Consider the following 47,970-nt stretch of genomic DNA (forward strand, 5'->3'; position numbering starts at 1 on the left):
AATTGAGAGGCTAGGACTTTTGTCCCAGCCTCCTGCTGTTTATTTATTATGTTTCCAATTGCTGTAAATCCCAAAAAGAATGATCCAGATGGTTGCTCCAATCGCTCCAATGTATGTTGATTCTTGCAAGAAGAGACAAACGAATACAAAGAGGAAGAAAACAATGGTCAATGGATTCAACACTTTATAGGCTGGCATGACAAAACCATCTGGCATAAATTCTTTCGATTTACGGTACTTAAGATGGGCAAGCATGGTCAAAATGTAAATAGCAATGTAGACACCAGAAGAAGATGCCGTAATCAAGGCAAAGGCATCTGAGACACCTGGCAAGACATTGATAAAGGCAGAAACAGCAACCACAATCGCAGAAAAAATAATCGCGCGACTTGGAATCCCCATACGAGATAAGCTATTCAGTTTCAAACGATTCATCACTTTGCTGTTTGGTGTTTCTTTTGCAATCTGGTACAAGTGACGCCCTGTTGAATAGAGAGTAGAATTCAAGGAAGATGCAGCAGCTGTCAGTACAACAAAATTAATCAATCCTGCTGCCCACTTGATTCCAACCATCTGAAAGACCGTTACAAACGGTGACTTATTGACAGGAAGCTGTTGCCAAGGGAAAATAGCCATAATCGCCAACAAAGCTCCTACATAAAAAATCACAATTCGGATTGGAATTTCTTTAATGGCTTTTGGCAATACTTGGCGGGGATTAGCTGTTTCAGAAGTAGTAATTCCAACAAACTCGATCGCTTGGTAAGCAAAGAAGACCATTTGGAAGGCCATGACGAACTTGACCCAACCATTTGGAAACATTTGAAAACCATTGGTAATGTTACTTAAGCTAGCGTGTCCAGCTGGTGTTTCAAAGTTCGTCGTCACCATAAAGATCCCTGTTGCGATCAGGGCTAAAATAGTGACAATCTTGATCATTCCAAACCAGAATTCAACCTCTCCAAAAACCTTCACAGCGATCAAGTTTACACAACTTAAAAGCGCTAAAAAGATAATTTGAATCTGCCAGGCTGGCCAATTTGGAAACCAAAGCTGGACATAGTTGGAAACAGCGGTGATCTCTGCCATTCCCAAAAATACCAAGGAGACCCAATAGGACCATCCTGAAAAATAACCCCAACCTTTTCCTAGATACTTGGTGATAAAGTTGATAAAGGTGTGTTGATCAGGGTCCATATAGAGCATTTCTCCGATCGCCCGCATCATCAAGTACATGAAGGCGCCAGTCAGCATATAGACTAAAATAATAGAGGGACCTGTCAAAGAAAGGGAACGACCGGCTCCAAGAAAGAGTCCTGTCCCGATGGTTCCTGCAATAGCGATCAGCTGAACATGCCGATTTTGCAGACCACGAACCATCCCATTTTCGGTTTCTTCACCAGGATGATGTTTTTTTGACATATGATTACTCCAATTCTTTTTCTGTACATTTTCAGAAAAGTATACTTCAAATTTTCATACAATCTACTATACCATGTTTTTAAAAATTGGTCAATCCGGTCCAGAATATTCTGAATTTTATAGATCAAAAAGAGTGCTGGAGTCTATTCCAGCACTCTTTTGATTATGAATTAGGGTCATCGAGACTACGGCCATGCAAACCTTTTTCCCGTTGCACTTGGCGTAGTTTCTCAGGTGTTACATCGTTACCTTCTTCATCTACAATTTTGATACCTTCAATGTGGTGACGAACCGAACGACGATAACCTTCAATGTATTCTTCACGAAGTTTTGCTTGCTCCACTTCTTCTTCTGGAGTCAAACCTTCTGTTTTTTTCTTTTTAGCAAGCTCATTGATACGAGCAATTTTTTCAGGTGTCATAATAAAACCTACTTTCTACCTGTCATCAGGTCATTATTTTGTGTTCAATTGATTAAAGGCTGCGACAGCATTAGCTTTCGCTACAAGGCCTGCAAGAAGGGCCAAACGGTTGTTTTTAACAGCCTCATCTTCTGCCATCACCATGGTATTGTCAAAGAAAGCATCAATGACTGGGCTAAGAGCAAAGAGTTGAGCCAATTTGTCGCTAGCTGAACCTGTCAATTCAAGCTCTTCAATCGCTTTAGCCAGGGCTTTTTCTTGATCGTTTTCAAAGAGACTGGCATCGACTGCTACTGAAGCATCTGCTTTTTCTGCCAAGTTGAAAGCACGAGAGAGGGATTCAACAGCTGCCTTGTAACCATCAGTCTTCGCAGCTTCTGAAAGAGCTTCAGCTGCTTCCAGCATATCAGCCACGACAAAGTTTGAACCAGCAAGAACAGCTTCTTTGATATCTTTTGGTGTGCGTCCCATCATCTTGTCCACACGCGCCTTGATGAAGTTGAGCACTTCTGCTTGATTGTCATATGAAAGACTATCAAATGAAAGGGCGTAAAGGCTGTCGATCAACTCATCCATAGGGATATGCCAACCAAAGGCATCCAAGATACGCACAATTCCTTGAGTCGCACGACGAAGCGCATAAGGGTCATTGGAACCTGATGGAATCAATCCTACTGAGAAGAATGAAAGGAGGGTATCCAATTTATCTGCAAGCGCAAGGATAGCACCAACCTTAGTCTCTGGAAGGGCACCATCTGCTGAATCAGGAAGGTAGTGCTCACGGATAGCTGTCGCAACCGCAGCATCTTCACCAGCAAGGAGAGCGTATTTTTCACCCATGATTCCTTGCAATTCATCGAACTCTCCGACCATACCCGTCAAGAGGTCAAATTTGTAGATTTCAGCTGCACGAGCGACAGCTGCCGTTTCTTCAGCAGTCAAACCAGCTTGCTCAGCTAGTGACGCTGCAATAACACCCGCACGTGCCATGTGTTCTGAAAGAGAACCAATTTTTTCATGGAAGGTCACGTTAGCCAATTTAGCAACGAGGTCTTCAATCTTAAGTTTTTGGTCTTCACGCCAGAAGAATTCACCGTCTTCAAGACGCGCCACCAATACTTTTTCATTTCCTCGGATAACATTTTCCAAGTGCTCAGCGTTACCATTACGGACGGAGATGAAGTTTGGTTTAAGTTTACCATCAAGGTCACGTACAACAAAGTAACGTTGGTGCGTTTCCATTGAGGTCACCAAGACTTCTTCTGGAACATCCAAATATTTAGTGTCAAAACTTCCCATAAAGGCAGTTGGGTATTCGACCAAGTTCAAGACTTCATTCAAAAGTCCTTCTTCGATTTGAACTTGAACACCTTGTTCTGCTTCGATAGCTTTGATTTGCTCACGAATCATATTTTCACGTTCTTTGCTATCCGCAATCACGTAAACCGTGCGAAGGTCTTCTTCATAAGAATCCGCATTAGTAATTTCCACTTCATGTCCAAGGAAACGGTGTCCACGGCTCACACGACCTGATTGGATATCCAAGAAATCAAGATCGAGCGCTTCGTCGCCCAAAAGAACTGTCAAGGTGTGAACTGGGCGAATGTATTCAAATGTATTGTTAGCCCAGTGCATGCTAACAGGGAAGGTCAATGAAGCAAGCACTTCTGAAACGCCAGCCAAGACTTCTTCAGCTGGTTTTCCAGCTTCGTGTTTCGTGACATAAACGTACTCTTCACCTTTGACTTCACGGAATTCGATATCATCAACCGTCAAGCCTTTCCCACGGACGAATCCTTGAGCCGCTTTTGAGAAGTTTCCATCTGCATCCAAGGCGATTTTCTTAGAAGGTCCTTTAAAATCTTCGGTCAAATCAGATTGTTGATCCGCTAAACCAATCACACGGACGGCCAAACGGCGTGGTGTTGAGAAGGTTTGAATGCTTTCGTATGAAAGACGGTTGTCATCCAAGAAGGCTGCCATTTTCTCACCTAGTTGTTTTTCACTTGGTGTGACAACGTAGGCTGGCAACTCTTCAAGTCCAAGTTCTACTAATAAGTTTTTTGTCATGTTTTTTCTCCGAAAAATATCTTTTTTTCCAGTTTGCCTTATGTGATTGGCACGCAGCAACCGACTTCGTCGTTTCATTGCTAAAATTGGAGCCTAAGGTCTCCAATTTTGCCTGGTATCGTTAGTTTCTCTAACGATACCTTTATCACTGCGGCAACTGGTTCTGTAGGATTGTTCTATCAGTCAATCCCATCTAATACGCTCTCTTTATTCTTCCTCTTCTGCTAGGAGTTTGGCGCGTGTGGCTTCGTCGAGAAGTGGGTAACCAAGTTTTTTACGTTCTGCGACGAAGGTTTTGGCTACGACACGGGCCAAGTTACGGATGCGGGCAATATAGCCGGCACGTTCTGTAACGGATACTGCTCCACGAGCATCAAGCAAATTGAAGGTATGTGAACATTTCAAAACATAGTCATAGGCTGGGTGAACAAGGCCCAATTCCAAAGCACGTCCTGCTTCTTTTTCAAATTTTTCGAAATTTTCAAGAAGCATATCTTGGTCAGAAACTTCAAAGCTGTATTTTGAGTGTTCATATTCTGGTTGAAGGAAGATTTCTCCGTATTTAACGCCTGGAGCCCACTCAATATCGTAAACAGAATCGACTTCTTGGATGTAAGAAGCCAAACGTTCCAATCCGTAAGTAACCTCAGAAGTTACTGGCCCAGTTGCCAAACCACCAACTTGTTGGAAGTAGGTGAACTGAGTGATTTCCATACCGTCCAACCAAACTTCCCAACCAAGACCAGCTGAACCAGTTGATGGGTTTTCCCAGTTATCTTCAACGAAACGAATATCGTGTTCCAAAGGATTGATCCCCAATTTTTCCAATGACTCAAGGTAGAGTTCTTGGATGTTTGATGGTGATGGTTTCATCACCACTTGGAATTGGTGGTGTTGGTAAAGACGGTTTGGGTTTTCTCCGTAACGTCCATCAGCTGGACGACGTGATGGCTCTACATAAGCCGCATTCCATGGCTCAGGACCAATGGCACGAAGGAAAGTGTAAGGACTCATGGTTCCCGCACCTTTTTCATTATCATAAGCCTGCATGAGCATACAACCCTGGTCATTCCAGTATTGTTGCAAAGTAAGGATGATTTCCTGGAAAGTCAATTTTTTAGACATGTTTTACTCCTTATTCTATAATTTCTTGCGACATGAGTCTGCCTCGTCGATTTTACGAAGCAAGACGAGTTAGTACTGCGTCTAGCTCAGGCACCCTAGTGCTGAGCGTGGGGCAGTCCGACTGTAAGGAGGTCTCTGCCACTAACGCAGTGGAAAGTCAATTTTTTAGACATGTTTTACTCCTTATTCATAAAGTTTCTTGTGACTCAGGATGCAAAAAGAACCGTGTCTTCGCTCCTAAGTCCTTTGACCTAGGGGCGTCAGAAACGCGGTTCCACCCTAATTTATTACTTCATTTTATTTTACTTTACTCAGCTTTTACTGAGAGAAAGCGCCACTTGCTTACTTTGCTCTACTTGGCTCTCACTATCCCAAGCTCGCTAGAAAAACGCCGTAAGCCCTTCTTTCTTGACTAGTATTATAGCAGATTTTTAGTAACTTGTAAATTAAAATCCGCATGAAACAATCGTTTCATACGGATTTTAGGCTAACAAACAATATTGTTTTTCTTATGGACGTCTTGCAGCTTTTGGTTTTTTACCATGAAGTTTTTTCTTGGCATTCTTCAAGGCTGTCAAAGCATCTTTCACATCTTGTTGGCTTGCTCCTGGATTTGAAAGGATAGTTTGCGCATCCTTGAAGGCTGCTAGGTAAGCTTCTTTTTCTTCATTTCCAGCATAGATGAATTTAGCATTCTTTTCTTGGAACTTCAATTCTTCCTTGATGTATTTTTCAAGGCTTGAAAAATCAGTTGCTTTCCCGTTTAATTTTCCTTCCGCACGGCTAAGCTCAGCAAGTGCTTGATTGATTTGTTCTTGTTTCACAGTTGGATCAACTGCAAGCAAGGCAACTGTTTGGAAAGCACGATCGTACTCGCGACGTACTTTTTCTTTGGCATTGGCATAACGACCAGTTTTAGTCGTAGCATCGTAAGCCTGCATTGCTTCTTTCAAGGCCGCAACGTTTGAATCTTTCCCATCCAAAGCTTGGCTGGCAGCTTCAAGACTAGCTAGAGCTTGGTTGACTTGCTCTTGACTAACCTTGTTGGTCAAGGCTGCTTGGGCAGCTTGCAAGGCTTGATCATAGGCTTCCTTCTTATCCGCACTGGCATTGAAATATTGCGCTGTCTTTGTAACATCTGCTTGGTTGTTCAAAGCAGCTAAGAGATCCACTTTTGAGATCACTCCAATACGATAATTGTTGTTGCGCCCTGCGACAACTGAGATCACTGGTGCTTCCTCAGCTAGTTCATAGCCTGTAGGAAGAGTTGCAACCAAGGTATATTGACCAGTTGCTACAGATTTACCAAAGCCATTTTTACCATATTTTTCAGCAGGCAAGACAAAGTTTTCACCATCTGCCCCTTTTAATACGATCGTAGCTGCTTTTGAAACCGGTTGATCAAATCTGATGCTAACTGGTGCATATTCTAAAGTATTGGCAAGAAAAGCAATCGTTTGGAAACTATTATCCTCTGTCAAATCAAATTCTTGCGTCAAGCTGCTGACAAATTTCACTTCTGTACGATCATACGTAAAGATTTCTGCAGTATAATGACCAAAGTTCAAGAAGTTAATATCTTTTGTCTTATCAACTGACACGTATTGGCCGTTGCTATCTTTGATTCGGTAAACATACATAGTATCCAAATCTTTGTTCGTTTTAGCGTCACGAACTGCAATTTGAACCCGACCACTATTTTGATCCCGAACTAAATCAGCTAGTGAAACATAGTCTACGTTCCCCGCAAAGTCTTCTACATAGTAGTAGATATTCTTCTTATCGATGTTTTCAGGAAGATCGAAGCTACCATCTGCATCGGCCTTGATCACATGGTAATTTTCAAGCGCACGTGTACCATTCTTATCTTCACTGGTTTGGACCATTGTCCCCTGATCATCGAATGGAGTCACGTAGACGAGTTTTTCAGTTAAGATACCACCATCGCCAACATCTTTGGCTTTACGTGCTACAAACTGTTGAGCCCCATCTTTGAAACGGATATATCCAGATGTGATCACTGGTTTTTGAGTATCGACTTGAACCTTGAAGGTCGTTGACTGCTCCTCAGCTCCAGGAACCATTGGTGTGTAACGAATGACATAATCATATACACCATCTGCTACTGCTTTCCCATTTGCATCGGTACCATTCCAAGCAGTATTATCTAGTGTGTAACTGCGTGGGTTCTTTTCATTACCATCAAAGAAGTTCTTACGATGATCAGATGGAGTTCCTTCCCACAGCGGATTTTTATGTTCCGTATCGCTTGCTGCATAAACAGTTGCACGAAGGTTTTCAATGTTTCTAAGGGCAACTGTCTTGTATTCGACGAAATCTTTATTTCCATCTTCATTTGGTGAAATGGCAATGCGAACATTTCCGTTTTCATCTAGTTGAAGGGTGTGAGTTCCTTCTGCATTTTCGTCAATACCAAGGACTGTAATCCGACGACCATCTCGTTTTCCTTGAGTGAGAAGGAAGTCATTTTGCTGAGTGACGAGCGCAGAAACATTCGCACTAGAAGAGATATTCAAATCTTTTGGAATATGGTAGTAGAATCCATCTTTTCCTTCGCGAACCAAATCATAGACTGGCTTTTCAACAGCGGGAAGGTTTTGGAATTCTCCCTTGAAGCCCATAAATGGCAAGCTGACCACATCTCCATCATCAGCCGGATCAACAAAGCGAACAAATCCTTCAAGGAAATAGCCGTTCGGCATTTCTTTGCTCAATTCTTCTGTGAATTTACTTGTATCGACTTTCACCGTAACCGTTTCAGAGCTATGAGCTTTCACAGTTACTTCAGGCCAAGCTGTTTCAGTCAATTTACGTGGACGGAGGGTAAATTTACCATCTTTTACTTCATCTGTGTCAGTATTGACCAGCATCTTCAAGGTACGATCGGTATCTGAAATATTGTGAACCGTCACATCAAATGTAAAGCTATCTCCAACATTACCAAGAGTGACGCTTGGATAGTTGTTTTCACCGGTCACATACAAGTCTGTTGAAACGGCTGCTGCTGTGTCAACAACCCCTGCTCCTTGTTGGCGTGGAGAAGTATAGACACCCGTTTCTTTGTTAACATGCGGTTTAGCCGTAGACATGATCAAGGCTTTCACTGTTTCAGAAACTTGTTCTGGAGTTAATTCTGGGTGATGCTTCACAAGGTATTCTTTAACCAAGGCTGCAACACCTGCTACGTGAGGAGAGGCCATACTTGTACCACTCATATCCCCGTAGGTATTGTCATTTAAAGAAGAAAAGATATTCCCACCAGGTGCTGTGACATCTGGTTTCAACTGACCATCGGTTGTTACACCCCAGCTTGAAAAATCAGACAATTGGTCTGCTTCTGGAGATGGACGGTTGGCCATGGTATTGTTAAAGACAACTTTGTAAGATCCAGCTTTAAGAGCTTCCCCATAGCGTTTTGAAATGAAGACAGATGGAATTTTCTTAGCATCCCCATCAATTGACATTCCAAGGTTTGATCCTTCCACATTATTGTAGACCATAGCCCCTACTGCACCATGATGGAGGGCATTAGCAATTTTTTCTGTGAATGGGATTTCTCCACGTTGAATAAGCGCTAATTTACCGGTAAGATCCAGATCTTTGAAATCATCTTCTTTTCCAAGACCAACTGACACATATTCGTACTCTTTGCCTTTTTCAAAATCAGCGTCTGCAGCAGATTTACTGTAATCAAACTTACCGTTATCCGCTTCCGCATTGCCTTCAAGGCCTTTGACTTCAAACACTTCTGTCGTAATAACATTATTATTGATAGAAGCAACAGAGATGGAGTCCTCTACTGTTGAAGGATTTCCGACCAAACCATAATCTGGATTTTCAGCAGAAGGTCTTGAGTAACCATTTCCAAAGCTATTGCTATTTCCTGCAGAAATTAAGACAGATACGCCTTTAGCGCGCGCTCGTTTAATGGCATCTACAATATCTGAATCCGCATTGACCGTAGAACCAGTCGTAGAGCCAAGACTCATGTTGATAGTATCTGCACCAAGAGCTACAGCATCATCAATTGCTTTTACATAAAGGGCAGAACCAGTTGTTTTTTGACGATCTGAAAAGACACGCATAAACATAACTTGCGCTTCTGGTGCTACACCATAGATCTTTTCTCCGTTTCCTGCTTCTTTATCAGGATTCCCTGTCGCAATCCCTGTAACGTGCATCCCGTGAGAATCTCTTTCGGCCTCTTTAATATTGTCGGTACCATCAAAGTAATCATAGGCATAGACGACTTTGTCGTTGTACCATTTACCGTAATCAATTCCTGCTGCTTTCTTAGCAGCTTCGATTTCTTCTTGGTTTTTAAACTTAGCTTTTGAAGGATCGGTAATCCGAAGAACCTCGTGGTTCACATCCAAGCCAGAATCAATGACAGCGACAACCATCCCTTCCCCTTTGTAGCCTTGCTTCCAGGTTTGGGGAACAGTAATAATTTCGTCACTTTCGATGCTTTGAGGTTTTTCAGCTGCCTCATGGCGATTCGTTGTTTCCGAACTTGTCGCAGTAGCCACTACTGTTGCTTTTTCAACAGGTTTTTCCGCTTCTTCCGGTTTTGTTTCTGGAACAGCAGCTGCCTCTTTCGGAGCTTCTGTTTTTTCAACTACAGCTGCTTCTGTTGTATGACTTGTCTTTTCAGCAACTGTTGCTTCATTTGCAACTGCTACTTTCTCACTAGCAACTGCTGTACTTGCTTCTGTTGCTTGTGAATGCTCTTTTTCAGCAGGTGCCTGTTGACTGTTTGCTACAAGCTGTGTCCCAGCGCTCGTTTGACTCGCTGCTTGTTCTTCTGCACTCGCTTGTGCAGATCCAAATACCAAAACAGCCCCTAATAAAACTGAGGCTACACCAAATTTGTATTTCCTTAATGAAAAACGCTCTTGTCTATTCATAGAAACTCCCCTTTTATTTTAATAGTAACTATTATAACGCAAAATTATCTGAAAATTCATTCAAAAATGAATTGTAACACAATTGTAATATTTACGTATATTACTAATTATTAACTTATTTTCGTTCGGAAATTTTTGAAGTTGAACAGGAAAATATTATAGAACATCTGTTTTTTGTTGGATCCTTAAAATTATTTCATGTTTGAAAGGTTTTTAAAAACCGAGAACGAAACTGTCCTCGGTTTTCATTAATGAATAGAAATTCTCTTTTAAAAATCTTTGGTGTCTGGATCTGGTGCACCTGCTTCAACCGGAAGATGGCGAAGGAGTTCCATATCATCTGCCGTCAATTCAAAATCAAAGCAATTTAAATTACTCGCAATCCGCTCAGGTGTAACCGATTTTGGCAGTGGAAGGAAACCTTCTTGCAAACTCCAAGCCAAGGCTAGTTGAGCGACCGTCTTTCCATATTTAGTAGCCATTTCTTTTACTTGTTCATTTTGGAACAATTCTCCTTGGCCAAAAGGTCCCCAAGCCTCTAGTAAAATGCCATGCTTACGACTCGCTGCAATGGCTTCGCTTTGGTAAACCCCAGGTGCTAGACGAATTTGGTTCACAGACGGAATGACCCGAGCTGTTTCAAGGAGGGCTTCCAAATGATGAGGCAGAAAATTGCTAATACCAATAGCTCGAACCTTGCCAGCAGCTAGCATATCTTCCATTGCTCGCCAAACCTCAGCATTTCGTTGTTTCCAAGCATCATTTTCTCGAAGTGATTTTGGATTTGGCCAATGAATCAAATAAAGATCCACATAGTCCAAGCCTAGTTTCTCAAGAGACTCTTCCAAAGCAGCTTGAGCGTCTTCATAGGTGTGATGAGTATTCCAAAGTTTGGTGGTAATAAACAGGTCTTCGCGCGCAAGACCACTGTCTTTAATGGCCCGACCCACACTCTCTTCATTTTGATAAATCGCAGCTGTATCGATATGGCGATAACCTGCTTTTAAAGCAGCTAAGACAGCTTGATAGGCTTCTTCTCCATCCGCTGCTTTCCACGTCCCAAATCCCAATACAGGAATCTCCACCCCATTATTTAAACGATAATGATTCATTTTTTCTTTCCTTTCTTCGATTTCGGTTTCTTAGGCCCTCGAAGCTTAAGCTCTGGCTTAAAAATATTCTTCTTGGTTGGCTCCATCTTCTTGCTATAAAAACTATAGAGTAAAAATGCCCCACCAACGATCACAATAAAGATATTTTTTCTTACAATCCCATAGAGCAAGAAAAAAATTCCCATCAATAAAAAACGTATATCAATTGCCTTCATAAGCTACCTCACATTTCAATTCCCATTATAGCATGAAAAGACAGCATTCACAAAATTGCACTACCATCGGTAAACAAAAAGCCCCTCAAGACTGTTTAACCCCATGAATACGTCACAAAAACCTCTCTAGGTATGACCTAGAGAGGAAGTATTCTATCTTCGTTTCTTGAATCTAGTTAGTCGCCTGGTAACGTTTGACCCCATCGAGATAGGTCGCAACCAGATCCAAATTTTGATCAAGCACGATGAAGTCAGCATCATACCCTTCGCGAATTTGACCACAAACATCATCAATATGGACTGATTTTGCCGGATTGAGGCTGGCCATCATCACTGCTTCGTGAGGGTTAGCAATCCCCCACTCTACAACATTTTTTAATCCATCTTTCAATTTCAAGATTGAGCCAGCTAGATTACCAGTTGATTTCAAGCGAGCAGTCCCTTCAGCGACCACAACTGGGAATTCCCCAAGCATGTAGTCCCCATCTTCTAATCCCCCAGCTGTCATACAGTCCGTAATCAAGGCAACATTTTCTTTTCCTTTTTGTTTCATCAGGATATCACACGCTAGTGGATCCACGTGATGGCCATCACAGATCAACTCTGCTGTAGTATGAGGCAACTCATACATGGCACCAACCATACCGAGTTCACGGTGCGTCAAACCACGCATACCATTGTAGGCATGCACCCAGACACTCGCACCTGCATCAACCGCTTTTTTAGCTTCTTCAAAAGTAGCATTAGAGTGTCCCAGAGCGACAGTCACCCCTTCTCCTGTAATGGTCCGAACAAATTCTTTTACCCCTTCACGCTCGGGAGCAAGGGCAATCTTATTCAACAGACCATTGGCAGCTTTTTGCCAAGCCCTGAATTCTTCCATACTTGGATCCTTCATATAAGATGGGTTTTGAGCTCCCTTGTATTTTTCTGTAAAATAAGGTCCTTCAAAATAAATCCCGCGAATCTTAGCTCCTGTTGCTTCTTTGTATCGTGCACCGATATTTTCCGTTACTGCCAAAAGTTGTTCATAAGAGGAAGTCAAGGTCGTAGGCAAAAAGCTCGTAACCCCTGTACTCAAGAGCCCTTCACTCATGGTATGGAGAGTGCCTTCGATATTATTATCCATCACATCTACCCCACCAAATCCGTGAATATGGGTATCTACGAGGCCAGGCGCAATGCTGTAACCAGAATAATCCAGCACATCCGCACCTTCTGGTAAGCTTTCCACATGTTTTCCAAACTTGCCATCAACAAGCTCCAAATAGCCTCCGCGGCGAACCCCATGTGGATAATAAAATTGATCTGCTTTAATATATGTAGACATAAAATCGTCCTTTCCATTGTAGGAACTGTGTTCCATTTATATTCATACATATTATAACGCTTTCACTTCCATTTGTAAATGGTCTAGACCTATTTTTGAATAGAATCCAACAAAAAACAGAGTAAGCTTCCTACTTACTCTGTTTGACGTTCCTTAAATTTGCTCGATTTGTACTTTTTCAGCGAGATTCATGGCATGGTCTGCAACACGTGTATAGTGAGAAATGATATCAATAAAGTTTACTCCGGCTTGAGGTGTACATTCGCCTTGGTTCAAACGACGAATATGGGTTTTCCGAAGTCTTTTCTCCAACTTTTCAATTGCCTCGTGACGTGCTACCAATTGGTTTGCAAGACTCACATCATTGTTCTCAACAGCTTTTAAGGCATCCTCTACAAATTGATGGGTTTGGTTGTAAATATCTTCCAATTCAGCCAAGGCCGCTTCTGAAAAGACCACTTTCTTACGAATTAAATAATCGGTCAGATTGATCAAGGCTTCCGCGTGATCTCCAATCCGCTCCAAATCCCGTGAAGAATCCAAGATATTGGTGAGAACTTCACTTTCTCTCGGACTCAAGGCTTCACTTGACAAACGAATCAGGTAGCGAGTCAAATCATCATCGATGGTATTGATGGCTTCTTCTGTCTTATGACCTTTTTCAGCTGTTTTCTCATTTTGATGAACAATATAATCATAAGAGAGGCTAAAGGCTTTATCTGCATATCCACCTAAATGAAGCAACTCTTTTTTCGCATTTCCAAGAGCAATCGAAGGCGCTTGGGTGATCAAGTTTTCATCCAAGTAGAGCGGTTCATATTTGACAACCTCATCCTCACCAGGAATCAGCTTGGTCACAAAGTATGCCAAAGCTCCAATGAATGGGAACTGGATGATGGTATTGGTTATATTAAAGGTTCCGTGAGCAAAGGCTATGGTCATTTCTGGGGATAAATGAAGAGTCGTTTCAAACCATTGAATCAAAGAGGTAAACGGAACAAGGAAGACAAGACAGATAATGGTTCCGATAACATTAAAGGCTACATGGGCACCTGCCACACGTTTGGCCGCAATATTAGCTCCCAAGGAAGCAATGATAGCTGTAATGGTCGTTCCGATATTATCACCAAAGAGAACTGGGAGGGCTCCTTTCAGGTCAATCAAATGACTAGCATAGAGATTTTGCAAGATACCAATGGTTGCAGAAGAGGCCTGAATCAAAAGGGTTAAGCCTGATCCAACAAAGACACCCAAGATAGAACTTTTACTTAACTGCACCATATAGTCACGAAAGACTTGCAAATCTTTAAGAGGTTCCATAGCCCCACTCATCAAGTTGAGGGCAAAGAAGATACCACCGACACCAAAAACGATTCGTCCAACATTATTAACCAAACGATTTTTGGTAAAGAAGAGACAAACCGCTCCGATAAAGAGCATGGGAAGAGCGTAGTCTCCTAATTTAAAACCAATGATAAAGGAGGTAATAGTCGTTCCAATATTGGCCCCCATAACAATACCAATAGCTTGACGGAGGGTTAGAAGTCCTGCACTCACCAGACCGACCGTAATCACTGTAACCCCTGAACTCGACTGAATCAAGGCAGTCATCCCAATCCCTACTAGAACCCCTAGAAAGGGATTACTCGTATATTTATCAATATAGTATCGAAGTCGATCTCCTGCAGCCTGTTGCAAGCCTTCTCCCATGGTTTTAATACTATAGAGAAAGAGCCCCAGGCCTCCCAAAAAGTTAAATACAATTTCCTGCCAGTTAATCGACATGTTCATTCCTCCAAATTTGAGATCAGAAATAAAACTCCTCTCCTATTGTAAAGGATAATTTCCAATCACACAAGAGATTTCTGTAAATTTCTATTATTTTTTGAAACCGTTTTTTTCTTTCTGTTTTATTTTCCTCATTTTAGGAGCCAAAAAAAGAGGTTGGAAATTTCCAACCCGAGACTGTAGACAAACTATTCTTTTTTATAAATCTAATAAATTCTATAAAAAGAAATGTTACTCGTTAGAGTGATTCAATCATCTACTGAAACTTTTCGTCGTGAGAAAAGTACCTGAAACTTAATAGTTTCAGGTACTCGGAATTATTGAGACCTTAGGCTCAATAATTAGTCATGGAACTTCTTCGAAGTTCGCTGACGTCCGTACTCACCTAAGGAAAGTTTCTAAGAAGACTTTGTCTTTCAATCTGGGCGTGGAAAATTTCCAACCTCTCTAGTCTTTGTTCAAATTGCGCAACATCTCATCGATCTTATTCCCGTATTCGATGGATTCGTCTTTCACAAAAGTAAGATCTGGAATCTTGTACAATTTCAGATTCCGACCTAATTCACGCTTGATGGTTCCTGTTGCTTTTTCAAGGCCTGTCTGAGCCTTTTGATTGTCTGAAGCCAAATCACTCATAATTGAATAATACACTTTGGCCATAGACAAATCACCTAGCATTTGAACATCCGTAATGGTGACACCTTGAACACGCGGGTCACGGACTTTCTTTTGTAAAATCTCGTTGACTTCACGCTTGATTTCCATCCCTACTCGGTCTGTCCGAAAATGACTTGCCATAGGAACTCCTTTCTGCTCTGTGTTTAAAAACTAGGAAATCAGAGGCCCCCCCTCTTTTTTCCTAGTCAGCTTGCTTATTTTTTAATTTCTTCCATGATATAGGCTTCGATAGTATCATCTGTCTTGATATCATTGTAGCCTTCAATCATCAATCCACCTTCACGACCATTTGTGATCTCTTTGACATCATCTTTGAAGTGTTTCAAGCTTGCAAGAGCTCCGTCGTAGATCACGACACCGTCACGAATGACACGGACTTTGGAATCACGTGTAACCTTACCACTGAGGACCATAAATCCACCGATGGTACCCACTTTAGAGACCTTAAAGGTTTCACGAATAACTGCTTCCCCGATGACTTTCTCTTCGAACTCAGGATCCAACATACCCTTCATGGCATCTTCCATTTCTTCAATCACTTTGTAGATAATTGAGTGAAGACGGATTTCCACCTCGTCAGCTTCAGCTTGTTGACGTGCTTGTGGAGTAGGACGGACGTTAAATCCGATGATGAAGGCATTTGAAGCTTCTGCAAGGGTCACGTCTGATTCGTTGATCGCACCAACTGCTGAGTGAACGATGGTCACTTTCACACCTTCTACTTCAATCTTTTGAAGGGAAGCAGAAAGAGCTTCAACCGAACCTTGTACATCGGCTTTAATGATGACATTAACAGATTTCACTTCCCCAGCCTTCAAGGTATCAAAGAGATTTTCAAGGCTGACGCGGTTGGTTGCTTGACGTTGTTTCATCAGAGCACGTTTGGCACGTTCTTCACCAGCTGCACGCGCTGATTTTTCATCTTCATAAACCGCGAAGTGGTCACCTGCCATTGGCGCTTCGTTCAAACCAGTGATAGAAACCGGAGTAGATGGTCCTGCCACCTTCACACGACGTCCAAGGTCATTGGTCATGGCACGGACACGTCCAAAGGTATTTCCGACAACGATTGGGTCTTGGACATTCAAGGTACCTTGTTGAACAAGGAGGGTTGCTACAGCACCTTTTCCTTTATCCAAGCGCGCTTCGATAACAGTACCGATGGCACGAACAGTTGGATCTGCTTTAAGTTCTTGGATTTCAGCCACAAGAAGGACCGTTTCCAAGAGTTCATCGATATTTTGGTTGAACTTAGCTGAGATTTCTACAAACTCAGAATCACCACCCCAAGCTGTTGACATAACTCCATGCTCTGCCAATTCACCGATGACACGCTCTGGATTAGCTCCTGGTTTATCAATCTTGTTAATAGCCACAATGATTGGAACATTAGCCGCTTTTGAGTGGTTGATGGCTTCGATAGTCTGTGGCATCACCCCGTCATCCGCTGCTACGACCAAGATGGTAATATCCGTAACAGATGCACCACGCGCCCGCATAGAAGTAAAGGCCGCGTGTCCAGGTGTATCCAAGAAGGTAATCTTCTTGCCATTTTCCACGATTTGATAAGCCCCGATGTGCTGAGTGATTCCTCCCGCTTCACCTGTTGCTACACGTGAATTACGAAGGGTATCCAAAAGGGTTGTCTTCCCGTGGTCAACGTGTCCCATGATGGTGACAACTGGTGGACGCTCTACCAACTCATCTGGATTCAAATAACCATCTTCAACGAAGAAGCGTTCGATATCGGCATTGTCCACTTCAACCTTTTTCTTGGCTTCAATTCCATAATCCACCATCAAGAGTTCAATCGTATCTCCATCCAGCGATTGGTTTTGAGTCGCCATGACTCCCATCATAAAGAGTTTCTTGACGATTTCAGCCGGTTCACGCTTGATGCGTTTTGCGATTTCTGCAACCGTCATTCCATCCGTATACTCAAATTCACTTGGTAATTCATGGAATTTACGCTCTGTTACTGGTTTTGGAGCATCATTACGGTTGTTCTTTCCTTTTTTATTTTTCTTATTGTTATTCCAGTTACTATTTCTCTGATTTCTCACTTGATTTTGACTATTTCGATTCCTTTGTTGTTTTCTTGGACCATCTTCTTCACGATCAAAATCATCGCGTTTCTTATCTGGTCGCGCTTGTTTCTTCCGACGTGTATCGACTTGAGCTGGAGCAGCAGCAACAGCTGGTTTTGTATGGTTCTCAACAGCTGGCTCCTGTACAGGTGCTTTCACTTCTGGTGCTTCTACCCGTTTCCGGCGCTGTTGACGTTCTTGTTCTGCTTTTGCAGCTTGTTGTTTGTAGCGATCTTCACTTCCACGTGCGTACTCAGCATTTTGTTCAGCTTTCAGTGCTGCTGCACGCGCTTTGAAATCAACTTTTGGTGCCACTTGGGGTTGTGCACTACGTCTTTGATCTGGTCGGTTATTGCGACGCTCAGAACCTTGATTTCGTTGTTCATTTCGCTCTTGTGGTCGTTGATTTCGGTTGTCACCATGACGCTGATTGTCCTTGCGATCGCGTTTTGGACGATTGTCTTGTTGTTTCCTACGTTCAGCCTGCTCTTTTGCACGCGCTTCTCGTTCCGCTTTAAAGTTACGACTCTTTGGTTTAGCAGCTGGCGTTACTGATTTTGTCTCAGTTGCTCCTTCTTTTTTGACGGGCGCTACTTCTTTTTTCTCTGCGACAGCCGTTGTCTTGGCAGCCACTTCTGCTACTTTCTTTTCGACTGTTTCTTTTTTCGCTGAAAAGCTCTTGATCAACTTTTCAGCAACATCAGTATCGACACTAGATGCATGACTCTTGACGTCAAAACCTAATTCTTTCGCACGAGTGACGACTTCCTTACTTTCCTTGCCCAATTCTTTGGCAATTTCGTATAATCTTTTCTTAGACAATTGCTGTCCTCCTCTTCTATTCCATAAGAGACCTCATTTTCTTTGAAAATCCAGCATCTACAACAGCGACGACCTTACGGGCACGTCCAATTGCAGTGCTTAATTCTAGTGTTGAAAACACGGTAGATACTTGAACCTCATAATAGTGACCCTTATCTGTCACCTTTTTTGTCAGGTTACTAGCTGCATCATTTGCCAGAAAAACTAATTGTGCTTTTTCTTCCTGGATGGCTTTGATCACAAGTTCCTCTCCAGAAATGAGTTTTCCTGCTCTTTGCGCTAAGCCCAACAAATTACTTATCTTTTGCTTATTCAAGGCCTAACTCTCTTCTCTTCACCTTATGATCTACATAAGCGATCAATTCATCATAGAAAGCTTCTTCCACTTCCATATTAAAGCTACGATTAAAAACTTTCTTTTTCTTAGCAAGTGCCGCTTCTTCATTGTCTAGCTTGATGTAAGCACCTCGACCATTGGCTTTGCCAGTTGGATCGATAAAGACTTGTCCTTCTTTATTTTTGACAATGCGGAGCAAATCGCGCTTATCAATAATTTCATTTGAAACGACAGATTTTCTTAAAGGGATTTTTCTTGTTTTTACCATTTTCCCTCCCTCTCTTAATCGACTTGCTCTTCGCCACTTTCTACTTCATCTTCAAAAGTTTCTTGAGCTGCTTCCATTTCTTCAAACTCACTAGCAGATTTGATATCGATGCGGTAACCAGTCAAATGAGCCGCTAAACGAACGTTTTGACCACGACGACCGATGGCAAGAGATAACTTGTTATCTGGAACCACAACGAGAGCATGTTTGCTATCTTCATCATCAAAAATAACTTGGTCCACTTCTGCAGGAGCGATCGCATTGTAGATAAATTCAGCTGGATCTGGAACCCACTCGATGACATCGATGTTTTCTTCTGTCGGAACCATACGGTCTAATTTTTGATCGTATCGAGCTGGGTGGAACTTGCTGGTAATCTTTTTAATGTTCGATCCACCACGACCAACGATAGTCCCAATCGCATCTACGTTTGGATTATGGCTACGAACCGCAACTTTTGTACGATCTCCAGCTTCACGCGCTACACTCATAATCTCAACAGTTCCATCATAAACTTCAGGAATTTCTTGTTCCATCAAACGTTTGATCATTTCAGGATGGCTTCGGCTAACAAAGACATTGACACCACGTGGATTATCTTCTACCTTGTAGACAAAGACTTCAATCCGGTCATGAGATTGGAACACTTCTCCTGGAATTTGGTCTTGCTTAGACAATTGAGCTTCGATTGAGCCAAGATTGACATAGATAAAACGATTGTCAAAGCGCTCCACCGTTCCACTCATGATTTCATTTTCATGTTCTTTATAAGTGTTATAGGTGATGGTGCGCGTTTGCTTACGCATTTTTTCCATGATGGTTTGTTTGGCAGATTGAGCTGCTACACGACCAAATTCAGCTGGTGCTTCTTCAAACTTGATCTTATCCCCCAACTCATAAGCAGAGCTAATGGCCAAGGCATCCTTCAAGCTGATTTCTAAACGGCTATCAAAGACTTCATCCACCACTTCACGAACCGTATAAACACGGAAATCTCCAGTTTTTTCATTGAATTCAATCGCTGCACTTTCTGATTGTCCATAACGACGGCGATAAGCTGAACGCAATGATTCTGTGACTGCTTCGATGATATCTTCTTTTTTGATCCCTTTGTCTTCTTCCAAAATGCGGAAGGCTTCTAGCATTTCTTTACTCATGTTTTTCTTGCCTCTACTATAAAGGCATCCTTTCTTTCATTCTGTTACAATTTTACAGCCAACCTTGCTTTGGACACAAGGTTATAAGGAATTTCTACAGTTTTCTTTCGTGTTTTATCCATATACTCAATGGTCAAAACATCCTCTTCAAAACCTACCAAGTTTCCCTCAAAGACCTTTTGCTTTTCAACAGCCTTATACAAGCTGATATTGACATACTTGCCAACAGCTCCTTCGAGTGCTTCCTTGGTTTTCAATGGTCTCTCCAAGCCAGGACTGGTAACTTCTAAAAAGTACTGTTCTGGAAATGGGTCTGGTTTGATTTGATCCAATAGCGGGCTAATGATTTCTGTCAAATCCGCTGTATCATTCAGTGTGATCCCTTCTGGTTTGTCTACGAAAATGCTTAAGACGTAGTCACCACCCATTTTGCCATATTCAACATCGACCAATTCAAATGGTTCCTGGATGGCAGGCTGAATCACTTCTGTTACTAAGTCAACAATCGTTGCGATGGTTGCCACCTCCTCATAGATAAGAGGCGAAGATATTTCCCCGCCTCTCCTTTTCTATTCATTTAAGGTATTATAACACGATTTCCCAATGATTGCAAGGAATATGCTAAAACTGTGCTTCTACACGGTAAATGACCTGTCCTTTACTTGAGAACTTTTTCTCATATTCCGTCATGACATTCCCCTCAAAATCACTAGCATGAAGGTCTAGCCAGACTCCCTTCAAAGTCATACCATACTGTGAAAAGCTCACCAAACTGTATTCAAACAGACCTCGATTATCTGTTTTAAAATGAATCTCCCCATGTTCTGGAAGAATTTGCTTGAAGGTATCCAAGAAGGTCTTGTAAGTCAAGCGACGCTTCTCATGACGTTTCTTAGGCCAAGGATCTGAAAAATTCAGATAGAGCTGATCAATTTCTCCATCTTCAAAATAGTTAGTCAAGCTATCTCCGTCTACCCAAAGCAATTTAATGTTAGGAACATCAGCTTCTAAGACCTTATCTAAAGCATAACTCAAGACCGATTTTTGAATATCAATTCCGATGTAGTTGATCTCTGGATTGGCCTTGGCCATCCCAGTAATAAAGGCCCCTTTTCCGCTACCCACTTCGATATGAATAGGATGGTCATTCCCAAAAATTTCATGCCACTTTCCCTTGGCATCTTCTGGATTTAGGACCACATATTGCGGATTCGCTTCTAATAATTCAGTCGCTCCCTTGCGATTTCTAACTCTCATATTTCCTTTCCATATTTCAACCGGAAATTGCGCAGAGCATAGATCTCGCGATTGACATTTTCTAAATCATTATTTTCATAGTATTTAGCAATTTGGCACAAGAAAGAGTATTGACCAAACCAATAGAGTTTATCAAATACTTTTTGATTGTACTTGTAGCCATAATAGCCTAACCAATCGCGCCAATTAGAATCTGGGATATAGTGACTCAAGATATGCGCCACATCCAACATCCTGTCAGTTAAACGAACGGAATCCCAATCGACTAGATATATCAAGCCGCTCTCTGTCTCAATCCAGTTACTATGCCGGACATCCCCGTGGACGATCGTCGCATAATCCTCCCGAAAGGCAGGCACTGTCTTCCGTAAATTCTTTACGACTGATTGGATATAGTGGTTCTGACGTAGGGCAATTGGCAACCGGTTGCTCCAAGAATTGAGCAATTCTAATGGAGATTCCACAGGATAGCCAAGTTTTTTCAATTGGGTCATCAAAGGTCTAGAACGGTGCAATCTCGTTAAAATATTGACCACTTGTTTTTTCGACATCCCATTTGGCGTGAGAATTTCCCCATTCAACCATTCTTGGGCACTCATCACATTTCCATCTGGCAATCGTCGACTCCATAACAATTGAGGAGCAATCTGTTCTTTTGCTAGACCCGCAAGGATTGGGGTCGTATTCATTTTTACAAAAACGCGCCCACCATCTGGGTAGGTCCCCATGTAGGCCTTCCCACTCTTCCCAGGAATTGGGGTGAGGCTTAGCTCTTTTTCATTCGAGTCCATCTTTTCCTCCGTAAAAAGTTTCCAATCTATTTTACTAATTTTAACGACTTTCGTCAACCAAGCGCGCCATCTTAAATGGAAGATAGAGTAGGATTAAAGCAACTGTATAAGCCAATAAGCCTAACAACAGGACTTTATCTGAAATAAAGACCAGGCCAATTCCCCCTTCTATCACCGTTATCATCCCCATGACCAGCTGAATCGTTTTGTTCAACCCTGCCTTTTTACTGCCCTTTTTCATCGGGAAAAGGAGGGTCAAGGGTTGGTAATCAAAAGCACTGTAAAGCCCCAGTAATTGAAAAATAACCAAGTAATTGAGCAAGGCTACAAGGGCAATCACTACGAGGGGTTGGGGAATAAAGATGATAGCGAGAATGGAAAGAGCCAAGAGTCGTAGAGTCATAGAGAAAAGATCTCCATTCCGTAGGAAGGAGCGCATATATAAGTGAAGCCAAGTATTGCTATGTGTTTTGGGAAGAAGCCCTAAGAAACCATCCAAGTACGCTCTTCTTTTGACACTGTTAGTAATACCTTTCACCGTTGTAAACAAGGCAAAGAAGCGAAGAATCAATTGTTTCCTTGCATTCTCACGAGCAATAGCCAAGGGCCAATTTAAATTTTCATCCTGGTAGAAACGCGCTTCCTTCCAGCTAAAAACAGCCCCTTTAGCCACCCCTAAGACAAGGATATAAGCTACAATAGCAAGTTTATCCAGCCCTGTTGCCAGAAGAAGAGGCACAAATAATAGAAGGACAAAACTTTGAATCAAAAACCAAAACACAAAAGACTTCTTGGCCTGCCCTTTGACATAACGTTTCACTTCCTCTTCCTTTACCAAAAGGAATAAAGCATCGGGCTTCTCTAAGTAGGTCGCAATGGAGCCTATCGGAACCAAGAGGAGCAAGCCAATCATGAGACTCCAGCGGATCAGGCTTGTATCTTTGGGTAGATCTTGCAAGAATTGGCTGTATTGAACCGCCAAAAATCCTATGAAAATCAACATAAAGAGAACGAAATGATCATTGAGAACATAGCGGCTATATTTTACACATTGAGTTCGAAACGTTTCTTGCCGTTTTTTCATCAACTCTTTCATGCTGTTTCCTCTTCTGTCAAGGTCATGTAGATATCATTTAGACTTGCTTTCTCATCCCCAAAAGTTGAACGCAGCTCGTCCAAGGTCCCTTTTGCTCGGACCTGACCCTTATGGAGGATCACAAAACCATCACACATCTTTTCAGCCGAATCCAGAACGTGGGTACTCATCAAAATCGATTTTCCTTTTGCTTTCTCATCTGCCAATAACTGAATCAAATCTGCAATCGCAACAGGATCCAATCCCAAAAAGGGTTCATCGACAATATAAAGACTTGGATCCACTGCATAGGCGCAAATAATCATGACCTTTTGCTTCATCCCTTTTGAAAACTGGGTCGGGAACCAATCTAATTTTTCAGCCAAACGAAATCGTTCCAACAAAGGCTGGACGCGCACCATGACCTGATCCATGTCTAAATCATAGGCCATAGCTACGGTTTCGATATGCTCTCTCAAGGTTAATTCTTCATATAGGCTAGGGGTTTCTGGAATATAGCCGATTTTTTTACGATAGTCTGTTGGAGCTTCTGGAAGACTCAAGCCGTCAATCCGTACTTCCCCAGCATAAGGATGCAGGAGACCAATAATTTCATTAATCGTGGTTGACTTCCCAGCTCCATTAAGTCCAATCAAACCAATCAGTTGGCCATCCGGAACTGAAAAACTCACCTCTTTCAGGACAGGGATGTTGACATAGCCCCCTGTCAACTTGTTGATTTCTAACATATTTTCTCCGATTTCTGGTATAATGTTCTTATATTATAACAAAATTTAGTCTAAATGAGGTGTATTTATGGTTGATGATTGTATTTTTTGTAAGATTATAGCTGGCGACATTCCTTCCTCCAAAGTCTATGAGGACGAGGAAGTCCTCGCATTTTTGGACATCTCTCAGGTTACACCAGGTCATACATTAGTGGTTCCAAAAAAACACGCTCGCAACCTCTTAGAGATGGACGAAACCGCCACAGCTCAACTATTTGCACGTGTTTCTAAAGTTGCTAAAAAAGTAGAAGCTGCTACCCAAGCTAAGGGAATGAATATCATCAGCAACATGGAAGAAGTTTCTGGACAAACCGTATTTCACACACATGTCCACATTATCCCTCGCTATTCCGATCAAGATGAGCTTGCCATTTCATTTACTGAACACGAGCCTAATTTTGAACAACTAGCAGTTCTCGCAGAAACCATCAAAAACAGTTAAAAAGGAGGCCATATGAAACTCAAAAATCTCTTTTGGTTTGCAACAGGAGCTAGCATTAGCTACCACTTAGTAAAAAACCGCAAAGAAATCAAAACAGAGGTGACTGAATCCAGCCATTTGGTTAAGGGAATTCAAGATAACCTAGCAAAAATCCAACGCAATCTGGATATTATCCAAGACCAAAAAACCAATCTTCAAGAATTGGTAACGGATTTCCAATACAAAACCAAACTATTTAGTCAACAAGCAACAGCCTCTCTAAAAGAAATTCAAGACATCTGGCAACCAAATAAAAACGATTGAGAAAACTCAATCGTTTTTTTCTTATTCTGAAGGTACCGTAGGTGTCACACTGCTCGACTCTGTAGCTGCTGGAGCAACTGGTGTCACTGGTGCAACAGAACTTTGAGGCGTCACCACTCCCGTATCCTGGGTCGATGGTACAACTGGTAGTTGGTTAAACTCTTGGTAAACAGGTGCTTCCTCAGATGATGCCGCTGGCGTATCACTTTGAGAAGAAGCATTCTTCAACTCTTCATCTCCATCTAATAGGTAAGCATTGGTTTTCAATGTTTTGATTTCTTTTAGTCCCAAAGCTTTGCGGATGATATTTTGAATTTTCAAGAGATGTTTTGAAGTGACAATCTGATAACTTCCGCCATCTGCTAAGGTGGCATCTTCTCCTTTCAGCTGGTACTGATGAATCGTTGAAAGGGCATCTTTATATCCTAGCAATTGAAGAAGGCTATTACTGTCAAGCGCTATGTTGGTTTGCATATTGTCACTAACAGACTCAATGATTCCTTTGTAGTGACTCAAACTATTGAGGCTTAAAACTTTCTCAACAATCTTTTTGATCACTTCACGTTGGCGTTTTTGACGTCCGTAGTCTCCTTCTGGGTCTTGGTAGCGCATGCGTGAATAAACGAGAGCTTGGTCCCCATTAATCTCCTGACGTCCTGGTGCGATCTTAGCCGTATATTCTGGCTCATTTTCCTCGATCGAGATATCGAAGTCGAATGGATTGTTAACCGTGATGCCACCAACCTTATCCACTAATTGAACCAGCCCCTTCATATTGATCATGACATAGCGGTCAATATGGATATTCAAAAGATCTTGAATGGTCTTAATGGCTAACTTGGCACCACCTTGAGCATAAGCTGAATTCAATTTTGCTTGGACCGTTTGACCATCTGAAGTAATATTGGTTAGGATATCTCTTTCCAAGCTTGTCATGGTTGTTTCTTTTGTTTGAGGATTAACAGTCACCAAAATCATGGTATCACTATTTCCGGCCCAAGGATCTTCCCGAGAACCGCTACCTGTATCAACCCCCATCAAAAGGATAGTCATCGGCTTGTTTTCTGCAATAACATTGGTCTCATTTCCAAAGCCCTTATAAGTCTTACTGAGGGTCCCTGTTGTTTGATTGAGGATAGTGAGGCCATAGGCCCCGATCCCAATCACTGTTACCGTCAATAAGCTCAAAAACATCAAAATAATTTTTTTAACCATTTAGAATCTCTCTCTAATCTATCAGTTTCCCCATAAGGTAAACATCTAAGAATTCTCCTTCAGCTGAACAAGCTCCACGAGCTTGGCAACCTTCGATCTCAAAACCTAACTTTTTATACAGGTGAACCGCTCGTTCATTGCGCACTTGGACATTCAAGACTAGTTTCCTAAGAACACCGGTCGAGTGCGCCCACTCGATCCCTTCTTCCAACAAAATCTGTCCAAGCCCTTGATTCCAATAAGCTTTGCGAACCACAATAAAGACATCACCAATATGCCGAACAGACCGTTGAGAAGCTGCAGTGATATTTAACAAAGCTGCCAGTTCCTGATCTAAAAATAGCAAGAGGCAAATCCGGTTTTCCGCCATCTCTTGCACCATCAGAAATTGCTCCATGTCTGCTGGAGACATGCCAATTCCAGCTTCATCTAGCGTCATGTAATCTGACTCTTTCCCAACTTGATTTAAGAAATCAACGACAAGAGCCGCGTCTGCACTGTCAGCTTGCCGAATTTCCACTGTCACTTCCTTTTCCTTAGTCATCGGTTTTTTCCACCTGCTCAAAGGATGCTAGTAAAGCTTCCGCACGCGCTCCATGAGCCTCAAAAGCCAACTCTCGCCCATCTTCCAATTTTCGGATAAAAATTTTTAGATAAGCATCCGAAAGACTCGGCTCAATCAGCTCTCCCCATTCAATAATGGTAGCACCATCTCCAAATAGAAAATCATCTAAATCAATAGAATCTGGATCATTCCCAATCCGGTAAACATCCAAATGGTATAAAGGTAAGCGACCTTCGTATTCACGAACAATGGTATAGGTCGGGCTTTTAATCATCTGATCAATCCCTAACCCCTTTGCAATTCCCTTGGTAAAGGTCGTTTTTCCTGCCCCTAGATCACCTGATAAGATGATCACGTCTTGCTTTTCTAAGAGTTTTCCTAGCTGTTTTCCTAGAGCGATCAGCTCCGTTTCATTGTGACTAATCATTTCTCTATTATACCAAACTTTTTAAAAATCTGCTCTTTCTTTTAGCAATTGTTCGACTCCGGTTTGTTTTTGAGAAAAAGGAATCAAAGAAAACAGGAAACTCTCCCATTCATTCCCTCAATCCATCTAAAAAGGAATGGGAGACAACTCCCATTCCTTTTTGGCACTTTTCTGATACTTAATTCAAGGCCATACTAACGTAGTTTAAAATAAAGAGAACATCTAAAATCCAAATCATGCTGTGCACTTCTTTGGCTTCTCCTTTAACCACTTTCACTAAGCTATAGGTGATAAATCCAGCAGCGATCCCTTGTGTAATCGAGTAGCTGAAGCCCATAAAGATAGAGGTGAAGAAGGCAGGAACTGCTTCTGACATATCTTCCCAATGGATATTTTTCAAGCCACTCAACATCATGATCCCAACAACAATCAAAATTGGAGCTGTAGCAGCGGTCGGTACAATCGCCAACAAAGGACTAAAGAGACTTGAAATAGCAAAACAGATCGCTACAACCAAGGCTGTCAGACCAGTGCGTCCACCAGCTCCAATACCAGCTGCAGATTCAACATACGTCGTTACGTTTGAAGTTCCTGCAATAGCTCCGACTGAAGTCGCTACAAGGTCTGAATAGAGAGCCTTATCTAATTTCGCTGATTGATGGTTTTCCCCATTTGTCGCAACAATCCCAACTTTTTCACCCGTACCGATCAAAGTTCCGATTGTATCAAAAATATCAGTCAAGGAGAAGGCTAAGATGGCCATTAAGGTCTCAGGCAAACGAGACGTATTGGAAATCAAAGATCCCAATCCTTTCGATCCCAAAGCTTGACCAAAGATCGTGCCTAAATCATTAAAGGCCGCTCCTAGATGGTTACTTGCAAAGTCAATTTTAGTGATATCAACCACATGGATGAGAATTCCAAGTACAGTCGTTGCTAAGATAGAAAGGATAATCCCTCCCTTAATCCCTTTGACAACAAAGAAAATAGTAATCGCAAGACCAACAAGAGCCAAGAGGACAGCCGGATTGTTAAAATCAACCAATCCAGGAACAGCAGATGCATTGGCTGAGATCGTTGCATTCGCCTTATCTGCTCCTTCTCCGACCACTGTATAGGTATGAGGGTCAATCGTGAATTTCAAAAATCCCGCATTCTTAATTCCAACATAGGCCAAGAAAATCCCGATCCCCGCTGAAATAGCAGACCGAAGAGCTGTCGGAATCGATTCGATGATCATCTTCCGAACATTTGTCAATGTGATAATCAATGAAATCACTCCACAAATGAAGACCATCCCCAAAGCTTCCTGCCATGAGTAGCCCATACCAAATACAACGGTAAAGGTAAAGAAGGCATTCAAGCCCATTCCTGGTGCTTGTGCATACGGTAAATTGGCATAAAAAGCCATCATCAAGGTTCCGACAACAGATCCAATAATCGTTGCAAGGAAGACCCCTTGAGCTGGCATACCTGTTTGTGACAACATTTGCGGATTTACGAAGAGGATATAACTCATCGCAAAAAAGGTTGTCAAACCAGCAAGAACCTCTGTTCGAACAGTGGTTCCATGTTCTGAAAGTTTAAAAAACTTATCCATTTCAGAATAAACTCCTTTTTCATCATTCTCGCTCCCAATCAATTTGCGAACGTTATTTCTATTTTACCAAAAGATCTTTCGCCTTTCAAGAAATCCTACTTCTCTTCTCGATTTTTGAGCGCTTTTCCGATTTTTCTGATATAATGGTCTCATTCTTCTCGAAAGGAACTGAATTATGCATAAAAAGATGATCGCTCTAGATTTAGACGGCACCCTCTTAAATTCCGAAAGCAAATTGAGCGACTTTACTATTGATACGATTAAAAAAATTAGTGCTCTTGGCCATAAAGTTATTATTACAACAGGCCGCCCCTACCGTATGGCGCACACCTATTACAAACAGCTAGAGCTAGATACTCCGATGATCAATTTTAACGGCTCCCTAACGCATCTCCCTGAGAAAAAATGGGCGGATGAACAATGTTTGACTTTAGATAAAAAATACCTGTTAGATATGGTCGCTAACCGAGACACCATCCAAGCGGACTTTATCGCTGGCGAATACCGCAATAAATTCTTTATTACCGATCCAAATGAGCACGTTGCAGATCCTAAACTATTCGGTATTGAATCTTTCCAACCAGAAAATCAATTCAATCCCAAACGGGTAACGAGCGACCCAAACTGTATCCTCTTTCAAACGAAAGCGGAAGACAAATATGCTCTGGCAGATGAAATGAATCGGCATTATGACTACAATCTGTCTATCAATACTTGGGGTGGTCCCTTAAATATTCTGGAATGCAATCCAAAAAATGTGACCAAAGCTTCTGCTCTGACCTACCTTCTGGATAAACTCAATATGGATCAGAAGGATTTGATTGCCTTTGGAGACGAGCACAACGATACCGACATGCTAGCTCTCGCTGGTCATGGATACGCTATGAAAAATGCCAGCTCCGTCCTTCTCCCATATGCAGACTCCATCACAGATTTCACCAATAACGAAGACGGTGTAGCGCGCCAACTCATTCAATTATTCTTATAATAGGAACAGACATGAGTTATCCCCTCATGTCTTTTTCTTCGCCAAATACTTAATCGGTTAATCAATACCCTCCTTTTTTTCCATTTTTTTATTGTTCAATAGATAAGTTTGTGATATCATTAACATAGTTATTAAAGAAGCGCTTTCAAAAAAATGCTAAATCGCTTCTCGTTCACTTAAGGAGGAACAAAATGAAAGCTGTTGTTGTTAATCCAGAAGGTACTGGTGTTGAAATCGTTGCAAACAAAGACATGCGTCCACTTGAAACAGGGGAAGCTCTTGTTCAAATCGAATACTGTGGTGTCTGCCACACTGACTTGCACGTTGCTCACGGGGACTTCGGTAAAGTTCCAGGCCGTGTTCTTGGACACGAAGGAATCGGTATTGTTAAAGAAGTTGCTCCAGATGTTAAGAGCCTAAAGGTTGGGGATCGTGTCAGTGTCGCATGGTTCTTCGAAGGATGTGGAACTTGTGAATACTGTACAACTGGTCGTGAAACTCTCTGTCGTACTGTAAAAAATGCTGGTTACTCTGTTGATGGAGGAATGGCTGAACAATGTATCGTTACTGCAGATTACGCAGTGAAAGTACCTGAAGGATTAGATCCAGCCCAAGCTTCTTCTATTACGTGTGCAGGTGTTACCACTTACAAAGCTATCAAAGAAGCCAAAGCTGAACCAGGACAATGGATCGTTATCTATGGAGCTGGTGGACTAGGAAACTTGGCTGTTCAATATGCTAAGAAAGTCTTCAACGCACATGTCATCGCTGTCGATATCAACAATGATAAACTAGAATTGGCGAAAGAAGTTGGTGCAGATTTTGTCATCAACGGTCGTGAAGTCGAAGATGTTCCAGGATTGATCCAAGAAAAAACAAATGGTGGAGCTCACTCTGCTGTCGTAACAGCTGTTTCTAAAGTAGCTTTCAACCAAGCAGTAGATTCTGTTCGTGCAGGTGGCCGCGTGGTCGCAGTTGGTCTTCCTTCTGAAATGATGGACCTCAGCATTGTGAAAACTGTATTAGATGGTATCCAAGTCATTGGTTCTCTTGTAGGAACTCGTAAAGATTTGGAAGAAGCTTTCCAATTTGGTGCAGAAGGCCTGGTAGTCCCTGTCGTTCAAAAACGTCCAGTAGAAGATGCTGTCAAAGTCTTTGATGAAATGGAAGCTGGAACCATTCAAGGACGTATGGTACTTGACTTTACAAACTAAACAACTGAACCTACAGGACTAGCCCAACTGGGCTAGTCTTTTTGAGTGCTCTCAATCACTCTTATATACAATTTGTTATATATTTATTTTTGTTTTCGAGAATATCGTTTGATTCTCGGAATCTTTTCATTGAGAACAAAATCCTATAAAACATATCTATTATTGATTTTTTAAGCATCAACAAGTAATAAACAAAATTCATTCAAGAGCATTCTTTTTCTATCTAACGATAATTTAATATAATAAATTAATATTTTTACATCGAGATTTTGATAGAAAAATTGACTTAAGTGTGGAAACGATTTATAATAAAGTAGCTTAAAGTTTTCTTAAACTGAAAGTCAAACAAATTTTATAAGGAGGAATGTCAATAATGAGTATTGGTATCATTATTGCTAGCCACGGTGAATTTGCAGCTGGAATCCACCAATCCGGCTCGATGATCTTTGGGGATCAAGAGAAAGTTCAAGTGGTTACGTTCATGCCAAGTGAAGGCCCGGATGATCTCTATGCTAAATTCAATGCAGCTGTTGCCGCATTTGATGCAGAAGATGAAGTCTTGGTTTTGGCTGACCTTTGGAGTGGTTCTCCATTTAACCAAGCAAGTCGCGTCATGGGAGAAAATCCAGATCGTAAATTTGCGATCATTACAGGATTAAACCTTCCGATGTTGATTCAAGCTTATACAGAACGTTTGATGGATGCAAATGCCGGCGTTGATAAAGTCGCTGCAAACATCATTAAGGAAGCAAAAGACGGTGTCAAAGCTCTTCCAGAAGAATTGAATCCTGTTGAAGAAGCTAGTACAGCCACTGCTGCTCCTGTAGCCCAAGCTGCTATTCCAGAAGGAACGGTCATCGGAGATGGAAAACTCAAGATTAACCTTGCCCGCTTAGATACACGTCTTCTTCATGGACAAGTCGCAACTGCTTGGACACCTGATTCAAAAGCCGATCGGATCATTGTTGCTTCAGATTCTGTTGCCAAAGATGAACTCCGTAAGGAATTGATCAAACAAGCGGCACCAAATGGTGTGAAAGCAAACGTTGTCCCAATTCAAAAATTGATCGACGTTGCAAAAGATCCACGTTTTGGAAATACCCATGCTTTGATCTTATTTGAAACACCCCAAGATGCTCTTCGCGCCATCGAAGGTGGTGTTCCGATTAAAACCTTGAACGTTGGTTCAATGGCCCACTCAACTGGTAAAACCATGGTGAACAATGTGTTGTCAATGGATAAAGATGACGTGGCTACATTTGAAAAAATGCGTGATCTTGGAGTAGAATTTGACGTCCGTAAAGTGCCAAATGACTCTAAGAAAGATTTGTTTGACTTAATTAACAAAGCTAACGTTCAATAATCGATTACTTACGAAAGGATTTTAAACATGTCTATTATTTCTATGGTATTAGTGGTCGTTGTTGCCTTCTTAGCAGGTCTTGAAGGTATCCTTGACCAATTCCAATTCCACCAACCCCTTGTTGCTTGTACCTTAATCGGTTTGGTAACAGGTAACTTGACTGCTGGCATTATGCTTGGTGGTTCACTTCAATTTATTGCACTTGGCTGGGCAAACATTGGTGCCGCAGTTGCACCCGATGCTGCCCTTGCATCTGTCGCTGCTGCCATCATCATGGTACTTGGGGGAGACTTCAGTACAAAAGGAATCGCTGTCGCTCAAAGTGTCGCTATTCCACTTGCAGTTGCTGGTCTTTTCTTGACCATGATCGTCCGTACCCTTTCCGTTGGTTTGGTTCACACTGCCGACGCTGCTGCTAGAAAAGGGGATATCAAAGGTGTAGAACGCGCTCACTTTGTGGCCCTTCTTCTTCAAGGTCTTCGTATCGCCATTCCTGCAGCCCTCTTGTTGATGATTCCTGCTGAAACTGTTAAAACTGCTCTTGAACAAATGCCAAAATGGCTCTCTGATGGAATGCAAATCGGTGGTGGTATGGTTGTAGCCGTTGGTTATGCCATGGTTATCAACATGATGGCAAGCCGTGAAGTTTGGCCATTCTTTGCCATTGGTTTTGCTCTTGCAGCCGTTAGCCAATTAACTTTGATCGCTCTTGGAGCAATTGGTGTTGCCCTTGCCTTGATCTACCTTACTCTTTCTAAGAAAGGTGGCAATGGAGGTGGCGGAGCCGCTACTTCTAACGATCCAATCGGCGACATTCTCGAAGACTATTAAGAAAGGTGTGACACTATCATGACTGAAAAATTACAATTATCTAAATCAGATCGTCAAAAAGTTTGGTGGCGTTCAACCTTCTTGCAAGGTTCTTGGAACTATGAACGGATGCAAAACTTGGGTTGGGCTTACTCATTGATCCCAGCTATCAAAAAACTCTACACGAAGAAAGAAGACCAAGCGGCTGCTCTTGAACGTCACATGGAATTCTTCAACACTCACCCATACGTTGCCGCTCCTATCATCGGGGTAACACTTGCTCTTGAAGAAGAAAGAGCAAACGGTGCTGCGATTGACGATGCTGCCATCCAAGGGGTTAAAATTGGTATGATGGGTCCTTTGGCGGGTATCGGAGATCCAGTCTTCTGGTTTACAGTACGTCCTATCCTTGGTGCCCTTGGTGCATCACTTGCTGCGTCTGGTAACATCCTTGGCCCACTCATCTTCTTTATCGCATGGAATGCGATTCGTATGGCCTTCTTGTGGTACACGCAAGAACTTGGCTACAAAGCAGGTTCTGAAATTACCAAAGATATGTCTGGTGGGATCTTGCAAGACATCACTAAAGGGGCTTCTATCCTTGGGATGTTCATCCTCGCTGTCTTGGTAGAACGTTGGGTATCTATTAAATTCGTCTTCAATGTTTCTTCTGTCAAATTAAACGACAAAGCTTATATCCATTGGGATAAACTTCCTGAAGGTTTCAAAGGAATTCAAGAAGCCTTCGCTCAAGTTGGTTCAGGCCTATCTCAAACACCTGAAAAAGTTACAACTTTCCAACAAAACTTGGATTCATTGATTCCTGGTTTGATGGGATTGCTTCTTACTTTTGCTTGTATGTGGTTGTTGAAGAAAAAAGTATCTCCAATCACTATCATCATCGCTCTCTTTGTAATCGGTGTATTAGCACACGTTGCTGGCTTGATGTAAGCAAAGATCAACTAAAAAGAAGGTTTCGGCCTTCTTTTTATTATGATATAATGGAGTGAATAGCAATACAGGAGGATCTCATGGCTCAATCATTGAATAAAACCGTTGAATTCCATACTACAGGGGTTTCTTACCTTGGAGTGGGGGGAAAGGTTGGAAAAATCCTAGTCGGGAATGCCGCTTTTGAATTTTATGCGGATGCAAATGTAGAAGACTACATCCAAATTCCCTGGCAAGAAATCGAGCGAATCGGAGCCAATGTATCCGGACGTAAAATTAGCCGCCATTTTGAAATCTATACCAGAGAATCAAAATTTCTCTTTGCTTCAAAAGACTCTGGAAAAATTTTAAAGATTGCTCGGGAACATCTAGGAAATGATAAAATTGTCAAGCTTCCTACGTTGATCCAAATCATCACGGCTAAAATTAAAAATCTATTTGCAAAATAGGATCTTTTCTTGTATAATAGACGCAAACGGATAAGTAAGTTAAGAGGTTCTTTCAGAAAGTCTGCGGTTGCTGCGAGCAGATAGAAATCTTAATTGAAATTCTACCGTTTCTTTAAAATACAATATCGAATCAAGTGCACACCTGTGAAGTTGGATGGAACCGTGGCTCTGCCACTCCAACACTGTAACAGGTGTGTTTTTTGTTAAAGGAGAAGCTATGTTAGATATTAAACGGATTCGTACAGACTTTGATGCGGTTGCTAAAAAATTGGCAACACGTGGCGTAGATGCAGCTATTTTGAATGAAATGAAAGAAATCGATGCCAAACGTCGAGATATCTTAGTCAAAGTAGAAAATCTCAAAGCAGAGCGTAATACTGTATCTGCTGAAATCGCACAAGCTAAGCGCAACAAGGAAAATGCAGATGATAAGATTGCTGCCATGCAAACCCTCTCTGCAGAAGTCAAAGCATTGGATACAGAATTGGCTGAAATCGATGCCAAATTAACTGAATTCACTACTACCCTTCCAAATATCCCAGCTGATAGTGTCCCTGTTGGAGCAGATGAGGATGACAACGTTGAGGTTCGTCGTTGGGGAACACCGCGCGAATTTGGATTCGAACCAAAAGCTCACTGGGATTTAGGAGAAGACCTTGATATCCTTGACTGGGAACGCGGGGCTAAAGTCACTGGTGCTCGTTTCCTCTTCTACAAAGGACTTGGAGCTCGCTTAGAACGCGCTATCTACAACTTCATGTTGGATGAACATGGCAAGGAAGGCTACACTGAAGTCATCCCTCCTTACATGGTCAACCATGATTCTATGTTTGGTACTGGTCAATATCCAAAATTCAAGGAAGATACTTTTGAACTTAGCAATACCAATTATGTCCTCATTCCAACAGCTGAAGTTCCTTTGACAAACTACTATCGCGATGAAATTCTTGATGGGAAAGATCTTCCAATCTACTTCACCGCTATGAGTCCATCTTTCCGTTCAGAAGCTGGTTCAGCCGGTCGTGATACCCGTGGCTTGATCCGTTTGCACCAATTCCATAAGGTTGAAATGGTGAAATTTGCCAAACCAGAAGAATCATATGATGAATTGGAAAAAATGGTTGTCAATGCTGAAAATATCCTTCAAAAACTCAACCTTCCATACCGTGTGGTAGCTCTCTCAACGGGAGACATGGGCTTCTCAGCTGCCAAGACTTATGACTTGGAAGTATGGATTCCAGCGCAAAACACCTACCGTGAAATCTCAAGCTGTTCCAATACAGAAGATTTCCAAGCTCGCCGTGCGCAAATCCGCTACCGTGATGAAGCAGATGGCAAGGTAAAACTCCTTCACACTTTGAACGGTTCTGGATTGGCAGTCGGACGTACCGTCGCTGCTATTCTTGAAAACTACCAAAACGAAGACGGTTCTGTGACCATTCCAGAAGTCCTTCGCCCATACATGGGTGGTGCAGAAGTCATCGCACCAAAATAAAGTTTAAAAAAACTGAGTCTTGCAATTTGCAAGCTCAGTTTTTTAATATTTACGAAAACGTTGGTAGCGTTGCTCCAGAAGCTCTTCGAGAGGTAAGGCTTGTAAAACCTTTAACTCTTCCTGTAATTCCTTCTTCACTTGAGCCAGTAGTTCTCCATTTGAAAATCCATGCTCGGGAATCACCTTATCGACAATTTCCATATTTAACAATTCGTGAGAAGTAATCTTCATCAACTCTGCTGCTTCCATGGCACGACTTCCATCTTTCCAAAGAATAGAGGCGAAACCTTCTGGACTCAAGACTGCATAGATGGAGTTCTCCAGCATCCAAACCTTGTCTGCTACAGCAAGAGCCAAGGCACCTCCAGAACCACCTTCTCCGATGATAATCGCGATAATTGGAACTTTTAGATCACTCATTTCCATGAGGTTGCGGGCAATGGCTTCCCCTTGTCCTCGTTCTTCAGCACCAACACCAGGATAAGCACCCGCTGTATTGATAAAGGTCACAACTGGACGGCCAAATTTCTCTGCTTGCTTCATGAGGCGCAAAGCTTTTCGATAGCCTTCTGGATGTGGTTGCCCAAAATTACGTTTTAGATTATCCTGAAGATTTTTTCCTTTTTGGATCCCAACGACTGTAACCGTTTGATCGCCTAAGCGTCCAATCCCACCAATCACCGCACCATCATCACGGAAGTTTCGATCTCCATGTAATTCGATAAAATCATCAAAGATTCCTTGAGCAAAATCAAGCGCAGTCAATCTTCCTTGGTCACGTGCCTCTTTAATAATCTGTGTTATTTTACTCATGTTTACCTCCATGAAGGGCCAATAATTGTCCAACTGTTGCTCGGATTTGGCTTCTCTCCACGATCAAGTCAACAAATCCATGTTCTTGTAGAAATTCTGCTTTTTGGAAATCATCTGGCAATTTTTCACGCACAGTTGATTCAATCACGCGCCGACCGGCAAACCCAACCAAGGCTTGACTCTCTGCCATGATAATATCACCTTCCATAGCAAATGAAGCCGTCACCCCACCGGTTGTTGGATCTGTCAATACCGTCAAATAAAATAATTTTTCTTTAGAATGACGTTGAACAGCCGCAGAAATTTTTGCCATTTGCATCAAACTCACGATACCTTCTTGCATCCGAGCGCCACCGGAAGCAGTAAAGAGAACAACTGGCAATTTTTCTTTTGTCGCAAATTCAAATAAACGAGTAATTTTTTCACCTACTACAGAACCCATTGAAGCCATGATAAAGTTGGAATCCATGATCCCAAGAGCAACTTTTTGGCCTTTAATCAAGGCAGTTCCAGTTAGCACAGCTTCATCCAGCCCTGTCATTTCCCGCACTGCTGCCAGTTTCTTCTTATAATTAGGAAAATTCAAAGGGTCTGTCGTTTCGATTCCTGTAAACATTTCTTCAAAGCTAGCTGGATCCACTGTCAGCGCCAAGCGTTCTTTAGCAGAAATACGGAAGGTATAGCCACAATTCGGGCATACCCGTTCACTACCTAAATCTTTTTGGTAAATGGTATGTTTACAACCTGGGCATTGTGAAAATAGTTCATCAGGTACTTCAGGTTTTGGCTGAGGTTCCTTCCAGGCTGACCTATTCGGATTGATCCGAATATATTTATCTTTTTTAGAAAATAATGCCATTACTTACTCCTTATAATATGCTACTGCATCTGTAGCATTACTATAAAAGCCTGCAACTGTGAGGATGATGTTCATACTTCCCTCACAAGTCCAGGCTTTTTCATCATTCCTTATTATAATTTGGAAGGAATTGTTCCATCAAAAATGCAGTATCATAATCACCAGCGATCACATGTGAATCTGAAATCAAATCCAACTGGAAACTGCTATTGGTTGTGACACCATCGATTTCCAACTCATAAAGAGCTCTCTGCATTTTCATCAGTGCATCAAAGCGATTTTCACCATGGACAATGATCTTAGCAATCATACTATCATAGTATGGTGGAATCGTATAACCAGGATACACAGCAGAATCCACACGTAATCCTACCCCACCACTTGGAAGATAGAGATTAGTAATCTTACCTGGGCTTGGTGCAAAGTTAAAGGAAGGATTTTCCGCATTGATCCGGCATTCAATCGCATGGCCTTTAAAGACAATATCCTCTTGAGTAACGGATAATTCTTGTCCAGCTGCAATTTTAATCTGTTCCTTAACGATATCAACTCCTGTTACAAATTCTGTAACAGGATGCTCTACTTGCACACGGGTATTCATTTCCATAAAGTAGAACTCACCCTTGCCTTCATCATACAAGAATTCAATCGTTCCAGCATTCTCATATCCAACTGATTCAGCTGCCCGAACAGCAGCAGAACCAATGCGATTGCGAAGCGTTTTTCCGATGGCAATCGAAGGGGATTCCTCTAGAACCTTTTGGTTATTTCGTTGAAGAGAACAATCGCGTTCACCTAAGTGAACGACATGTCCATGCTGATCCGCTAAAATTTGTACTTCAATGTGGCGTGCAGGATAAATCACCCGCTCCATATACATGGCACCATTTCCAAAAGCAGCTTGGGCTTCTGAGGAAGCTGATTCAAAAGCAGCAACCAGATCCTCTGGTTTTTCAACCTTCCGAATTCCTTTACCACCGCCTCCCGCAGATGCTTTCAACATCACAGGATAACCGATGCGTTCGGCAATCTCGAGGGCTTCTTCAGCAGTAAACACTTCACCATCTGATCCAGGAATAACAGGTACTCCTGCTTTGATCATCTGTTTACGAGCATTAATCTTATCCCCCATCATATCCATGACTTTAGCAGATGGGCCGATAAATTTAATACCTACTTCCTCACACATGGTTGCAAATTTTGAGTTTTCACTTAAAAATCCAAAACCAGGATGGATGGCTTCTGCACCTGTTAAAACAGCAGCAGACAAGACAGCACTCATATTTAAATAAGATTCTGTTGATTTAGCAGGTCCAATACAGACTGCTTCATCCGCTAGTAAGGTATGCAAGGCTTCTTTATCAGCAGTAGAATACACCGCAACCGTCTCGATGCCAAGTTCACGAGCTGCACGAATAATGCGAACTGCAATCTCACCACGATTGGCGATTAAGATCTTACGAAACATAGATAGGCCTTTCTTAATTTCCAATTGCAAAAGTAAGTGTTCCTGAAGCTGCAAGCTTACCGTCTACCTCTGCTTTCGCTTCAACAACAGCAATGGTTCCACGACGTTTGACAAAAGTAGCTGTCATCACCAGTTGATCTCCTGGAACGACTTGTTTTTTAAACTTCACCTTGTCCATCCCTGCATAAAAGACTAATTTCCCTTTATTTTCAGGTTTTGACAACTCTAATACACCTGCTGTTTGTGCCAAAGCTTCCATGATGAGAACACCTGGCATAACAGGATATTGTGGAAAATGTCCATTAAAAAATGGTTCATTAATTGTCACGTTTTTAATGGCAACAATCGTATCTTCGCTTGTTTCTATAACGCGATCCACCAAAAGCATTGGGTAACGATGCGGCAAAGCCTCACGAATAGCATTAATATCAATTGTCATTTGATTCGAACCAATCCTTTTCCAAATTCAACCATTTCTTCATTCGTTACCAAAATTTCAGTGACTACCCCATCTTTTGGTGCTGGGACTTCATTCATCACTTTCATGGCTTCGATAATCAAGAGTGTTTGACCCTTAGTAACTTTGTCTCCTACAGATACAAAGGCTGGTTTATCCGGTGCTGGCGACAAGTAAGCCACCCCAACCAATGGACTTTCAACCACATCACCTTCTGCAGCCTGAGCTGGAGTAGCAACTGGTTCAGCCGCTACAGCTGGAGTTGCTGGTGCTTCAACAACAGGGGCTACTACAGGAGTTTGAGGAGTTGCTACCACTTCAACTGCAGGAGCAACCGGTGTAGATGCAACTGAACTCGTTTGGTTTTTACTCAAATTCAATTCTTCGCCATTATTTTTATATGAGAATTCACGCAAAGTTGACGCATCAAATTGAGCCAACAAATCTTTGATTTCAGAAATATTCATGAATTAACCCTCCCAACGTTTAAAGGCCAGAACAGCATTGTGTCCTCCAAAACCAAAGGTATTTGAGATAGCGTACTGAATATCCGCTTCTTGACCTTCACCATAAACAACGTTTGCTTCGATATAGTCAGACAATTCTTTAGTACCAGCAGTTTTTGGTACAAAGCTGTGACGAATCGCTTCGATGGTAGCAATCGCTTCAACCGCACCAGCAGCACCAAGCAAGTGTCCTGTAAATGATTTAGTAGATGATACAGGAACCTCTTTTCCAAGAACAGAAACAATAGCTCCGCTTTCACCTTTTTCATTAGCAGGTGTAGATGTACCATGCGCATTGACATAATCGACATCTTCAGGCTTAATACCAGCTTCATTGATCGCTAATTTAATCGCTTTGGCCGCACCTGAACCATCTGGTGTCGGTGTTGTCATATGGTAGGCATCACAGTTTGAACCGTAACCAACAATTTCAGCTAAAATATTAGCACCACGTTTTTGTGCATGTTCCAAGCTTTCGATGACAAGAACCCCTGCACCTTCCCCCATCACAAAACCATTGCGGTCTTTGTCAAATGGAATAGAGGAACGTTCTGGGTCTTCCGTTGTTGAAAGAGCTGTAAGGGCATTGAAACCACCGATACCAATCTTAGTAATCGAAGCTTCAGCACCACCTGCCAAAACAACATCATGCATACCAAATTTAATCTCACGGAAAGCTTCACCAATTGCATCATTAGCAGAAGCACAAGCTGTTGTCACGGATTTACATACCCCTTGAGCCCCAATCTTAAGTGCGATGTTTCCAGCACCCATGTTTGAAAGAGCTTTTGGAATAAACATTGGTTGGATTCTCTTCATCCCACGTTCATGCATCCGGATAATTTGGTCTTCCAATTCTTGCAAACCACCGATACCAGATGATACAATCACACCTACACGATCGCGGTCTTCTTCTTCCATATTCAAGCCTGAATTTTCAATAGCTTCCATCGCAGCATAGATTGCATACAATGAGTAAGTATCCATACGATTTTGATCTTTTTTCACGAAATATTTATCGAATGGGAAATCTTGAATTTCACCAGCATTAAAGACTGGAATTTCAGAAGCATCAAATTTTGTAATGGGCTTGATTCCAATTTTTCCTTCATGAAGGCTATTCCAGAACTCCTCTGGTGTATTTCCGATTGGTGAGGTTACACCGTAACCTGTAACAACAACACGATTTGTAGACATATATATTCTCCTTTTGTCGGATGGATATTTAAGTAAGTGATTTTCGATCAGTAAGCATTCATTATTGCATAGTCATGCCGCCATCAATGGCAATTGTTTGGCCAGTTAAATATTCTTGACCTGCCAAGAAAGCCGCAACTTCTGCCACTTCTTCAGCTTGACCAATTCGTTTCATTGGCACTTGAGCTAGCATGGCATCTTTCATTTTCTCTGGAATAGCGTCTGTCATATCTGATTCAATGAAACCAGGTGCAATGGCATTCACACGAACACCACGGGCCGCAACTTCACGCGCAACGGATTTGGTAAAACCAATCAATCCAGCTTTTGAAGCTGCATAGTTCGCTTGACCAATATTCCCCATTAGACCAACAACAGAGGACATGTTGATAATGGCACCTTGACGAGCCTTAGACATAGGTTTTAAGACAGCTTGTGTCATATTAAAGGCACCGGTCAAGTTGATTTTCAAGACCCGTTCAAAATCTTCTTCAGTCATTTTCAACATCAACTTGTCGTTTGTGATCCCAGCGTTATTGACCAAAACATCAACACTTCCAAGCTTTTCAATTGCTTCAGCTACCATACGTTGCGCATCTTCGCCATTAGAAATATCCCCAGAAATACCAACAACAGTCACACCATAGTCAGCAAACTGCGCAAGCAAGTCCTCAGAAATTTCAGAACGTCCATTTAGGACAACATTAGCACCGAGACTCGCAAATTTATGAGCCACAGCCAATCCAATTCCGCGTGTTGAACCTGTTACAAAAACATTTTTATTTTTAAGTTCCATCTTTACCTCGTTTTAAGCATTCAGAAGTGCATCTAGACTAGCCTGATCTTCGACGTTATGAGTTGGAAGAGTTTTATCAATTTTCTTCAAGAATCCTGACAAGACTTTTCCAGGTCCGATCTCGATGACTTCATCTACACCAAAGTCTTGAATCGTAGCAATTGAATCATAGAAACGAACCGGTTCTTTTACTTGACGGGCCAAAAGTGCTTTCACATCTTCTGACTTCATGATCGTAGCTTCTGTATTCCCAACTAAAGGAAGATCAAAATCATTAAATGATATTTTTTCTAGTTCAGTCGCCAATTTTTGACTAGCAGATTCCAGTAAGGCTGTGTGGAATGGACCTGACACATTCAAAGGGATCAAGCGTTTGGCACCTGCTTCCTGCAATAGTTCCACAGCATAGTCCACAGCCGCAACCTCACCACCAATCACAATTTGTGCTGGCGTATTGTAGTTAGCTGGTGTTACTACACCCTTTTCGGATGCTTGTTGACAAATCTCTTCGATCAAATTTGGATCTGTATTCATAACAGCAACCATTTTCCCACTTCCAGCAGGAGCTGCCGTTTCCATGAATTCACCACGTTTCGCAACCAAAGCTACTGCATCTTCAAACGAAAGAGCTCCAGCCGCAACCAGGGCAGAATATTCCCCCAAAGAGAGGCCAGCAACAATATCAGGAGTGATACCATTTTCTGCTAAAAGACGATAAATGGCTACTGACGTTGTCAAAATAGCTGGTTGAGTATAGCGTGTCTGATTCAGTTTTTCTTCGTTAGAATCAATCAATTCACGCAAATCATAACCTAGAATACGACTAGCCGTATCAAATGTCTCTTTAACAACGGGATAAGCCGCATACAAATCGCTCGCCATGCCCAATTTCTGAGCCCCTTGACCAGCAAATAAGAACGCACGTTTTGTCACTATCCTAATCCTTTCGACGTTTTTAGACGTTTACATCTGCCCAACGAGCAGCCTCTCTTTGAATCACCTTGGCTGCACCATAATAGATATCTTCTAGAATTTCAGCACAAGTTTCTTCCTTGCTGACAAGTCCAGCAATTTGACCTGCCATTACAGATCCATTGTCAACATCTCCATCAACAACGGCATTGCGAAGGGCACCTGCTCCTAATTCTTCAATTTCTTCTTGAGTCTTCTTACCTGCCAAGAAATCTTTTTCAGCTTGGTTATAGGCAGAAGCCAATTTATTCTTGATCGCACGAACAGGGTGTCCAACAACTGATGCTGAAACTACCGTATCAATATCTTTCGCTTTCAAGATTTTATTCTTAAAGTTTTGGTGAGCATTAGATTCTTTAGCAACCACGAAACGAGTTCCCACCTGAACAGCTTCGGCACCTAACATAAAGACAGCTGCAGCACCAGCACCATCAGCGACACCTCCAGCACCAATTACTGGAATAGAAACAGCTTCAACCACTTGACGAACCAAGGTCATAGTCGTCAATTTACCAATGTGACCTCCAGCTTCCATTCCTTCTGCAATCAATGCATCGGCACCCAATTTTTCCATCCGTTTTGCAAGGGCAACAGATGGAACAACAGGAATGACAGTGATCCCTGCTTCATGGAAACGATCCATGTATTTCCCAGGATTTCCAGCTCCAGTTGTAACAACTTTTACACCTTCTTCAATCACCAGGTCAACAATGTCATCCGCGAATGGGGACAAAAGCATGATATTTACACCAAAAGGCTTATCTGTAATAGACTTCACCTTATCAATGTTAGCCTTTACAACTTCTTTTGGAGCGTTCCCGCCACCAATGATTCCAAGACCACCGGCGTTTGATACTGCTCCAGCCAAGTCACCATCAGCGACCCATGCCATCCCACCTTGGAAGATTGGATATTTAATATTCAATAGTTCAGTAATTCGTGTTTGCATTATACCTACCTCTTTTTTCGCTTAAGTAATAGTTTGAGTTTAAAAGATTGTTTCTTTGAGCCTCAAACTATTACCTAAACAAGAGAGAATATCTTTCGATACTCTCATCTATCATTATTTTGTTTTTTCTTCTACGTAAGCGACAAGGTCACCAACTGTAGACAATCCTTCTTCAGTTTCGATTTGGATGTCAAAAGCATCTTCAATTTCAGAGATAACTTGGAACAAATCCAATGAATCTGCTTCTAAATCTTCGAATGTAGATTCAAGAGTTACTTCTGATGGTTCTTTACCAAGTTCTTCAACGATAATTTCTTGTACTTTTTCAAATACTGCCATAATAGGCCTCCTTAAAAAAAATATATAAATTTTTAAAATGTGTTTCCACATGTTTAACTAGATTGTAACAAGAAGTGTGCCCCATGTCAAACCTCCACCGAATCCTGTAAGAAGAATTTTTTGACTTCCATCCATCTTGATTCGATGATTCTCGACACACTCCGATAATAGAATGGGGATACTAGCAGCACTAGTGTTCCCATATTCCATCATATTTGCTGGGATTTTCTCTCTAGAGACACCCAGTTTTTTTGACATCTTATCTAACATTCGGTCATTCGCCTGGTGTAACAGAAAATAGTCAATCTCTTCTGCTTCCATAGAGGCGTCTGCTATAATCTTTTGAATGCTTTTCGTGACATCACGAATAGCAAAATCAAAAACTGCCCGCCCATCCATCGTCAGATATCTTCGATCGGTAACTTCCTCTGAATAAGGAGAAGACAGACCCAAATAGCAAGATTCAAGACTAGAACCACGGCTACCATCCGTAAAAAGACTTTCAGCTAAAAACGATTTTTGATCGCTCGCTTCAAGCAAGACACCGCCAGCTCCATCTCCAAAAAGTACTGAAGTAGAGCGATCTGACCAGTCTAATACTTTTGAAAGCGTCTCACTACCGATCACAATCCCTCGCTGGTACATCCCTGAAGAAATGTATTTTTCAGCAGTGGCTAATGCAAATACAAATCCGCTACATGCTGCAGTCAGGTCAAAAGCAAAGGCTCGAGAAGCTCCAATATTAGCTTGTACCCGGGCTGCGGTCGATGGCATTAAGCTGTCTGGAGTAATTGTAGCGACAACGATAAAATCAATTTCTTCAGCGTCTAAGTTTGCTTTTGCTAATAATCTTTGTGCGACAACTGTTGCAAGATCACTGGTCGTCTCATCTCTTGAAATGTGACGACGAAGAATGCCTGTCCGACTACTGATCCATTCATCACTTGTATCCATAATCTCAGCTAAATCATCATTCGATACGACTTGGTCAGGTACATAATGAGCGACTTGACTAATTTTAGCAAAGACCATTATTTAATTTCCTCCAAGAAACGATACAGATTTTGCAATCCTTTTTGCATCACTTTCTTCTCTTCAGGACTCATATCTCCAATAATCTGGTTGACCATCCGTTTATGGAATTGTTGATGAAGTCGATAAAGTAGACGACCATTCTTTGTTAAACTCAAGTGTACAACCCGGCGATCAACTTCAGATCTTCTTCTTTCGATATACCCTTTGCGCTCAAGATTATTCAAACTTGTCGTGACAGTCCCCAAAGTCACCATCAACTCCCGTGAAATATCACTCGGGGTTGCATTCGGTGTCGAACCAATCACGTCGATCGTATGCATTTCTTTAATAGAAACATCTTTAAATCGACTTGCTCTTAGGCTCGTCTCCTCGATAACCAAAACATTATTAAAGATGGATGTTAAATAGTCATTAACTAATTGGTAATTCAAAACTCCACCTCCTAATTTTACTTTGATAGTCAAATTTTATCAAAAATGAAAATAATTTGCAAGCTTTTTTTCACAAAACATAGAAAAAATACAAATTTATTTTCCTTTAAATTGTGGCCGACGTTTTTCAGAGTAGGCAATAACCCCCTCTTTAAAATCTTCTGTAAATGCTAGTTTCTTTTGCAAATTTAATTCAAGATTCGCATATTGATCCCATTCTTTCAAGAAGGCTTCCCAAACCATTTCTTTCATGGCAGCATAAGAATTTGAAGATCCTCTTCTTAATTTTTTAAGCAATTGATCAACCGTTTTCTCAAGTTTTTCAGATTCACAAACACGGTAAGCTAGGCCATATTCCAATGCTTTTTCTGCGGTTAAAGCTTCACCCGTCATTACTAAATGAGTAGCCCGAGACATACCAATAGCTTTTCCTAATAAGAATAATCCACCCGCATCTGGTGCTAAACCAACCCCAACAAAGGCTTGAATAAATTTAGTACGATCACTAATAATACAAAAATCAACAGCTACTGCTATGTTGGCCGCCGCTCCTGCGACCGCTCCATCAGCTATCATAATAACCGGCTTAGGTAATTGCTTAATCTTCTTAGAAATCGTATTAACTAATTCAGCAATTAAAACAAGAGACTCAATGTCATCTGCATCGACTGCGCGTTTCATTTCACTCAAATCTCCACCAACTGAAAAGATTTTCCCTTCTGCTGATAGAATAATGAATTTTACTTCCTCATTTTTTTCTGCATCTTCCAAGGCAGCTAAAATTTCCTGACACATTGGAATGTTAAAACCATTGGAAACTTCAGGACGATTTAAAGAAATTGACGCGAGATCGTTTTCGACAGAATACAAAATTGTTTCAAACATCACAGACTCCTTTTGTTTAAATATAAAATATTTTGATATTAAAACTTTTTAATTATAACATATCATACCATAAAAAATAAGAATAGTAAAATATATCTATAAGATGTAACAAAATTGTAAAATTTAAATCATGACAATTTCTAGCCTCATAAGATCCACCTATTCTATGCCCTATTTATAAATACATTGTATCAACAACTGAAGTTTGGTATAATGTATTAATGAAACCATTAAGGAGAAAATATGAAAGTAACTAAATTCGGTGGAAGTTCTCTAGCATCAGCTTCTCAGTTAAAAAAAGTACTTGATATCATTAAAGATGATCCAGAAAGAAGATTTGTAGTTGTATCAGCCCCAGGCAAACGCAACGCTGAAGATACAAAAGTAACAGATGCTCTGATCCGCTATTATAAAGAATTTACTTCAGATAAGGATGTCACACAAACACAACAGTGGATTATTGAACGTTATCGTGCCATTACAGAAGAATTGGGTCTCAAAGATTCCATTATTCAAGAAATTGCAGAAGATATCTATGATTTAACAAATTTACCTAAAAAAGGGAATCCATTCACATACGATGCATTCCTAGCAGCAGGCGAAAATAACAACGCTAAACTCATTGCTGCCTATTTCAATCAAAATGGATTAGAAGCAAGATATATCCATCCAAAAGAAGCAGGAATTACGGTCACTGCTGAACCTTCCAACGCTCGTATTTTACCATCTAGTTACGATAAAATTGAAGAACTCAAAGATTCAAGTGAAGTGATTGTCATTCCAGGATTCTTTGGTGTTACTCAAGATGGTGACATTTGTACATTTTCTCGTGGTGGATCTGATATTACTGGATCGATCATTGCAGCAGGTGTAAAAGCAGACTTATATGAAAACTTTACAGACGTAAATGGTATCTTTGCAGCACATCCAGGTATTATTAAACACCCACATTCTATTCCTGAATTAACCTACAAAGAAATGCGTGAATTAGCCTATGCTGGTTTTTCAGTCTTACATGATGAAGCACTTGTTCCAGCATACAGAGGTAAAATTCCATTAGTCATTAAAAATACAAATAATCCAGACCACCCAGGAACCCGAATTGTTTTGGAACATTCAAATGATCATGTGACTGTTGTAGGGATTGCAGGTGATTCAGGATTCGTTAGTATCAACACTACCAAATACCTCATGAACCGCGAAGTCGGTTTTGGTCGAAAAGTCCTTCAAATTTTAGAAGATCTCAATATCAGTTGGGAACATATGCCAACAGGAATTGATGACTTATCTATCATTTTGCGTTCACGTGAACTAACCCCAATCAAAGAACAAGAAATTTTGAAACAATTAACGCAAAAGCTAGAAGTTGACACAGCAGAAATTGAACATGATCTTTCTATCATTATGATTGTTGGTGAGAAAATGAAGAGTCAGGTAGGGGTTACTGCCACTGCAGCCAAAGCACTATCAGAAAATGAAGTGAATATTCAAATGATCTCGCAAGGTTCTAGTGAAGTTTCCATTATGTTCGTTGTAAGTAAAGATCAAGAAGAAAAAGCAATTAAAGCCTTATATCAAGCATTTTTCCCAAATAACTAAATAGAGAAAAGCTCCGTTAACTAAACGGAGCTTTAATTAACATTAAAATGAAAAGTAAAAAAAGAGATCAATTACTTGATCTCTTTTTTTCTATACTCCGCCAGTAGGACTCGAACCTACGACATCATGATTAACAGTCATGCGCTACTACCAACTGAGCTATGGCGGAAT

Annotated in this window: 45 protein-coding genes, 1 tRNA gene and 2 pseudogenes; 10 read left to right on the plus strand and 38 right to left on the minus strand. The window is 41.5% G+C overall.

What is annotated here, in order from left to right; translation table 11 throughout:
- Positions 1–39 precede the first annotated feature (39 nt).
- The 20 genes and pseudogenes from HMPREF3002_RS01150 to HMPREF3002_RS01240 form a co-directional block, all read right to left on the minus strand.
- Positions 40–1,422, minus strand: coding sequence for an amino acid permease (locus HMPREF3002_RS01150; RefSeq protein WP_070664884.1), 1,383 nt, complete (start codon positions 1,420–1,422; stop codon positions 40–42).
- Positions 1,423–1,585: 163 nt separating this feature from the next.
- A complete protein-coding gene (locus HMPREF3002_RS01155) occupies positions 1,586–1,843 on the minus strand; it encodes a DUF896 family protein (protein WP_031575259.1) in 258 nt (85 codons plus the stop codon).
- A 33-nt stretch (positions 1,844–1,876) separates the two neighbouring features.
- Complete coding sequence (gene glyS / locus HMPREF3002_RS01160) at positions 1,877–3,913, minus strand: glycine--tRNA ligase subunit beta (protein WP_070664886.1); 2,037 nt, start codon at positions 3,911–3,913, stop codon at positions 1,877–1,879.
- 207 nt (positions 3,914–4,120) lie between these two features.
- Positions 4,121–5,038 (minus strand): glycine--tRNA ligase subunit alpha, encoded by a 918-nt coding sequence (gene glyQ, locus HMPREF3002_RS01165; protein WP_002886077.1) that lies wholly within the window; start codon positions 5,036–5,038, stop codon positions 4,121–4,123.
- 509 nt (positions 5,039–5,547) lie between these two features.
- A complete protein-coding gene (locus tag HMPREF3002_RS01170; RefSeq protein ID WP_070664888.1) occupies positions 5,548–9,966 on the minus strand; it encodes a S8 family serine peptidase in 4,419 nt (1,472 codons plus the stop codon).
- 269 nt (positions 9,967–10,235) lie between these two features.
- Positions 10,236–11,078, minus strand: a complete 843-nt coding sequence (locus HMPREF3002_RS01175; RefSeq protein WP_070664890.1) for an aldo/keto reductase — start codon at positions 11,076–11,078, stop codon at positions 10,236–10,238.
- A complete protein-coding gene (locus HMPREF3002_RS01180; RefSeq protein ID WP_003018530.1) occupies positions 11,075–11,293 on the minus strand; it encodes a hypothetical protein in 219 nt (72 codons plus the stop codon). Before HMPREF3002_RS01180 ends, HMPREF3002_RS01175 begins: the two co-directional genes overlap by 4 nt.
- Before the next feature lie 172 nt (positions 11,294–11,465).
- Positions 11,466–12,623: an N-acetylglucosamine-6-phosphate deacetylase gene (gene nagA / locus HMPREF3002_RS01185; RefSeq protein ID WP_070664915.1), complete on the minus strand. Its 1,158-nt coding sequence runs from the start codon at positions 12,621–12,623 to the stop codon at positions 11,466–11,468.
- Positions 12,624–12,776: 153 nt separating this feature from the next.
- Positions 12,777–14,408, minus strand: a complete 1,632-nt coding sequence (locus tag HMPREF3002_RS01190; protein WP_070664892.1) for a Na/Pi cotransporter family protein — start codon at positions 14,406–14,408, stop codon at positions 12,777–12,779.
- Positions 14,409–14,858: 450 nt separating this feature from the next.
- The gene (gene rbfA / locus HMPREF3002_RS01195; RefSeq protein WP_003003976.1) at positions 14,859–15,209 is read right to left on the minus strand and encodes a 30S ribosome-binding factor RbfA; all 351 of its coding nucleotides are present in this window, start codon (positions 15,207–15,209) and stop codon (positions 14,859–14,861) included.
- A gap of 74 nt (positions 15,210–15,283) precedes the next feature.
- Positions 15,284–17,776: pseudogene (infB, locus tag HMPREF3002_RS01200) on the minus strand (translation initiation factor IF-2); the annotation flags it as partial.
- Positions 17,777–17,874: 98 nt separating this feature from the next.
- Positions 17,875–17,998 (minus strand): annotated as a pseudogene (locus HMPREF3002_RS11400) (translation initiation factor IF-2 N-terminal domain-containing protein); the annotation flags it as partial.
- Between the two features lie 16 nt (positions 17,999–18,014).
- Positions 18,015–18,314 (minus strand): YlxQ-related RNA-binding protein, encoded by a 300-nt coding sequence (locus tag HMPREF3002_RS01205; RefSeq protein ID WP_023920256.1) that lies wholly within the window; start codon positions 18,312–18,314, stop codon positions 18,015–18,017.
- The gene (gene rnpM / locus HMPREF3002_RS01210; protein WP_003010401.1) at positions 18,307–18,603 is read right to left on the minus strand and encodes an RNase P modulator RnpM; all 297 of its coding nucleotides are present in this window, start codon (positions 18,601–18,603) and stop codon (positions 18,307–18,309) included. Before rnpM ends, HMPREF3002_RS01205 begins: the two co-directional genes overlap by 8 nt.
- A gap of 14 nt (positions 18,604–18,617) precedes the next feature.
- Positions 18,618–19,760: a transcription termination factor NusA gene (gene nusA / locus HMPREF3002_RS01215; protein WP_070664896.1), complete on the minus strand. Its 1,143-nt coding sequence runs from the start codon at positions 19,758–19,760 to the stop codon at positions 18,618–18,620.
- 44 nt (positions 19,761–19,804) lie between these two features.
- On the minus strand, positions 19,805–20,284 hold the full coding sequence (rimP, locus tag HMPREF3002_RS01220; RefSeq protein ID WP_023920253.1) for a ribosome maturation factor RimP: 480 nt from the start codon (positions 20,282–20,284) through the stop codon (positions 19,805–19,807).
- A 97-nt stretch (positions 20,285–20,381) separates the two neighbouring features.
- Positions 20,382–21,017: a tRNA (guanosine(46)-N7)-methyltransferase TrmB gene (trmB, locus tag HMPREF3002_RS01225; RefSeq protein ID WP_024056398.1), complete on the minus strand. Its 636-nt coding sequence runs from the start codon at positions 21,015–21,017 to the stop codon at positions 20,382–20,384.
- Complete coding sequence (gene ccrZ, locus HMPREF3002_RS01230; RefSeq protein WP_003003852.1) at positions 21,014–21,808, minus strand: cell cycle regulator CcrZ; 795 nt, start codon at positions 21,806–21,808, stop codon at positions 21,014–21,016. The genes trmB and ccrZ overlap by 4 nt, the downstream gene beginning before the upstream one ends.
- Positions 21,809–21,848: 40 nt before the next feature.
- On the minus strand, positions 21,849–22,904 hold the full coding sequence (locus tag HMPREF3002_RS01235; RefSeq protein WP_045760252.1) for an ABC transporter permease: 1,056 nt from the start codon (positions 22,902–22,904) through the stop codon (positions 21,849–21,851).
- Positions 22,901–23,632 (minus strand): ABC transporter ATP-binding protein, encoded by a 732-nt coding sequence (locus HMPREF3002_RS01240; protein ID WP_045760251.1) that lies wholly within the window; start codon positions 23,630–23,632, stop codon positions 22,901–22,903. The genes HMPREF3002_RS01235 and HMPREF3002_RS01240 overlap by 4 nt, the downstream gene beginning before the upstream one ends.
- Before the next feature lie 67 nt (positions 23,633–23,699).
- On the opposite strand from HMPREF3002_RS01240, the gene HMPREF3002_RS01245 reads away from it, so the two are divergent.
- Positions 23,700–24,113 carry an HIT family protein gene (locus HMPREF3002_RS01245; protein WP_003012582.1) on the plus strand — a complete coding sequence of 138 codons (414 nt, stop codon included), beginning with the start codon at positions 23,700–23,702 and terminating at the stop codon, positions 24,111–24,113.
- 12 nt (positions 24,114–24,125) lie between these two features.
- Positions 24,126–24,416 (plus strand): hypothetical protein, encoded by a 291-nt coding sequence (locus HMPREF3002_RS01250; protein WP_003010416.1) that lies wholly within the window; start codon positions 24,126–24,128, stop codon positions 24,414–24,416.
- Between the two features lie 21 nt (positions 24,417–24,437).
- On the opposite strand, the gene HMPREF3002_RS01255 is transcribed toward HMPREF3002_RS01250, so the two are convergent.
- The 4 genes from HMPREF3002_RS01255 to HMPREF3002_RS01270 form a co-directional block, all read right to left on the minus strand.
- Positions 24,438–25,631: a glycopolymer--peptidoglycan transferase LytR gene (locus HMPREF3002_RS01255; RefSeq protein ID WP_049482601.1), complete on the minus strand. Its 1,194-nt coding sequence runs from the start codon at positions 25,629–25,631 to the stop codon at positions 24,438–24,440.
- A gap of 13 nt (positions 25,632–25,644) precedes the next feature.
- A complete protein-coding gene (locus HMPREF3002_RS01260; protein ID WP_049482600.1) occupies positions 25,645–26,175 on the minus strand; it encodes a GNAT family N-acetyltransferase in 531 nt (176 codons plus the stop codon).
- Entirely contained in the window at positions 26,168–26,623 is a 456-nt protein-coding gene (gene tsaE / locus HMPREF3002_RS01265; protein ID WP_031575203.1) for a tRNA (adenosine(37)-N6)-threonylcarbamoyltransferase complex ATPase subunit type 1 TsaE, read from the minus strand. The genes HMPREF3002_RS01260 and tsaE overlap by 8 nt, the downstream gene beginning before the upstream one ends.
- 178 nt (positions 26,624–26,801) lie before the next feature.
- Positions 26,802–28,223, minus strand: a complete 1,422-nt coding sequence (locus HMPREF3002_RS01270) for an NCS2 family permease (RefSeq protein ID WP_049490983.1) — start codon at positions 28,221–28,223, stop codon at positions 26,802–26,804.
- A 175-nt stretch (positions 28,224–28,398) separates the two neighbouring features.
- Here HMPREF3002_RS01270 and HMPREF3002_RS01275 point away from each other — a divergent pair, with 175 nt between their 5' ends.
- The 7 genes from HMPREF3002_RS01275 (at position 28,399) to serS (ending at position 35,493) form a co-directional block, all read left to right on the plus strand.
- Positions 28,399–29,211: a Cof-type HAD-IIB family hydrolase gene (locus HMPREF3002_RS01275; RefSeq protein WP_070664898.1), complete on the plus strand. Its 813-nt coding sequence runs from the start codon at positions 28,399–28,401 to the stop codon at positions 29,209–29,211.
- Between the two features lie 191 nt (positions 29,212–29,402).
- Positions 29,403–30,425 carry an alcohol dehydrogenase AdhP gene (adhP, locus tag HMPREF3002_RS01280; RefSeq protein WP_045760245.1) on the plus strand — a complete coding sequence of 341 codons (1,023 nt, stop codon included), beginning with the start codon at positions 29,403–29,405 and terminating at the stop codon, positions 30,423–30,425.
- Positions 30,426–30,798: 373 nt separating this feature from the next.
- Positions 30,799–31,788 (plus strand): PTS sugar transporter subunit IIB, encoded by a 990-nt coding sequence (locus HMPREF3002_RS01285; RefSeq protein ID WP_070664900.1) that lies wholly within the window; start codon positions 30,799–30,801, stop codon positions 31,786–31,788.
- Between the two features lie 27 nt (positions 31,789–31,815).
- Complete coding sequence (locus HMPREF3002_RS01290; RefSeq protein WP_003003888.1) at positions 31,816–32,619, plus strand: PTS mannose/fructose/sorbose transporter subunit IIC; 804 nt, start codon at positions 31,816–31,818, stop codon at positions 32,617–32,619.
- 18 nt (positions 32,620–32,637) lie between these two features.
- Positions 32,638–33,549, plus strand: coding sequence for a PTS system mannose/fructose/sorbose family transporter subunit IID (locus tag HMPREF3002_RS01295; RefSeq protein ID WP_070664902.1), 912 nt, complete (start codon positions 32,638–32,640; stop codon positions 33,547–33,549).
- A gap of 80 nt (positions 33,550–33,629) precedes the next feature.
- A complete protein-coding gene (locus HMPREF3002_RS01300; protein ID WP_023920226.1) occupies positions 33,630–33,998 on the plus strand; it encodes a DUF956 family protein in 369 nt (122 codons plus the stop codon).
- A 217-nt stretch (positions 33,999–34,215) separates the two neighbouring features.
- Positions 34,216–35,493, plus strand: coding sequence for a serine--tRNA ligase (serS, locus tag HMPREF3002_RS01305; RefSeq protein ID WP_070664904.1), 1,278 nt, complete (start codon positions 34,216–34,218; stop codon positions 35,491–35,493).
- 42 nt (positions 35,494–35,535) lie between these two features.
- On the opposite strand, the gene HMPREF3002_RS01310 is transcribed toward serS, so the two are convergent.
- From HMPREF3002_RS01310 to HMPREF3002_RS01370, 13 genes are all read right to left on the minus strand, one after another.
- Complete coding sequence (locus HMPREF3002_RS01310) at positions 35,536–36,306, minus strand: acetyl-CoA carboxylase carboxyl transferase subunit alpha (RefSeq protein ID WP_021154504.1); 771 nt, start codon at positions 36,304–36,306, stop codon at positions 35,536–35,538.
- Positions 36,299–37,165 (minus strand): acetyl-CoA carboxylase, carboxyltransferase subunit beta, encoded by an 867-nt coding sequence (gene accD / locus HMPREF3002_RS01315; RefSeq protein WP_003003810.1) that lies wholly within the window; start codon positions 37,163–37,165, stop codon positions 36,299–36,301. Before accD ends, HMPREF3002_RS01310 begins: the two co-directional genes overlap by 8 nt.
- Positions 37,166–37,268: 103 nt before the next feature.
- Positions 37,269–38,633 carry an acetyl-CoA carboxylase biotin carboxylase subunit gene (locus HMPREF3002_RS01320; protein ID WP_070664917.1) on the minus strand — a complete coding sequence of 455 codons (1,365 nt, stop codon included), beginning with the start codon at positions 38,631–38,633 and terminating at the stop codon, positions 37,269–37,271.
- A 13-nt stretch (positions 38,634–38,646) separates the two neighbouring features.
- On the minus strand, positions 38,647–39,072 hold the full coding sequence (gene fabZ, locus HMPREF3002_RS01325) for a 3-hydroxyacyl-ACP dehydratase FabZ (RefSeq protein ID WP_049490988.1): 426 nt from the start codon (positions 39,070–39,072) through the stop codon (positions 38,647–38,649).
- Positions 39,069–39,557, minus strand: a complete 489-nt coding sequence (accB, locus tag HMPREF3002_RS01330; RefSeq protein ID WP_070664905.1) for an acetyl-CoA carboxylase biotin carboxyl carrier protein — start codon at positions 39,555–39,557, stop codon at positions 39,069–39,071. The genes fabZ and accB overlap by 4 nt, the downstream gene beginning before the upstream one ends.
- Before the next feature lie 3 nt (positions 39,558–39,560).
- Positions 39,561–40,793: a beta-ketoacyl-ACP synthase II gene (fabF, locus tag HMPREF3002_RS01335; protein ID WP_003010454.1), complete on the minus strand. Its 1,233-nt coding sequence runs from the start codon at positions 40,791–40,793 to the stop codon at positions 39,561–39,563.
- Between the two features lie 61 nt (positions 40,794–40,854).
- Positions 40,855–41,589 (minus strand): 3-oxoacyl-[acyl-carrier-protein] reductase, encoded by a 735-nt coding sequence (gene fabG, locus HMPREF3002_RS01340; protein WP_003010456.1) that lies wholly within the window; start codon positions 41,587–41,589, stop codon positions 40,855–40,857.
- 12 nt (positions 41,590–41,601) lie between these two features.
- Positions 41,602–42,522, minus strand: coding sequence for an ACP S-malonyltransferase (fabD, locus tag HMPREF3002_RS01345; RefSeq protein ID WP_070664907.1), 921 nt, complete (start codon positions 42,520–42,522; stop codon positions 41,602–41,604).
- A 22-nt stretch (positions 42,523–42,544) separates the two neighbouring features.
- Positions 42,545–43,510 carry an enoyl-[acyl-carrier-protein] reductase FabK gene (fabK, locus tag HMPREF3002_RS01350; RefSeq protein WP_070664909.1) on the minus strand — a complete coding sequence of 322 codons (966 nt, stop codon included), beginning with the start codon at positions 43,508–43,510 and terminating at the stop codon, positions 42,545–42,547.
- 114 nt (positions 43,511–43,624) lie between these two features.
- Positions 43,625–43,849, minus strand: a complete 225-nt coding sequence (locus HMPREF3002_RS01355) for an acyl carrier protein (protein WP_003003892.1) — start codon at positions 43,847–43,849, stop codon at positions 43,625–43,627.
- Between the two features lie 57 nt (positions 43,850–43,906).
- The gene (locus HMPREF3002_RS01360; protein WP_070659615.1) at positions 43,907–44,881 is read right to left on the minus strand and encodes a beta-ketoacyl-ACP synthase III; all 975 of its coding nucleotides are present in this window, start codon (positions 44,879–44,881) and stop codon (positions 43,907–43,909) included.
- Positions 44,881–45,315, minus strand: a complete 435-nt coding sequence (locus HMPREF3002_RS01365) for a fatty acid biosynthesis transcriptional regulator FabT (RefSeq protein ID WP_009732277.1) — start codon at positions 45,313–45,315, stop codon at positions 44,881–44,883. Before HMPREF3002_RS01365 ends, HMPREF3002_RS01360 begins: the two co-directional genes overlap by 1 nt.
- Positions 45,316–45,411: 96 nt before the next feature.
- On the minus strand, positions 45,412–46,203 hold the full coding sequence (locus HMPREF3002_RS01370; protein ID WP_070664911.1) for an enoyl-CoA hydratase: 792 nt from the start codon (positions 46,201–46,203) through the stop codon (positions 45,412–45,414).
- Between the two features lie 240 nt (positions 46,204–46,443).
- Here HMPREF3002_RS01370 and HMPREF3002_RS01375 point away from each other — a divergent pair, with 240 nt between their 5' ends.
- Positions 46,444–47,799 carry an aspartate kinase gene (locus HMPREF3002_RS01375; protein WP_003010473.1) on the plus strand — a complete coding sequence of 452 codons (1,356 nt, stop codon included), beginning with the start codon at positions 46,444–46,446 and terminating at the stop codon, positions 47,797–47,799.
- A 95-nt stretch (positions 47,800–47,894) separates the two neighbouring features.
- Here HMPREF3002_RS01375 and HMPREF3002_RS01380 read toward each other — a convergent pair.
- A tRNA-Asn gene (locus HMPREF3002_RS01380) sits at positions 47,895–47,968 on the minus strand.
- Positions 47,969–47,970: the final 2 nt, after the last annotated feature.

The sequence above is a fragment of the Streptococcus sp. HMSC065E03 genome (assembly GCF_001815045.1).
Lineage (GTDB): Bacteria > Bacillota > Bacilli > Lactobacillales > Streptococcaceae > Streptococcus > Streptococcus parasanguinis_AD.

Coding starts and splice junctions, on each gene's coding strand:
- HMPREF3002_RS01150 (WP_070664884.1), bottom strand. CDS start 1,422: ATGTCAAAAAAACATCATCCTGGTGAAGAAACCGAAAATGGGATGGTT.
- HMPREF3002_RS01155 (WP_031575259.1), bottom strand. CDS start 1,843: ATGACACCTGAAAAAATTGCTCGTATCAATGAGCTTGCTAAAAAGAAA.
- glyS (WP_070664886.1), bottom strand. CDS start 3,913: ATGACAAAAAACTTATTAGTAGAACTTGGACTTGAAGAGTTGCCAGCC.
- glyQ (WP_002886077.1), bottom strand. CDS start 5,038: ATGTCTAAAAAATTGACTTTCCAGGAAATCATCCTTACTTTGCAACAA.
- HMPREF3002_RS01170 (WP_070664888.1), bottom strand. CDS start 9,966: ATGAATAGACAAGAGCGTTTTTCATTAAGGAAATACAAATTTGGTGTA.
- HMPREF3002_RS01175 (WP_070664890.1), bottom strand. CDS start 11,078: ATGAATCATTATCGTTTAAATAATGGGGTGGAGATTCCTGTATTGGGA.
- HMPREF3002_RS01180 (WP_003018530.1), bottom strand. CDS start 11,293: ATGAAGGCAATTGATATACGTTTTTTATTGATGGGAATTTTTTTCTTG.
- nagA (WP_070664915.1), bottom strand. CDS start 12,623: ATGTCTACATATATTAAAGCAGATCAATTTTATTATCCACATGGGGTT.
- HMPREF3002_RS01190 (WP_070664892.1), bottom strand. CDS start 14,408: ATGTCGATTAACTGGCAGGAAATTGTATTTAACTTTTTGGGAGGCCTG.
- rbfA (WP_003003976.1), bottom strand. CDS start 15,209: ATGGCAAGTCATTTTCGGACAGACCGAGTAGGGATGGAAATCAAGCGT.
- rnpM (WP_003010401.1), bottom strand. CDS start 18,603: ATGGTAAAAACAAGAAAAATCCCTTTAAGAAAATCTGTCGTTTCAAAT.
- nusA (WP_070664896.1), bottom strand. CDS start 19,760: ATGAGTAAAGAAATGCTAGAAGCCTTCCGCATTTTGGAAGAAGACAAA.
- trmB (WP_024056398.1), bottom strand. CDS start 21,017: ATGAGAGTTAGAAATCGCAAGGGAGCGACTGAATTATTAGAAGCGAAT.
- ccrZ (WP_003003852.1), bottom strand. CDS start 21,808: ATGGACTCGAATGAAAAAGAGCTAAGCCTCACCCCAATTCCTGGGAAG.
- HMPREF3002_RS01235 (WP_045760252.1), bottom strand. CDS start 22,904: ATGAAAGAGTTGATGAAAAAACGGCAAGAAACGTTTCGAACTCAATGT.
- HMPREF3002_RS01240 (WP_045760251.1), bottom strand. CDS start 23,632: ATGTTAGAAATCAACAAGTTGACAGGGGGCTATGTCAACATCCCTGTC.
- HMPREF3002_RS01245 (WP_003012582.1), top strand. CDS start 23,700: ATGGTTGATGATTGTATTTTTTGTAAGATTATAGCTGGCGACATTCCT.
- HMPREF3002_RS01250 (WP_003010416.1), top strand. CDS start 24,126: ATGAAACTCAAAAATCTCTTTTGGTTTGCAACAGGAGCTAGCATTAGC.
- HMPREF3002_RS01255 (WP_049482601.1), bottom strand. CDS start 25,631: ATGGTTAAAAAAATTATTTTGATGTTTTTGAGCTTATTGACGGTAACA.
- HMPREF3002_RS01260 (WP_049482600.1), bottom strand. CDS start 26,175: ATGACTAAGGAAAAGGAAGTGACAGTGGAAATTCGGCAAGCTGACAGT.
- tsaE (WP_031575203.1), bottom strand. CDS start 26,623: ATGATTAGTCACAATGAAACGGAGCTGATCGCTCTAGGAAAACAGCTA.
- HMPREF3002_RS01270 (WP_049490983.1), bottom strand. CDS start 28,223: ATGGATAAGTTTTTTAAACTTTCAGAACATGGAACCACTGTTCGAACA.
- HMPREF3002_RS01275 (WP_070664898.1), top strand. CDS start 28,399: ATGCATAAAAAGATGATCGCTCTAGATTTAGACGGCACCCTCTTAAAT.
- adhP (WP_045760245.1), top strand. CDS start 29,403: ATGAAAGCTGTTGTTGTTAATCCAGAAGGTACTGGTGTTGAAATCGTT.
- HMPREF3002_RS01285 (WP_070664900.1), top strand. CDS start 30,799: ATGAGTATTGGTATCATTATTGCTAGCCACGGTGAATTTGCAGCTGGA.
- HMPREF3002_RS01290 (WP_003003888.1), top strand. CDS start 31,816: ATGTCTATTATTTCTATGGTATTAGTGGTCGTTGTTGCCTTCTTAGCA.
- HMPREF3002_RS01295 (WP_070664902.1), top strand. CDS start 32,638: ATGACTGAAAAATTACAATTATCTAAATCAGATCGTCAAAAAGTTTGG.
- HMPREF3002_RS01300 (WP_023920226.1), top strand. CDS start 33,630: ATGGCTCAATCATTGAATAAAACCGTTGAATTCCATACTACAGGGGTT.
- serS (WP_070664904.1), top strand. CDS start 34,216: ATGTTAGATATTAAACGGATTCGTACAGACTTTGATGCGGTTGCTAAA.
- HMPREF3002_RS01310 (WP_021154504.1), bottom strand. CDS start 36,306: ATGAGTAAAATAACACAGATTATTAAAGAGGCACGTGACCAAGGAAGA.
- accD (WP_003003810.1), bottom strand. CDS start 37,165: ATGGCATTATTTTCTAAAAAAGATAAATATATTCGGATCAATCCGAAT.
- HMPREF3002_RS01320 (WP_070664917.1), bottom strand. CDS start 38,633: ATGTTTCGTAAGATCTTAATCGCCAATCGTGGTGAGATTGCAGTTCGC.
- fabZ (WP_049490988.1), bottom strand. CDS start 39,072: ATGACAATTGATATTAATGCTATTCGTGAGGCTTTGCCGCATCGTTAC.
- accB (WP_070664905.1), bottom strand. CDS start 39,557: ATGAATATTTCTGAAATCAAAGATTTGTTGGCTCAATTTGATGCGTCA.
- fabF (WP_003010454.1), bottom strand. CDS start 40,793: ATGTCTACAAATCGTGTTGTTGTTACAGGTTACGGTGTAACCTCACCA.
- fabG (WP_003010456.1), bottom strand. CDS start 41,589: ATGGAACTTAAAAATAAAAATGTTTTTGTAACAGGTTCAACACGCGGA.
- fabK (WP_070664909.1), bottom strand. CDS start 43,510: ATGCAAACACGAATTACTGAACTATTGAATATTAAATATCCAATCTTC.
- HMPREF3002_RS01355 (WP_003003892.1), bottom strand. CDS start 43,849: ATGGCAGTATTTGAAAAAGTACAAGAAATTATCGTTGAAGAACTTGGT.
- HMPREF3002_RS01360 (WP_070659615.1), bottom strand. CDS start 44,881: ATGGTCTTTGCTAAAATTAGTCAAGTCGCTCATTATGTACCTGACCAA.
- HMPREF3002_RS01375 (WP_003010473.1), top strand. CDS start 46,444: ATGAAAGTAACTAAATTCGGTGGAAGTTCTCTAGCATCAGCTTCTCAG.